The organism is Arthrobacter sp. 10N418 (genome assembly GCF_056394725.1).
Genome location: NZ_JBFTIK010000002.1, coordinates 1 through 56,246, shown reverse-complemented (window position 1 = coordinate 56,246; position 56,246 = coordinate 1). Strand labels below are relative to the sequence as shown.

Sequence of the window (56,246 nt, the reverse complement as noted above, 5' to 3'; positions counted from 1 at the left end):
AGGGCCACGGCGATCACGCGCAGTCCGGGCAGCCAGGCCGGGTCACGGCCCAGGAGCACCGCGGACCAGACCGAGCTCGCCAGGACCGTGACGGCCAGGACAACCCGTGCCGGCCAGTACGCCCGGCCCCGCCACAGCTCCACGGAGCCGATGCCAACGAGGGCTCCGATTGCGGGCGCGAGGGCCACGGCATAGTACGCGTGCACCGTGCCGCTCATGAAGCTGAGGATCCCGGCGGTGACCACGAGCCAGCCGCCCCACAGCAGGAGCGCCGCGCGGGTCTTCGAGGTCCGCGCTTCCCGGCGGGTGAACCACAACCCGGCGCCGAGCAGGACCAGGGCCGCCGGCAGCAGCCAGGAGACCTCCCCGCCGAAGCTGGCGCCAAACATCCGGGTGATCCCGGCCGTTCCGCCGAAGCCGACGTTGCCGCCGGGCATCCCGCCTCCGCCGCCCGGCATGCCGCCGCCGGAGCCGGTGATCCGGCCCAGGCCGTTGTATCCGAACGTGAGCTCCAGGAAGCTGTTGTTCTTCGACCCGGCCATGTACGGCCGGGCCGACGCCGGGGTCAGCTGGAACAGGGCAACGTAGCTCCCGGCCACCACGGCGATCCCGGCGGCCGCGCCCAGCAGGTGGAACAGCCGCCGGCCCAAGGTGGCGGGGGCCGCCCACAGGTAGGCAAGAGCGAGGCCGGGCACGATCAGGAAGCCCTGCAGCATCTTGCTCAGGAAGGCCAGCCCGATCACGGCACCGGCAGCGGCGAGCCACGCCCAGCCGGCCTTTTCGATGGCCCGCGTGGTCAGGTACGCGGCCAGTACCAGGCACAGGGTCAGCATGGCGTCCGGGTTGTTGAAGCGGAACATGAGCGCCGCCACCGGCGTCAGCGCCAGGGCGCCTCCGGCCAGCAGGCCGGCGGCCGGCCCGGATACCCGCCTGACGGTCAGGTACAGCAGTCCGACGGCGGCCACGCCCATGAGTGCCTGCGGAATGAGCATGCTCAGTGCCGAGAAGCCGAAGATCCGTCCGGCCAGGGCAGGGATCCACAGGGCGGCCGGCGGCTTGTCGACGGTGATCGCGTTGCCTGCGTCGAGGGAGCCGAACAGCAGTGCCGCCCAGTCCTTGGTGCCGGCCTGGATGGCCGCGGCGTAGAAGGAATTGGCGTAACCGGTGGCCTGCAGGTTCCAGAGGTAGAGCACGGCCGTGAGGACCAGCAGTACGGCGGCCGAGGGCCGCACCCAGCGCGGCTGGTTCCCGAACAGCAAGTGGCTTTGGCGGTTCCGTGGTGCTGCCGGCGGCGCGTCCGGGGTGGGGGCAGGGGGCGCGGCGCTGGGGCTGATGGTGGCGGTCATTTACTTGGCCGTTTCTGTGCGGGGGAGGGAAGTGTCAGTGGTCCCGGCGTCGGGAGGGCCGCAGCATGGGCCCGGTTACGGAAGACCACCAGCCGGAACAGCAGGAACTTCACGGCGGTGGCGGCCAGGTTCGCCGCCGTGAGCGTGATGATCTCAAGCCAGCGGTCGGGCTGCCCGGAGGAGGCGCCGTGCACGACGGCGAGAGTCCCGGAGGTCAGCGCCAGGCCGATGCCGAACACCAGCAGGCCCTCGAAATGATGGCGTGCAACCTGGCTGGGGCCCTGGATGCCGAACGTGAAGCGCCGGTTGGCGGCGGTGTTGGCCACGGCGGTGGTGAGCAGCGCGAGGAAGTTGGCGAGCTGCGGGTCCATGAGGCCGCGGCAGAAGAGGAAGATTGCCAGGTAGGCGAGGGTTGATGCGACCCCGATGCTGCCGAAGCGGACGAGCTGGCCGAACAGGCTTCCGCCGGGGCTTTGCTCGTGGGCGCGGGAGGCTGCGGGGAGAGGGCCGCGGGCGAGGGCGGCGCGCAGTTCCGGGACGGGGATGCGGCCCGAGACGAGGTCCCGGCTTAGCCGGGCCATGCCGCGCAGGTCGGCCAGGGCGGTCTGGACGATGTCGACGCTGGACTGGGGATCGTCGGTCCAGTCCACAGGGACTTCGTGGACGCGCAGCCCGCACTTTTCGGCCAGCACCAGCAGTTCGGTGTCGAAGAACCACGCCTTGTCCAGGGTGTGCGGGAGGAGTTGCCTGGCCACGTCCGACCGGATGGCTTTGAACCCGCACTGTGCGTCGCTGAAGTGGGCGCCCAGGAAGGAGTGGAGCAGGAAGTTGTAGCTGCGGGAGATGAATTCCCGCTTGGGCCCGCGGACGACGCGGGAGTTGCGGGTCAGGCGGGTCCCGATGGCCAGGTCGGAGTGGCCGGAAATCAGCGGTGCCAGCAGGGGACCCAGGGCCGCCAGATCGGTGGACAGGTCAACGTCCATGTAGGCCAGGACCGGTGACGGCGAGGCGAGCCACACGTTGCGCAGTGCATTTCCGCGGCCCTTTTCGGCCATGTGGACCACACGGACCTCACGGAGTTCGCGGGCGACGCGTTCTGCCGTCTTCAGCGTTCCGTCGGTGCTCGCGTTGTCCGCCACCGTGATCCGGAACGTGTGCGGGAAGGAACCAAGCAGATAGGCGTGCAGCCGGCGCAGGCACTCTTCCAGGTCCCGTTCTTCGTTGAAGACCGGGATGGTTACATCCAGGACCGGGTCAGCGGTCCGGGTGTCGACGGGGGAGCGCCGGCGGCCTGCTTCAGCAGCGCGTCCGGGGGTGGCACTCGTGACGGGTGCTCCGGCCAGGGAAAGCCTGGCCGGAGCGGCCTGTCCGGCCGGCGTCGCCGTCGGGTGCGGCAGAGGTCCTGGGGCCTGGTCTGTGAACGTCATGGTTCAACAGTGACGGCGTCTCATATGAGGGGTTTAGGCCAAAGCTGTGCGGTGCCTGTGGAAGTCCGCCAAGGAAAAAGCCGGCAGGCACCAAGAAGCAGGCAAAAAAGCAGCAGACCCCGGATCGACGATCCAGGGTCTGCTGTGAGGGGCGGGCGTTGCCTCTTCCGGCCTTAGTACCAGCTGTTGGCGTAGTGGAAGTTCAGGGCACCGCACGGAGAGCCGTAACGCTGCTTGACGTAGTTCAGGCCCCAGTTGATCTGGGTCCGGTAGTTGGTCATGTAGTCTGCGCCGGCGCTCGCCATCTTCTCGGCCGGCAGCGACTGGACCACGCCGTAGGCGCCGCTGCTGGCGTTGGTGGCGGTCGTCTTCCAGTCAGACTCCCGGGTCCAAAGCTTCATCAGGCACTGCATCTCGCTCGGGGCCCAGCCGTAGGTGCCGAGCTGGGCCGCAGCGTAGGCCTGCGCGCCGGCCGGGTCGTCGACGGCTACCGGGGGAGCCGGGGCCGGCGCAGGGGCCGCCGGGGCCGCGGGTGCCGGTGTCTCGGCCGGTTTCACTTCTGCCGCCTGGGGCGCGACGTTTCCGGCGGTCGGCGCAGCCTGGGCCCCGACCCGGACCCTGTCGAAGTTCAGGTGCGTCAGCGGGTCGGCGCTGGTGGATGCCTCGGCGCTCGCCGCGCCGGCGGTCGGTCCTGGGATGTCGGCGGCCTGTCCGGCGGCGCCGACGCCGATCAGCACCGCGCAGGCCGCAGTGACAACGGCAGCCCGGCGGCCGGTGGACCCGATGTTTGAAGCGAACCGGAACAGGGGTGAAGCGGGCTGGGCCGGCTCGGCGCGGTGGCGCGACCTGGTGGAAAGGGGTTTTCGCGAAACGCCCTCAGGGCGCGTTTGTACCTTGAATTCAGTCATGATCGCCTCTCAACGCCGGCGGAGTTAGCTGTCGGGTTCGGATAAGGTCATCCGGCCGCACGGAAGATCACGTGTCGGCTTCACCCCAAGGGCGCAAGTGTGCAGAATGCCCGGGAACTCTGGGTCCCCCGCCTCTGCCTGGTCCAGCGGAATCCGGGAAGCGGCAGAGTTTAGCGTCCGTCCGGATATGCGGCACCAATGGCAGCCGCACCCCAAAAACGCTACAGCATTCGCGAGCTTAAGTCACATTTCGATAACAGGAACCGCTTCGGCGGTGCGTCGGCTTGCTACGCGAGCCCCGGCGTGGGGGCTGCGGGAAGGCGCACGGCGAACTCTGTCCGGCCCGGCCGGGACGTGACTTCGACCGTTCCTCCGTGGGCCTCCACGATCGACTGCACAATGGACAGCCCCAGCCCGGAAGTCCCTTCGGAGGTTGGTGCCGCCGTCGCGGGAGGAGCTCCGGTGCCGGACGCAGCTTGGGTCTCCGCGGTCCCGGCCGCCGGGTTTTTCCGCGCGGCATCTGCGCGTGCGAAGCGGGCGAAGACCCGGCCGATGAATTCGGGGGCGATCCCGCTGCCGTTGTCCGTCACGGTGACTACGGCACTGCCGTCTGCCGAACGCATCACGCCGGTGACCACGGTGGTCCCCGGGCCGGTGTGCTTGCGAGCATTGGACAGGAGGTTGGCGAGGACCTGGTGGAGCTGGGTCGCATCACCGCGCACCACCACGGGCTCGTCCGGGAGTTCCAGGTGCCAGACACGGTCCGGGGCCATGACCTTCTCGTCGCTGACCGTCTCGATGGCCAACTGGGTGAGGTCGACGTCGCTGAGCTTGAGCGGCTGGCCCTCGTCCAGGCGCGCCAGCAGCAAAAGGTCCTCCACCAGGGTGGTCATGCGTTCGGACTGGCTCTGCACGCGGGCGAGCGACTTCTCGCCGTCGGGGGTGAAGTGCTCGGTCATCCTCATGAGCTCGGTGTACCCGCGGATGGCGGTGAGCGGAGTGCGTAGTTCGTGTGAGGCGTCGGCCACGAACTGGCGCACCTTCATCTCGCTTTCCTGCCGTGCCTCGAGCGCGTTGGAGACGTTGTCGAGCATCTGGTTCAGCGCGTAGCCCACGGCGCCCACTTCCGTGCCCGGATGGGCGGCCGACGCCGGGACCCGCACCGCCAGTGCCACTTCGCCGGCGTCGAGCGGGAGGCGGGAGACCTTGGTGGCCACCTCGGACAGCTGTTCGAGCGGCTTCATGTTGCGCCGGATCAGGGCTGTTCCGGCGAGGCCGATCAGCACCAGGCCGCCCGCGGACACCACCACCATGGTCCAGACCAGCGACGCCAGCGTGTTCTGTTTTTCGGCCAGCGGGAGACCGGTGACGATCACGTCGCCATACGGTGCCTGCACGGCGGTGAGCCGGTAGGCGCCGGCGGACAGGGTGCGGTCCACGGGGATGCCGTTCGGCGTGAGCGCCAGGAGAACGTGGTCGTCGTCGGGGGAGAGGCTCTTCCGGCTGGCATCCTGGGCGAGGAAGCCGGCGCTGCTGACGGCGCCGCCCAGGATCCGGGCGTTCAGCGTGCCGACGCCCTGCCCCCGTGCCTCGAGGGGATCCGGGCGTCCGCCGGAACCGCCGGGCGAGGGCCGGCCGAACTCGCTGGAGCGGTGGGACGCCTCATCGAGCTGCGTGTCGAGTTGCCGGGTGAGGAACAAATCCATGGAGGCGTAGCTGAACAGGCCGACGGCGCCGCAGATGGAGACGAGCAGGGCCATGGCGACGAGGACCAGGCGGGTGCGCAGGTGCCAGGTGGACGGGTCGCGCCAGTCGCGCCCGGGGGCACGGATCTCACCGGAGAGTGTGGGCACAGATCAGTCCGCCGGCTTCAGCACATAGCCGGCGCCGCGCACGGTGTGGATCATCGGAGGGTGGTTGGCGTCGACCTTCTTGCGGAGGTAGGAAATATACAGTTCAACGATGTTGGCCTGTCCGCCGAAGTCGTAGTCCCAGACGCGGTCCAGGATCTGGGCTTTGCTGATCACGCGCTTGGGGTTCTCCATGAGGTAGCGCAGGAGCTCGAACTGCGTGGCGGTCAGATGCAGCTCCTGGCCCGCCCGGGTGACTTCCCGGGTGTCGACGTTGAGCACCAGGTCTCCCACCACGAGTTCCGCGGTGTCCATGGCGGCCACCCCGGACCGCTGGACCAGCCGGTGCAGGCGCAGCAGCACTTCCTCCATGCTGAACGGCTTGGTGACGTAATCGTCGCCGCCCGCGGCCAGGCCCGTGATCCGGTCCTGGACGGCGTCCTTTGCCGTCAGGAACAACGCCGGCACCTCGGGTGCGAAGGCGCGGATCCGGGTCAGGAGTTCCACGCCGTCGAACCCCGGGAGCATGACATCGAGTACCAGCACGTCAGGGCGGAACTCCTTGGCAAGCTTGACGGCTTCGGGGCCATCCGCGGCGACGGCGACGGACCAGCCGGCCATCCGCAGGCCCATGCTCATGAGTTCGGACAGGCTGGGTTCGTCGTCCACCACGAGCGCGCGGATGGGGGAGCCGTCCGGATGCGTGAGCTGGGGAAGGTTGTTGGTCATGGAGTGCGAAGTGGCCATGGGACAACTCTCCGTTCTGCCGATTTGGTGCGGCTTTGGGAACCCTGTGCGGCGCCTGTGAATCCCAGCCTAGCGAGCTGGATGGGTCTGCGGGCGCTTTTGGCCCTCTCCCGGCCCGCCGCCAGGTCACAGCCCCGGCTGTCGAGCCGCACAGCACAGGCACAGGATCGCCCAGCACGCTGGACGCACAACGACCCGGGATGGAACAGCGGTCCCGCACCCAGAAGAGGAGAACACCATGAGCGGTCAGCAGCCCGGTCCTGTCCCCGAAACCACCCCCGGCGGCACGCCGGCCCCCGTGGCGACGCCGGTCAACACCCAGCACGCGGACGTACCCTTTGCGCCTGCACCTTCCGCGAACGCACAGCACGACGCCGGGCGGCCGGCACCCGCCGCAGCGCCGGGCTGGGGTGCGCCGCCCCAAAGCGCCGCAGCGCCGGGCTGGGGTGCGCCGCCCCAAAGCGCCGCAGCGCCGGGCTGGGGTGCGCCGGGCGCCACTCCCGCTAAGGCCTCCACGGGCAAGCCCTGGACCCTCAAGCGGGGACTCGCCGTCGCCGGTGCCGCCGTGGTGCTGGCGGCCGGGGCCGGCGTCGGGGTGTACACCCTTTCGTCAAGTTCCGCGGCAGCCGATGGAACGACGCGCGGAGCGGCAGGGGGATTCGCCGGCCCCGGCGGCCAGGGTTCCGTGCAGGGCGGCCCGCGGTCTGCCCAGGGCGGCTTCGCCGGAGGCGGCGCGCAGGCCCAGGGCGGCTCCGGCAATGCCGCTCCCGGCGGGGCAGCCGGGATGGCGGGCGGCCTGTCCGCGGCGGTGCACGCCGAATACGTCGTCCTGCAGGGAAGCGGGTACGTCACCAAGGCCGAACAGCTGGGCATTGTGTCGGACCTCAGCACGACGTCTGTCACCGTCAAAAGCAGCGACGGATTCACGCGCAGCTATGCCCTGGGCGGCGATGTGGTGGTGGGCAACCTGCAACAACGGCGACAGCAGGCCGGAGGCAGCGCAGGCAGCCAGCTAAGCGTTGCCGACATTGTCGCCGGTGGCACGGTGCGGATCGTTGCGGCAAAAAACGGCTCGGACTACACGGCGGAGTCGGTCCTGGTCGTCGCGGCGACGGCCACCGGGCAGTCGAACTGAGTCCGGTCCGGATCCGCCGGGCGAACCACCACGCAGGCGGATCCGGCTGAGCCGAAACCACCTTTGCTGCCGGGCCCTCCGGGGTCCGGCAGCGTGCCCACTCCGTGGACGGCGGGAGGTCATGGATCGGCATGGGCAGTTTCTGCCGATTTCTAATACAGTGAATTATTCAGAAGAGTTGCTCAGGTTTGCCGAAGAAGATTCGGAGAATAACGCACACCGACCGGCCGGTCGGAAAAACACTTGTTATTTTATTGACACGGCAGAATTGTGATCTAGACTACATTCCTGCATTTTGTCTCACTATGTGGAACCTGGAGTCCATTGTTACTTGCAAGTTTTCATTGTTACGTTGCACACTTCAATTGTGAACAAGAACTCAACAGCACCTGCAGCCGCAGCTTCCTGGGTCAGCCCACCCGCTGATACCGCGATGCGTTGTTGTCGAATGCACGCCTAACTTTTACACCCCCAAGAGTTTCTAGGCATTCGCCCCCAGCCCAGAGTCGGGCGCCCCTCCCCAGTTTCATTGCGGGGAAACTAGCATTCGAGCCGCGATGACGGCCATTCACATTGAGGTAAGCAATCCATGTCAGTTGCATCCGGATACGTCCACATCTCCGTCCGTAACGCCAGCAAGGCCGGCCAGACCTCCGGGATCCGTCAGGGCTTCGGCGGCCGCCCCGCCTTTGCACCGGGCGCACCCGCCAACAGCTTCCCGGCCCCGGGCTACGCGGCGCAGGGCTACAACCCGGACTCCTACGGCCAGCTCCGGGCCGTTCCGCCGGCGCCCGCCACCGCCCCCACCCCCGTGATTGCCGCGGGCAACGGCAGCCCGGTCCGTCCGGTCGCCAGCGACAACGTCGCCCGCGGCTTCGTCCTGTACATGGGTATCGACGAGGAAACCGCGGCGGCTGCCGGCACCTCCATCGCCAAGCTTGCCCAGGAGATCCGCGCCTACGCGCAGTCCCTCGTTGCGGGTGCGGAAAGCTACGCTGCCGTCGCCGTAGCGCCGGCCAGCACCCCGGGTTCCGCCCTCGACGTCGTGCGCTCCACCTTCGGCGACCCCACTGCCGGTGCCCGGCAGCGCGCGGAGACCGCCCGTCTCCAGCAGCCGCAGGACCCGCGTCCGTCCGGCGTGCTCATCGACCTGGCCCGCCGCGAAGTGGCGCTCGACGGCGAATCGCTGAACCTGACTTTCAAGGAATTCGAGCTCCTGAACTACCTTGTCGAGAACGGCACCCGCACCGTCGGCCGCGACGAACTCCTCGAGGGCCTGTGGCGCAACGCCGAAGAGGTACCGAACGAGCGCACCATCGACGTCCACATCCGCCGCCTGCGCTCGAAGCTCGGGCGCCTTGCCAACACCGTCCGTACCGTCCGCGGCCAGGGCTACCGCTTCTACGAGCACCCCGAGGTTGTTGTCTGGGCCGCTCCGGAATACTCCATCTAGCGTCCGGCTCACGCAAAGCGTCCGTCCCTGTTGCAGGGGCGGCCGCTTTTGCCTTGTCCGGAAGCTCAAGCGGATTTCGGGCGCGCGGCCACATTCCCGCCGCGACGGACGCGGTGGGTGGACTGCCTGGGCAGCATGTGTCTCCGCGGCTGCGGTTGCCCGGCACATCGCGCTGGAAGTGACGTTTGTCCTGGAGGACTGACCGACCGGCGGCCGCGCGCTCACGGTGACAGCCCCCGCACTAGGATTGGCTCATGAGCGCCCATCACATCAAACGACTGGTGATCATGAGGCACGCCAAGGCCGACTGGCCCGGCGGCGTCGCCGACCACGACAGGCCGCTGGAAGAGCGCGGACACAGGGACGCCCCTGTCGCCGGCAAATGGCTGCTCAAGCACGGCGTCGTTCCGGACTTCATCCTCTGCTCCAGCGCGCTCCGCACGCGGCAGACCTGCGTCTGGGTGTGCAGCGAACTCGGTGACAAGGCTCCGACGCCGAAGCTTGAGGACGGCCTCTACGGCGCCTCGGCGCTGCGGATGCTGTCGGTCATCAACCACGTCCCGGACACCGTGACCACGCTCATGGTGATCTCCCACATGCCCGGGGTGCAGGACCTCGTCATGCACCTGGCCTCCCGGGATTCCGACCACGACGCCTACATGGACGCGGCCAGCCGCTATCCCACCAGCGGCCTGACCGTGCTTGAAACAACCAAGTCCTGGGCCGAGCTGGACGGGCAGGATGCCCGGCTCACGCACTTCAAGGTTCCCCGGTCCAAATAGCGGCCCGGCCGTGCGGAGCTGCGGAGCCGGAAGCCATGGCGACGCGCCCCGTTCTGCGGTTTACTGATCCTGTTCGCTCATATGGTTTTTTGAGCGAGGGAATTCGACCCGGAGAAAAGGTGGACCATCGTGGATTCAGGGCAGCTCATAGGAATTATCGTCGGCATCGTCGTGGTCTTGGCGATCGTCGTGGTCGCCGTCTTCCTCAGCCGCAAACGCAAGGTGGCCGCCGACCGGAACCGGGCTGCCGAGATGCGCGAGGCGGCCAAGGCCGACGAGTTCTCCGCCAGGGAGCGCGAGGCCAAAGCGGCCCGTGCGGAGGCTGATGCCAAGGAAGCCGAACTCGAGGCCGAACGTCTGCGCAAAGACGCCCGCGGCCGTCAGGAGGAGGCGGAGCGCGTCCGCGCCGGAGCCCAGGAACAGTTGCGCAAGGCTGATGAGGTGGATCCGGATGTCGTCACCTCGGACCGCGGCGACGCTGCGGGGCGAGGCGAAACCGCGAACGAAGAAGTGTCCAGGGAGGAAACGTCCACGGAAGGGGCGCCCGGGGAACTGCGCCGGGACCGCGCCGCGCGGGACCAGGCCGCCGGCGAGGACCGCACCCACGGACCGGGCAGCCAAAGCGACGATCGCACCAGGGACGCGTCCGCCGGGGATGATCCCACCACGGGTAACCGGCCCCGGAACCTCTAAGGGCCGGACCCGCACCGTGCCGGCGGCGTGATGCTGTGCTGTGCGGGGCTCAGCGGCGGGGCGTCGACCTGGCTGCCGGCCGGGTGGGTGACTTTGCCGGGGATTTCGCCGGAGACGCGGGCGCCGGCTTGGCGCCGGATCCGCCCCTCGAGACTGTTGCAGGACGCTGGCCCGCGGCGGAGGACGGGGCCTTTGTGGCCGGCCGGGGCGCGGACCGCGGAGTTGCCGGCCGCCCGGCGGATGCCCTGGTCGGCGCGGTCCGGGGCGCCGCACTCTTCGCCCGGCCCCTTGAGGCCGCCGGAGGGCGCCGCGCTGCGGCACCGGGCGGGCGGGTGCCGCGGAACCTGCCGGGCACGACGGTTCCTGCGAACAGGAGCAGCAGGGTCCCCGCGCCGGCGGCCGCTGCCAGATAGAAGTACAAATCCGGGTGCTCGGTATCGACCCGGGTGGACAAGGCGTCGGGATCCGGATTGAAGGCGAGCCCCCACTGCCGCAGGAAGGCGATGCCAAAGGCGATAAACAGGATGCTTCCGACGCCGCTCGCGGCCAGGGTCTTGTGCCGCCGTCGGATCACCACCTCCGCAACGCAGGCCACGTAGGCCACGGCGGCGGCGCCCATGAGCCACAACCCCACCGTCTCGTTGAGGGTGATCGCCGTGAGTACCAGCAGTGCCAGGGCAGCGAGCATCGCTCCGATGGCAGTCTTGCCGCTGTTACCCATGTGGCGCATGTGAACAATCATCCCTGAGCGGGGCTATTTCACGACGTAGCCGCGCATGGAAGCCATGATCGCGGCGACGCTCTGCTGCCGGGTCCGCTCCGGATTGTACGTCTGGCGGTCCAGGCCCACCACGAAGCAGGCCCCGAAGATGGCGGTTTCCAGGCTGCCCCGGGAGACCTCGGGGTCCACGGGGTAGGCGGCCGCCACGGCGTCGATCGCGGCACCGATGACCGCGAGCAGCAGGGCACGGAGTTCGGCAAAGGTGTCCTGCCACTCGCTCGGTGTCCGCCAGTTCTCACTGACCCACAGCCGGGCAAAGGACGGATACTCGGCCATGAAGTCCATGGCCTGGCCGACCATCTCATCCATGGCGGCCAGGGGATCGGCGGATGGGTCCCGGACGCTCAGGAGACGGGCCAGGAGAATGTCCACGCCGTGGCGCAGGAGCTGGGCAATCAGATCCGATTTGCTGCCGAAGTTGTAATACACCGTGCCCTTGGACACGCCCGCGGCCGCCGCTATCTCATCGACCGTCACCCCGGCGGCACCCCGCTCGCCGATCAGCTCCATGGACGCCTCGAACAGTTTTTGTTTCGTGGCGTTGGTGCGGCCGGGCCGGAGCTTCTTTTCCGCGTCGCCGGAGCCGGCCGGGCTGCTGGTGCTCATACGGCGATCTCCGGTTTCAGCGACTTGAGGGTCCAGAACTTGTTCTTGCGTACGGCGACGGTTGACATTGCCAGTCCCAGCAAAGTGTAGCCAACCAGCCCCAGCATGGTGGGCAGGATGGTGGAGAGCTCGGCGCCGTAGATCAGGTGCCGCATGCCGCTGACCACATAGCCCATCGGAAGGAGCTGGTGCACCACGTGCAGGGGCTCCGGCGTGGTCTGCCACGGGAAGGTGCCGCCGGAGGACACCAGCTGCAGCACGAGCAGGATGAGCACCACCAGCTTGCCGGGGGAGCCGAGCAACGCCACGACGCCCTGGATGATCGCGCTGAAGGCCATGGCGGCGGCGAGCATCAGGAACCACATCAGGACGGGGTGGGCGGGGTTGAGCCCCAGCCCGACGTCCACGACGAGCGTGAGCAGGCTTGCCTGGACGGCCGCGACGGCCAGGAACGGAAGCCAGCCTCCGGCGGCGATCTTCCACGCCGGCGCATTTGAGGCCAGGGCGCGCTGCGTGACCGGACGCATCGCCTGTACCAGCATGAACACGCCGATCCAGAGGGCGAGGGTGAGGAAGAACGGTGCCAGTCCCGCGCCGTAGGATCCGGCCTTGGCCTGGGACACGTTGCTGACGGCGACCGGGTCTGCCATGACCTTGGAGAGGCTGTCCTTCTGTGCGTCGTCCGGGTTAGGGACCTTTCCGGCGCCCTTGGCCAGTTCGGTGGCAAGGGTTCCGGCGCCGTCGGACGCTGTGGCCGCTCCGGTCTCCAGCCGGGCCGCGCCGTCGTCGAGTTTTTGCGCGCCCTCGGAGAGCTTGCCGGCGCCGTCGAACGCGTTTTGCTGCCCGGCGGCGAGTGCCGCGGTTCCGCCGGAAAGCTGCCCGGCACCGGTGGAAGCCTGGCTGACGGCGTCACTGAGGGCGGGTGCCGCGCCTGCCAGTCTCGAGGCGCCGGCGCTCACGGCCGCGGAACCGTCCGCCAGTTGCTGGACGCGGGCGGCCGCCGCCTGGAACTTCGCGGCGGAGGCTGAAGCGGGCGGCGCGGCGGTGGCGTCGAACCCGGCCACCACCTGGTCCGCCTGCGCCTGGCTGATGACGCCGCTGGTGACGAGTTGGCTGGTGGACGCCGCCACCCGGCCTCGCTGGGCCTGTGCCGGGGCCTGTTCCGCAGCGCCGAGCTGCCCGGCGATGCCTTGCACCTGGGCGTTCAGGGCAGCGTTTCCGGCGGCCACCTGGGCGGCGCCGTCGGCCAACCGCCGCGTGTCGGCAGGCAACGTGGCTGTCTTGTCCTTGAGCTGCGCCAGGCCGCCGCTGAGCTGGGTCGCTCCGGCGTTGAGTGTGTTGGCGCCGTCCCGGAGGCGGAGCTGTCCGCTGTACAGCTCCGCGGCGCCGCTCTTGAGCTCGCCGGTGCCCTGGTGCAGGGCCACCGTTCCGTCGTGCAGCGTGGCGACGCCGTCGGCCAGTTGCCCGGCGGCGTCGGAGGCCTTGAGCATCTGGGCGTGGATGGTGCCGAACCCGGTGAGGAGCTGGTTGGCGGTTCCCTCGCCCACCTCCTTGGCGACCGTGGAGTGCACGGACGTGGTGAGCTTGTCCACGATGGTGCTCAGGAGGTAGTTGTTGGCGTCATTGGTGGTGACGTTGAGCATGGCCCGGTGCGCGGCGTCGAAACTGCCGGGGGACACCAGGTTCGCGGAGAAGTCCTGGGGGATCTTCAGGGCAAAGGCATACTTGCCGCTGCTCACGCCCTGGTCCGCTTCCTGGGCGCTGGAGACGGTCTGCCAGTTGAAGTTGTGGGCGTCCACGAGGCTCTCGGCGACCTTCCGGCCGGCCTCCAGCCGGGTGCCGTCGGCCGACGGGGCGCCCGCGTCCTCGACCACCAGGGCGGCGTCGATCTGGTTCAGCTTCCCGTACGGATCCCAGTTGGCGTAGAGGTAGACGGCGCCGTAGAGCAGCGGAACCATGGCCAGGGCCAGGATGGTCAGCTTGGGCAGGAGCCCGCCCGTCATGCGCTTGAGTTCGGAGCGGGCCAGCCGCAGGACAGTCACTGTGCATCCCCTGATTCGGAATCGGGCGTTTCGGGCAGGACGTCCCCGCCGGGTGACGGCACGGCGTTGCCGATGACGGCGGCGGGGCCGCTCCAGCCCTCCGGGACGCGGGTGACGGTGGCGACGACGGCGAGCGGCCGCCCGGCGTCGTACGCCAGTTCAGTAAGGCGCGGCAACCAGTCGGCCGGATCTGCGCTGTGCCGGTCGGGAGAATCGACCACGAGGAGCTCGGTATGCGGATCGGCGAGGGCGAGGGCCGTCAGCAGCTCCAGCCGCCTGCCCGCCGGAAGCTGTTCGGTCCAAAGGCCGGCGATGTCCGCAAAGCCGCTGGCCTCGAGCCAGGGTGCGCTGCGCTGGGGACCACGGTAACGGCGCGGGATGAGGGCCAGGTCTTCGGTGACGAGGTCGCGGACGCTCAGGTGCTGTTCGGGTTCGTTCACCCCGGGGGCGTCTACCACGGCGCTCGCCTGCCGGAGGGACTTGATTCCTGCCGCGCCATCCCATTCGAGGCCGCCCGCGGAAGGCTTCATCCGCCCGCTCAGGGTCAGGGCGAGGGCGGTGCGCTGGTCCTGCCGGGGTCCTTCAACCAGGAGGAGCGTGCCTCGGTCGGCCTGCACGGTGGTGGGCGGGAGCAGATCGTCCCGCCGGCCGTTCACGGAGAGTTCTTGTGCGCGGAGCAAAGCGTGCCTTTCGCAGGAATGATGTCTGCTTCAAGGCTAACTAAACTGACCGGTCAGTTCAAATACAATTCGTCCGATGTGATGAACCAAACGGCGCGCACCCAGGACGCCGGGCCGCGTCAGAGCCCGTACTCCTCGAGCAGGCGGAGCCAGACCTCGCTGATCGTGGGGTACGAGGGCACGGCGTGCCACAGCCGGTCCAGGGGTACTTCGCCCACGATCGCGATCGTCGCTGCGTGCAGGAGTTCGGCCACATCGGGACCCGCAAAGGTGGCGCCCAGCAGGACCTTGCGGTCCTCGTCGATCACCAGCTGGGCCCAGCCCTCGTAGTGCTCCGAGTGCAGTGACGAGCCGGCGACCTGGATGGGAAGCTCCACGGAGGAAACGCTGAGCCCGTCCTTCTGCGCCTGGTCTACCGTCCGGCCGACATTGGCCAGTTCCGGATCGGTGAACACCACGTTGGGAACCGCGTGGTCATAGGCGGTCCCCGCGAAGCGGCTCCACGGAGCGGGCTCGCCGCGCAGCTCCCCCTTGGCGCGGGCGGCAATGGCGTCGCCGGTGGCCCGGGCGCCGTACTTGCCCTGGTGGGTCAGCAGGACCTTTCCGGCGGCGTCGCCCGCCGCATAGAGCCATGGTCCGGCGCTGCCGTCCGGTTCCGTCGAATTGTCGGTTGCCTGCTGGACTAGGCCAGTGGAATCGGTGGCGAGACGGAGGGGCCGCCCCTCGGCGGCGGCAAGTCCGACGCTTTCCAGGCCGATACCTTCCAGGGCGGGGTGCCGGCCGGTGGCAACAAGCAGTTTCTCGGCAGTTACGGTGGCGCCGCCGTCGAGCACCAGCGTGAACGAGCCGTCGTCATTCTCGCTGACGCTTCGGGTGCCGGTGTGGAGGTGGAGTTCAACGCCGTCGGCGCGCAGGCCGGCTGCGACCAGTTTGGCGGCCGGTTCGGGGAAGGCGCCCAGGAGCCCGCCGCGGGCCACCAGGGTCACGGCAGCCCCGAGGCGCGCGAAGGCCTGGGCGAGTTCGACGCCGGCCACGCCGCCGCCGAGCACGGCCAGCCGGTCCGGGATTTCGCGGGCGGAGGTTGCCTCCCGGGTGGTCCAGTACTCAAGATCGGCCAGCCCGTCGACGGGCGGCAGGTTGGGGTGGGAGCCTGTGGCTACCACGACGGCGTGCCGGGCCGAGAGCAGGTAGCTGTTGCCGTCCAGGCCCGCCACTTCGACTTTCCGCGGGGCGGTGAGCCAGCCGTGGCCGCGGATCAGTTCGATCCCGGTGTCCTTGACCCACTTAGCCTGGCCGTCATCCTGCCAGTTCGCGGTGAAGTAGTCCCGGCGCTTCAGGACGGCGGCGGCATCCAGGGTCCGGGTGACGGCCTGTTCGGCTCCCGGGACCGTCTGCGCGCCGTGAAGGGCGGTGCCGGGCCGCAGCAGCGCCTTCGACGGCATGCAGGCCCAGTAGGAGCATTCACCGCCCACCAGTTCGGCCTCCACCAGCACGGCGGTCAGGCCGCCGCGGACCACGCGGTCCGCCACGTTCTCTCCCACGGCGCCCGCGCCGATCACGATGACATCGAATTCCCGCTCCTGCTGTGCCGTCATGGCAACAGCCTACGCCGGGGCCGTGGGCGGTTCCGGGATGCGCGTCTTTCCACCGGGACTCTGGGCAGTCCGGTGGGCCTTCGCTACTGTAGGGAGCACAAATGGGGGAGGGGAAGCTCTGTGACAGCAGCCAATATTGCGCCTCAGGCGCGGTTTAGCGCGCAGGCCCGGCTTCGCGCTTTGCAGGAGGAGATCATGGAGCTGATCCTGGAGCGCGGGCTTGTTGCCGGGGATCCGCTGCCCACCGAGAACGAGCTCTCCGCAGCGCTCGGCGTCGGGCGCAACACCCTGCGGGAATCGCTGAAGGTACTTCAGGCCCTGGGTGTCATAGAGATCCGCCACGGGTTCGGCATGTTCGTCGCGCAGTCCAATTTCGTTGCCCTGACCGACGGGCTCACGTTCCGTGCACGGTTGTCGCTGCGGCACCACGGGCAGGAAGCCTTACAGATCCTGGACGTCCGGCAAGCCTTGGAATCGGGGCTGGTCGGCGCCGCCATGGAACAGATAACCCCCCAACAGCTGGCGGCCGTCGAGGAGTCCGTGCGCAGGATGGAGGCGCTGGCCGGTGCCGGGGAGCAGTTCGTTGAAGCTGACGCGGAATTTCACCGCCGGCTGTTTGAACCGCTGGACAATGACCTGCTGAAAAGTCTGATGGTCGTCTTTTGGAAGGTCCACCGCAGGATCCACGTCGAACTTGGCGGCACGGACGCTGTCGACCTCACGGCGGCCGCCGCGCTGCACCGGGACATCTACGAGGCCGTTGCCACGGCTGACAAAGTGCTGGCCGCCGAGCGGCTCAGCAGCGACTTTGACGGGGTGCGCCGCCGCATCATGCAGTTTGGTTCCGGGGCCTGAGCCCCCGGACGTAAGCCGCCGGATCGCGGAGCCGTTTATACCCAAGGCGCAGCACGCGTAGATGCGGGTCCTTGAGCGGGCGTGCCTGAACACGGGTGCTTGAACAGGCGTACTTGAACAGGCGTGCTCAGAACAAAAAAGATCCGCACCGGCGGACCGGTGCGGATCTTTTGTTCTGTGCGCCCAGAGGGATTCGAACCCCCGGCCTTCTGTTCCGTAGACAGACGCTCTATCCAGCTGAGCTATGGGCGCATTCTCGGCTCTTGGAGAACTTCTCGCTCCCCGAACCTCGAATTACTTTACGCGAGGGGTGACCCAGTTACAAATCGAAACGCGTGTAATCTGGACGACTAGACCGGTCTATGTGACCTTAGTCACTTAATGTGGTCCTGCTGGCCGGATGTTTCCTTGGATTCCCGCGGATTTTGGCTCCCGGCGCCCCGGTCATCCCACATCCTGGCCCGAAATGAGGCCCGTTCCGAGCCCTAGCATTTAGGACACACGACTGAACCCGAGGAAGGGAACCGTAATGGGAGATCTGGCGCGACTGCCGTTGCTTGAAAAAGCACCCACCACACATGCCGGTCTGCTGGCATGGGTTGAAGAGGTAGCTGAACTGACCCAGCCAGACCGTATCCACTGGGTTGACGGTTCCGAGCAGGAAAACACCCGGCTCACGGACGAGCTCGTTGCCGCCGGTACCTTGACCCGCCTCAACGAGAAGCTGTTCCCCAAGTCCTTCGCGGCTTTCTCCGACCCGGCCGATGTGGCCCGCGTTGAAGAGCAGACCTTCATCTGCTCCGAGAACGAACGCGATGCCGGCTTCACCAACAACTGGATGGCGCCGGCGCAGATGAAGGAAAAGCTGCGCAGCCTGTTCGCGGGGTCCATGCGCGGCCGCACCATGTACGTCATCCCGTTCGTCATGGGCCACCTCGACGCTGAGGACCCCAAGTTCGGCGTGGAGATCACCGACAGCGCCTACGTTGTCGCTTCGATGCGCATCATGGCCAAGATCGGCGCCGAGGTCCTGGACCGCATCACCGCCACGAACGCGTTCTTCGTCCCGGCCCTGCACTCCCTCGGCGCCCCGCTGGCGCCCGGCCAGGCCGACGTCGCCTGGCCGTGCAACCCGGACAAATGGATCGTGCACTTCCCCGAAGAGCGCTCCATCTGGTCCTTCGGCTCCGGCTACGGCGGCAACGCCCTCCTGGGCAAGAAGTGCTACGCCCTGCGCATCGCCTCGGTGATGGCCCGCGATGAGGGTTGGCTTGCCGAGCACATGCTCATCCTCAAGCTCACCTCCCCGGAGAAGAAGAAGTACTACGTTTCCGCGGCGTTCCCCTCGGCCTGCGGCAAGACCAACCTCGCCCTGCTGGATCCGACCATCGAAGGCTGGGAAGTCGAAACCCTCGGAGACGACATCACCTGGATGCGGATCGGCAAGGAGGGCGAGCTGCGCGCCACCAACCCGGAGGCCGGCCTGTTCGGCGTCGCTCCCGGCACCGGCTGGGGCACCAACCCCAACGCCATGCGCGCCATCGCCAAGGGCCACAGCATCTTCACCAACGTTGCCCTCACGGACGACGGCGGTGTGTGGTGGGAAGGCATGACCGATGAGGTCCCGGCGCACCTGACCGACTGGCAGGGCAACTCCTGGACGCCGGACTCGGACAAGCCCGCCGCACACCCGAACTCCCGCTTCTGCACGCCGATTGACCAGATCGACATGCTGGCCGAGGAGTACTACAGCCCCGACGGCGTGGAGCTCTCCGCGATCCTCTTCGGCGGCCGCCGCAAGACCACGGTGCCCCTCGTGACCGAGGCCCGCAGCTGGACCAACGGCATCTTCATGGGCTCGACACTCTCCTCGGAGACCACGGCCGCGGCCGCCGGACAGGTCGGCGTGCTGCGCCGCGACCCGATGGCCATGCTGCCCTTCATCGGCTACGACGCCGGCGACTACCTGAAGCACTGGATCAGCGTCTCGTCCAAGGCCAACCCGGCCCGTCTGCCCAAGATCTTCCTGGTCAACTGGTTCCGACGCACGGCCGACGGCGGCTTCGCCTGGCCCGGCTTCGGCGACAACGCCCGCGTCCTCAAATGGGCCATCGAGCGCATCGAAGGCAAGGCGGACGCCGTCGAGACCCCGATCGGCTTCGTGCCGGCCGGCCACTCCCTGGACCTCACCGGCCTGGACCTGACGCACGCCCACGTGGAGGATGCTGTCCGCGTCGACCGCGAGGAGTGGGACACCGAGCTGGCCTCCATCGAGGAGTGGTACGCGAAGTTCGGCGACTCCCTGCCCGAGGCCCTGCGCTCAGAGCTCGAAAGCCTGAAGGAACGCATGGCGGCCCACTAGCGTCCCGCTGAAAAGACGACGGCGGCCCCGCACCTTGCGAAAGGTGCGGGGCCGCCGTCGAACTCTCATCGATTGCTCCGCACCGGCCCTTTTGACCCCTGAAAAGGGCGGGTGCGGAGCAATCGACGAGTACGTTAGCTTGCGAGCCAGATGTCCGGGCCGAAGACCTCGTAGTGGATCTTGGTGGCCGGGATGCCGGCGTTGATGGCCTCGTTGCGGATGTTCTTCATGAACGGCAACGGTCCGCACAGGTACAGGGAGGCGTTCGCCGGGAGGTCCACCTCGCGGAGGGACATGAAGCCCTGCTTGGCACCGGCGACCGGCTGCTCGAGCCAGAGTTGGAGGTCGGCCCCTTCGAGGCGTTCGACGTCGTCCGTCATCTGGGAGCGCAGCGCCCAGCTGTCCAGGGTGCTTTCCGCGTGCAGGACCAGGACCTGGCGGTCCGAGCCCGACTCGGCGAGGGAGCGCAGGATGGACGCGGTGGGCGTGCAGCCGATGCCCGCCGAGGCCAGGACGACCGGGCCGTCGCCTTCCTTGAGCGTGATTTCGCCGTAGGGGTTGGAGATCTCGAGGACGTCGCCGACCTCCACGGTGTTGTGCAGCACGGGGGAGACCTCGCCGCCGTCGTCGAGCTTGGTGGTGAAGCTGCGGCTCGTCCCGGCGTCGCCGGAGAGTGAGTACTGGCGGACCTGGCGGAGCCCGTCCGGGAGGACCAACTTCACGCTGACGTACTGGCCCGGGAGCGCGGGCGTGACGGGGGTATCGTCGGCCGGTTCCAGGGTGAAGGTCATGGAGCCCGTGCCGGCGGGAGCCTTGGCGGCGACCTTCCAGGGAGTCCACATCTCGCCGTTGGCCTGGGCTGCGTAGAGGCCCTTTTCAAGCTTGATGAGCGCGTCGGCCATCAGCCAGTACACCTCGGTCCAGGCCTCGGCGATTTCCGGGGTGATGACCTCGGCCAGGTCTTCGGCGATGGCTGCGAAGAGGTGCTCGTAGACCACCTGGTACTGCGGTTCGGTGATGCCGAGGGAGGCGTGGCGGTGGGCGATGCGGGACAACACGGTCTCCGGCAGAGTGCCCGGGTTGCTCACGAGGTGGCTTGCGAAAGCGGCGATGCTCCCGGCCAGGGCCTGCTGCTGGTTGCCGTTGCGCTGGTTCGAGCGGCTGAACAGCCCGTCCAGCAGTTCGGGGTGCGCGGCGAAGAGGCGGGCGTAGAACTTGGGCGTGATCTCCCCGATGCGGGAACCGACCAGCGGCAGGGTGGCCTCGATGACGGGGAAGGACTTGTCCGAGAGCATGCTGACTCCTGAGATAGTGGCCCGGCGTCTTTAACCGGGCCGCGATGAATACTTGCATTTTGAATACGAGTATTTATATCTCTGTTCTACAGGGCGTAGAAAAGTTATCCAAATCGGCGGATTTCCCGGGCGCGGCGGCCGGGGCAATCGGGGTGCCGTAGGGTGCCGGGGTGCCGTAGGGTGCCGTAGGGTGCCGGGGTGCCGGGGTGCCGGGGTGCCGGGGTGCCGGGGTGCCGGGGTGCCGGGGTGCCGCGGGGTGCCGTGGGGCAGGGGGCAGAAGTGTGGGACAGCAGCGCGGGGCGCGGGGTGAGCCTTAGAGCCCGGGGCGCAGCCCGATTGACTGCAGGACCGGGGCCATCTGCCGGGACGTGGGCAGGGACGCTACGACGATGTCATCGAGCTCGCGGTAGAAGGCTTCGCGGGCCCGGGCCAGGGCGCCGCGGAGGCGGCATTCGGTGATGAGGGGACATGTCCCGCCGGTGCCGGTGCAGTCGGCCGGGTCCAGGCGGGTGTCCAGTTGCCGCAGGAGCTGTCCCACGGTGGCGCCGCGGCCGGCGCGGCTGAGGCGCGAGCCGCCGTTGCGGCCGCGCTCGACGTCGATCATCCCCAGTTCGCGCAGCTTCGCCATCGCTTTGCTGACGTGGTTGTAGGGCGTGCCGACGGCGTCGGCGATGCTCTGGGTGGTCAGCAGACCGCCGTCGGGAGCGGCCGCGAGCACCATCATGGCCCGCAGGCTGACGTCCGCGAACGCGTTGATCTTCATGACATCAGCTTACGGCCGGTCTAGTCCACCCAGACGACGGCTTCGTTGGTATCGGCGGAAAGCTGGCCGAACTCCAACTCGTGCGTCGCGGGATTCGGTGCGTAGGGAAGGACCGCGGCGAAGAGGGAACCGTCCCGGTGTTCGGCGGCGACGTGGATGGCGTCCGAGTCCTCCTCCAACAGCGTGATGTCGCAGACGACGGCCGCGGCACGGAAGTCCTCCCGGTTCTGCCGGAGCAGCTCGTTGAGGTCGCGGATCATCGAGTCGGCATCGAAATCGGCGTCCTCGCCATCCGCCGCATCGGCCGGGGTCACGGCGACCAGCCGGACCTCGCCGTCGTTCTCGACGACCAGCGCGAACGGCAGGAAACCGCCGTTGCGTTCCAGCTGCTCCTGCGCGGCCCCGACGCCGGTCCCGAGCAGGTTCTCCAGGTCGGTGGCACTGGCTTCGGGCACCGAATCGCGCCAGGAGGCGTGACGGTCGGTGGCTGGTTTGGAGGTTTCCGCCATGGCTTAGCCCCGGACCAGCGCCAGGACGCGGTCACGAACGCGCTCCATGGTGGCGGTGTCCGTGGCTTCGACGTTCAGGCGCAGGAACGGCTCGGTGTTGGAGGGGCGCAGGTTGAACCAGTAGCTGCCGTCCGTGGCGATGAAGGTGCTGCCGTCCAGGTAGTCGACCTCGACGTCCTCGGCGTGGAAGTCGTCCCGGACCCGCTCCACGGCCGCGGTCTTGTCCTCGATCTCGGAGTTGATCTCGCCGGAGGACATGTAGGGCTCGTATTCGCGGCCGAGTTCGGACAGCGGACCGTCCTGCTCGCCGAGCGCCGCGAGCACGTGCATGGCCGCCAGCATCCCCGTGTCCGCGTTCCAGAAGTCGCGGAAGTAGAAGTGGGCCGAGTGCTCGCCGCCGAAGATGGCACCTTCCGAGGCCATGACGGCCTTGATGAACGAGTGGCCCACGCGCGTGCGGACGGCGCGGCCGCCGTGGCGCTCCACGAGTTCGGGCACAGCGCGGGAGGTCAGCAGGTTGTGGATGACGGTCGGGTTTTCCTCGCCCAGGCCCTGGGCGCGGGCAATCTCGCGGCGCGCCACCATGCCGGTGACGGCCGACGGCGAGACGGGGTCGCCGTTCTCGTCGATGACGAAGCAGCGGTCGGCGTCGCCGTCGAAGGCCAAACCGATGTCGGCGCCGTGCTCGACGACGGCCGCCTGCAGATCGCGCAGGTTCGCCGGTTCCAGCGGGTTGGCCGGGTGGTTCGGGAAGGACCCGTCCAGCTCGAAGTACAGCGGGACGATTTCGAGGGGGAGCTTGGGCAGCAGGGCATCGCCCAGGACGGCCGGGGTCGTCATGCCGGCCATGCCATTGCCGGCGTCCACGACGACCTTGAGCGGCCGCGATCCCCGGAGGTCCACCAGGCTGCGCAGGTACTCGGAATAGCCCCTGAGCACATCGTGGACACTGATCAGGCCACGGGTTCCGCGGGCGGGGATGGTGCCCGTGTTCAGGTATTCCTCGGCGAGGGCCTGGATTTCCTTGAGCCCGGTTTCGGAGGAGATCGGCACAGCGCCTGCCTTGGCCATCTTGATGCCGTTATATTCGGCCGGGTTGTGGCTCGCCGTGAACGTGGCGCCGGCCGCGTTGAGGGCGCCGCAGGCGTAGTAGAGCTCGTCGGTGGAGATCAGGTCCAGCAGCTGGACGTTGGCACCGCGCGTGGCGGCCCCGTTGGCGAAGGCCTTGGTGAACTCGGGGGAGGAGGGGCGCATGTCGCCGCCCACCAGCACGGTCTGGCCCGCGAGGTCCAGTACGTCGACGAAGGCAGCACCGACGGCTTCGACGATTTCCGCGGTGATGGATTCGCCCACAATTCCGCGCACGTCGTAGGCCTTGAACGAAGCCGAGAGGTCAAAAGTCTTTGTCTTGTCCGTAGTCACGCGTCTTATCTTACGGTGCAGTGTCTCGGTTCAAAGGGAATGCCCCTATGAGCCTGGCGGCCGTCCCGGGGGAGCGGGTTGTCCACATGGCGGGGCGGGGCTGCGTGAGTGTCGGAGCAGGCTGGGATACTGAATCAATGGCCAATAACCAGAACGCTTCAGTCCTTTCCGCTTCCGTCCCCTCGCCCGCACCTGCTTCCGCGGCCGGTTCTGCGGGAAAACCCGGGACGCGGGAACAGGCCCAGGAAGTACTGCGGGAGCTCGTTGGCCGCCCGGAGGCCGAGTTCCATGACGGCCAGTTTGAGGCCATTGAGGCACTGGTCGACGGCGGCCGTCGGGCCCTGGTGGTGCAGCGCACCGGCTGGGGGAAGTCGGCCGTGTACTTCGTTGCCTCCCTGCTGCTGCGGCGCCGCGGCGCCGGACCCACACTGATCGTCTCCCCGCTGCTGGCGCTCATGCGGGACCAGGTGGCTGCCGCTGCACGGGCCGGGGTCCGGGCCGTGGCCATCAACTCCGCCAACCAGCTGGAGTGGGACTCCGTCCGTGAGCAGCTCGCCGCTGACGAGGTGGACGTCCTGCTGGTGTCCCCGGAGCGGCTCACCAACCCGTCCTTCCGCGAGAACCAGCTGCCCGAGCTCATCCGCCGCACCGGTCTGCTGGTGATTGATGAGGCCCACTGCATCTCGGACTGGGGCCACGATTTCCGCCCTGACTACCGGCGCATCGCGGACCTGATCACCCAGCTGCCGGACACCGTGCCGGTCCTCGCCACAACGGCCACCGCCAACTCCCGCGTGGTCCATGACATCGAGGAGCAGCTCGGCGCGGGGGTGCTGACCATCCGCGGCGCACTGGGCCGGGAGTCCCTGCGCCTGGGGGTATTGAACCTGCCGGATTCCCGCCAGCGCCTGGGCTGGCTGTTGACCCACCTTGCGGACCTGCCCGGCAGCGGCATCATCTACACCCTGACAGTCTCCGCAGCCGAGGACACCGCCCGGCTCCTGGCCGAGGCCGGCCACGAGGTGCTCGCCTACACCGGCCGCACCGACCCGGCCGACCGGGAACGCGCCGAGCAGCTACTGAAGGACAACCAGGTCAAGGCCCTCGTGGCCACTTCGGCGCTCGGGATGGGCTTCGACAAGCCGGACCTCGGGTTCGTGGTGCACCTGGGGGCGCCGTCGTCTCCCGTTGCCTACTACCAGCAGGTGGGCCGTGCCGGGCGCGGGGCCGCGAATGCCGACGTCCTGCTGCTGCCCGGCTCCGAGGACCGGGACATCTGGCAGTACTTTGCGACCGCGTCCATGCCTTCGGAGGAGAAGGCCGCCGCTGTGCTGACTGCCCTCGCGGAGGCCGGGACCGCGGTGTCCACGGTGGCGCTCGAGGCCCGCGTTGACCTGCGCCGGACCCCGCTGGAGCTGCTGCTGAAGGTGCTCGCGGTGGACGGGGCGGTGGAGCGCGTCGGCGGCGGCTGGCGCTCCACCGGGCAGCCGTGGACGTACGACGCCGAGCGGTACAGCCGGATCGCGGAGGCCCGTGTGGACGAGCAGGATTCCATGGTGATCTACCAGGACACAGCCGGCTGCCGGATGGAGTACATCACCTCGGTCCTGGACGATGAAACGGCCCACGCCTGCGGACGGTGCGACAACTGCGCCGGGCGCTGGTTCCCCGCCGACATCGCCGAGGCCGCCAGGGAAGCTGCCGGCCAGACGCTGAGCCGCGCCGGCGTCGTCCTGGAACCGCGGCTGCAGTGGCCCAGCGGCATGGACCGCCTGGGTGTGAGCGTGAAGGGCAAGATCAAACCCGAGGAAAGCCTCGCCAACGGAAGGGTGCTCGCGCGCCTGACGGACCTGGGCTGGGGCGGTGCCCTCCGGGAGGCCTTCGCTGCCGGCGCGCCGGACCGGGCCGTGGACCAGGGAATGCTGCAGGCCTGCGTCCAAGTGCTGCGCGAATGGGGGACCGGCGACGCCCGCACCCCGGGATGGAGCGGAGCAGGTCGCCCCGCCGCCATCATCAGCATCCCCTCGCGGGGCAAACCGGAGCTGGTGGATTCCCTGGCCCGGGGCATATCGGACATCGGCCGCATCCCTTACCTCGGCCAGCTGCAGCTCCACCACGGCGGACCCACGGGCGGCCGCGGCGGCAACAGCGCGTACCGGCTCGCCGGGGTCTGGGACCGCCTGGTCGTGGGACCAGAGCTGGAATCGGCACTGGCCGGAATCCAGGGCCAAAGCGTGATGCTCATTGACGATCTCGTGGACAGCCGCTGGACCGTCACCATCGCCGGACGGGCGCTCAGGCTCGCGGGCGCCGGGGCGGTGCTGCCGCTGGTTCTTGGCCAGGCCGGCTGACGCCGCTCCGGCATGGCGGGGCAGGGTCAGGCTGTCCACGGTGCTCAGGAGCATGAGGGCGGCAATGGCCAGGAACGCGCCGCGGTACGGTGCGGCCGGATCCGCCTCCCCCGCCGCGCCGGGAAGCGTGCCCGCTGCGCTGAAGATCCGCAGGAACAGGGCGCCGATGGCGATCCCGGTCCCGGCGGCGAGCTGGACCAGGGTGGCCGAGATGGCGTTGGCGGACGGCAGCTGGGCCGGAACGACGTCGGCGTACTGCACGGAGGCGTAGGCCGAGAATCCGATGGACCGGAAGGCTCCGCTGGCCACCAGCAGCGCGACGATCAGCGGCTCCGGAGTTCCGGCGTCGAGCAGGGCGCACAGCGCAAAGGTCGCTGCCGAGGCGAGCGAGGCAAACACAAGGACGGGCTTGAATCCGACGCGGCGGATGATGGGCGTCGTGGCCGGTTTGATGCCGATGTTGCCCACGAACACAGCGGCCACCATGATGCCTGCATGCAGGGGGTCCCAGCCGAAGCCATTCTGGAACATCAGCGGCAGCAGGAACGGCACGGAGCTGATGGTCAGGCGGTAGATGAAGCCGCCCGTGGCTGTCGAGCGGAAGGTCCTCGTGGCGAAGACGGACAGGTTGAAGAGCGGGGCCCGGGCCCGCCGCATCCACGCCACCGCTCCGGCCAGGAACACCACTCCCGCGGCGACGACCACGGCTGCCGGCGTCCCGGAAGGATGGCCGCCCGCGAGTTCCAGTCCCACGACCAGGGCGCCGACGCCGAGGGTGGTCAGCGCCAGGCCCGCCCAGTCCAGGCGGCGGGTGCCGTCAGCCGCGCCGGCCGGGACCAGGCGCAGGGCGGCCGCAAACGCCGTCAGGCCCAACGGGATGTTGACCAGGAAAATCCAGTGCCAGGACAGGTATGTGGTCAGGGCGCCGCCTACGAGGGGTGCTAGGACCGGTGCCAGCAGCCCGGGCCACACCAGATAAGCCGTGGCCTGCAGCAGGTCCTTCTTCGGGGTCCCCCGGAGCACCACCAAGGTGCCCACAGGAACCATCATGGCTCCGCCGGCGCCCTGCAGCACCCGGCTCAGGGTCAGGAGGGGGAGGTCCTGGCTGAGCGCGCACAGCAGGGACGCCGCGGTGAACGTGGCGATGGCCAGACAGATGACCCGGCGGGCGCCGAGGCGCTCCGCCAGCCAGCCGCTGACGGGAATCCCCATCGCCACGGTCATCAGATAGGCCGTCATGGTGATGTTGACGTCGGCGGCCGCCACCGAGAAATCCTTGGCGATGCTGGGAATGGCAGTAGTGAGGACGGTCCCGTCCAGGAACTCCATGAAGAATGTCGCCGCCACCAGAAGGGCCAGCCGCGGGCTCCAGGCCCCAGGGCCGGGGGCTGCGCTGTCCGGGGGCGCGGTCATGTGCGCGTATCCATGTGCCGTTTCAATTCCGGGGGAGCGGAGGACCGGATTCGAGCACGGCACTGGCCGCGTTATGTCCGCCGATGGCACTGACTGCGCCGCCGCGGCGGGCTCCGGAGCCGCATAGCAGCACCTGGGGATCCGCCGTCGCCACACCCCAGCGCCGGGCCGGGGTGTCCAGCGGCGTGCCGTCTTCAACGAACGGCCAGTCCAGGCCGCCATGGAAGATGTTTCCGCGAGGCATGCCGAGGGCCCGTTCGATGTCCAGCGTGGTCTTGGTTTCGATGCAGGGCCGCCCGTCCGCGTCGGTCAGCAGCAGGTCCTCGACGGGCTCGGCCAGGACCGAATTCAAGGACTTCAGGACGGCCGCCTGCAGTTCTGCGCGCCGGTCGTCGTTGTTCTCGGGCGTGATCAGCCGGTCCGGGACGTGCAGGCCGAAAACGGTGAGCGTGTGCGCGCCGGCCGCCTGCAGTTCGGGGGACAGGATGCTGGGGTCGGTGAGGGAATGGCAGTAGATCTCGCAGGGCAACGGATCAGGAACGGTCCCGGATGCGGCGGCGAGGTAGGCGGCGTCGAGCTGGGACCATGTCTCGTTGATGTGGAAGGTTCCGCCGAAGGCCGCGGCCGGGCTGACGCTGCCATCCAGGAGCCGGGGGAGCCGCTTGAGCAGCAGGTTTACTTTGACCTGGGCGCCTTCGCGCAGGTGGTTGGGGTTCGCCGTGGTGCCCGGTGTGGGGACGCCGACGGCGGTGCCGGTACCGGCGCCCTGCAGCCGGTCCAGCACCACGGGCGCCACGTTGGCGAGGATCCACTGCGCTGCCACTGTGTGGTCCTGGCCGCCGTGGCGGTACTCCACGACGCCTCCGGCGCGAACAGCTGTCACGTCCGCGGACGTCAGAATGGTGGCGCCGGCCTCACGGGCGGCGCGCTCCAGCTCGCCGGACACGGCGCCCATGCCGCCCACCGGGACGTCCCAGTCGCCGGTCCCGCCGCCGATCAGGTGGTACAGGAAACAGATGTTCTGCTGGAGGTCCTCGTCGTCCGCCCGGGCGAACGTGCCGATCAGGGCATCGGTCAGGACCACGCCGCGGACCAGGTCATTGTGCAGCTCCTTGGCGATGGTGGTCCCGATAGGCCGTTCGATCACCGCGTCCCACGCGTCAGCCGCTCCGGCCCGGGCTGCAAGGGACCTCGCCTCGGCCCGGGTGGGCAGCGGCGAGGTCATCGTGGGCCACAGGGCCTCAGTGAGGGTCCTGCAGCGGTCGTAGAACCCCGTGAACGCGGGGAACTCGCCGTCGGGAGCGCCGACAGCGGCAAAGGACGCTGCCGTGGCCGCGGCATCCCCGTTGTCGACCAGCAGCGCGCGGCTGCCGTCCAGCGGGTCCGGGGTGTAGGAAGAATAGCGTCGCCGTGCCAGCCGGATCCGCAGGCCGAGGTCGTCGATGATCTGCTGCGGCAGGAGGCTGACCAGGTAGGAATAGCGCGAAAGGCGGGCGTCGACGCCGTCGAACGCCTGTGCCGACACCGCGGCACCGCCGGCGTGCTCGAGCCTTTCCAGCAGCAGGACTTCACGGCCGGCCCTGGCCAGATATGCTGCCGCGGCCAGGCCATTGTGGCCGCCGCCTACGATGATCGCGTCAAACGCGGTTTTGGTCGACATGGGGCTATCCTGCCATCCGGACCCGTGGGGAGGCGCGAGGCGTCCGGCAACCGGACGGCGTGGTGACAGGACGGGGTGCGCGCAAGGCCGGTGTGGCCGCGGGGCCCGGGAACGCAAAAGGCCCCGGTCCAAGGACCGGGGCCAAACGCGGAGACGGGGGGATTTGAACCCCCGGTGGAGTTGTGCCCCACACTTCATTAGCAGTGAAGCCCATTCGGCCGCTCTGGCACGTCTCCATTTGCTATGGAACTAGCCAACCAAGGATACGCAGAAGGGGCCATGCAGTGCAAAACGGCCAACGCGGGGTCACTCCGCGCCCATGACGGAGCGTCGGATGGGCCGTAGGTGACCCCGCGTTGGCCTCAGGTGCAGGATGCAGGTCTAGGCTTCCGCACCCGCCAGCGAACGCCACAGGAAGTGCTGGCTTCGGCTCTGCAGGGCGGCCGCCTGGCGGTTGTCCGAGGCCCCGGCGTGGCCGCCTTCGAGGGCTTCGTGGAACCACACGTTGGGGATGCCCATGGCCTGCATGCGCGCGGCCATCTTCCGGGCCTGCACGGGACCCACCCGGTCGTCCGAAGTGGCCGTCCAGATGAACGTCTCGGGGTAGTCCACACCGTCCTTGAGCAGGTGGTACGGCGAGAACTTCTTGATGAACTCCCACTGCTCGGGGACGTCCGGATCGCCGTATTCGGCAATCCAAGAGTACCCGGCGGACAGCTTGCTGTAACGGCGCATGTCCAGGAGCGGCACCCCGCAGGAGACCGCGCCGAACAATTCCGGGTACTGCGTGAGCATGTTGCCCACCAGCAGACCGCCGTTGGATCCGCCCACGCAGCCGAGCCGCTGGCGCGAGGTGACGCCACGGGAGATCAGGTCCTTCGCGACGGCGGCGAAGTCCTCGTACGCCCGTTGCCGGTTCTCCTGCAGGGCGGCGCGGTGCCAGGACGGCCCGTACTCTCCGCCGCCGCGGATGTTGGCCACCACGTAGACCCCGCCCCGGGTGTGCGGGGCTTCCCCGCCGGCGCCGGCGGACTCGGCGGTGCGCCGTTCCAGCCAGGCCCGGCCGATCGCACCGCTGTACGCCGGGGTCCTGGAAATCTCGAAGCCGCCGTACCCGGAGAGCTGCGTGGGATTCTGCCCGTCCAGCACCAGGTCTTTCGACGCCACCTGGAAGTAGGGGACCCGGGTCCCGTCCTCGGACACGGCGAAGTGCTGCTGGACCTCGTAATCCGCTTCCGTGAAGAACGACGGCGAGGACCGGACCACCTCGTGCGCGCTGACCACGCTGGCGCCGTCGCCGGCCCGCCGGAGAGTCCCTCTGGTGAGGGTGCTCGGCGTCGTGAAGCCGGTGGCCACGAGCCAGAAGTCGTTCCCCGCGCCCGGGGCAACTTCCTCGGCCACCGGCCCGCCGCCCCCGGTGCCGTCCTCGTCCGAGTCCTCGGCGTCATCTTCGTCATCGACGGCGAAGGCGTTGACGTCGTGCAGGGGCGGGCAGGCCTCAAGCACGCTGGAGGCCCAGGCGGCGTCCGTGCCGGGCCGCTGCGGATCCAGGACCCGGATCTCCGAGGAGACGTCCCGGAGCAGGTTCAGCAGCAGGAAGTCCCGCGTCCAGCTCCAGGACTGCAGCGACGTGTGCGCGTCCGGAGCGAACAGCACAGCAAGCTCCCGGCCGCCGGCCAGGAAGTCCTCGAAGTCGGCCACGAGCAGGGACCCGGCCGGGTACGTGGCCCCGTTGAGCGTCCAGTCCTTCTGCGGCCGGAACAGCAGCCACTCGCGGTGTGAGCTCAGGTTCACGTCGGTCGGAACGCCGAGCCGGAGCCACCGGCCGTCGCGCAGCACTGAGGTGCTCCGTTCAAAGAAGCTGATCCAGTCCACGGCAAAGGTCCGTTCGAAACCGGGCGTGGAGTCGTGGGCCACGAGGGCCATCATGTGGTCTTCGGGGATCTCGAAAATCCGCTCGGCCTGTGCCAGGGACTCACCGCGGGCGAGCTTCACCCCGGTCCTGGCGTACGAGGACGTGGTGCGGGGCAGGTCCGCCGCCGTCGTGGCGACCAACAAGGTGTCCGGGTCCAGCCAGGAGGCGTTGCCCTTGGCCGTCGGGAGGTCAAAGCCGCCGGCGGCAGGGTCCACGAAGCTGCGGGACTCGAAGTCGAACTCGCGGTACCGGTTCGCATCGCCGCCGTCGGGGGAGAGAGCCAGCAGGGCCCGCCGGTGCGGCTCCCCGGCGGGCGGGCGGAGGAAATTGGCGCCGTGGAAAACCCAGTCCTGGCCGTCCGACGCGGCCAGCGCATCCACGTCCAGGAGGATGTCCCACTCGGGTGACCCGTTCCGGTAGCTGTCCCAGGCGGTCCGGCGCCACAAGCCCCTGGGATTCTCCCGGTCTTTCCAGAAGTTGTAGTACCAGTCGCCATGTTTGCCGACCATCGGGATCCGGTCGGTGGAGTCGAGGACCTCCAGGATGCTGGCCTCAAGGGCGGCGTAGTCCGCGTCCTCGAGCAGCTCCTCGGTGCGGGCATTCTGCTCCCGGACCCAGGCCAGTTGCTCCTCTCCGTAGATTTCCTCAAGCCAGATGTTCTCGTCGACGGGCTCGGGGGCGGTTCCGTCCGCAGGTCCGGGGCGGCCGGACGCGGGCGGCTGAGCAGCTTCTGTGGTGGTCATTTTTCCATCCAAGCAACATCAGAGCAGCGCTAGCAAGTCACACGGCCGGTAAGGGGCGAATGCCTGATGCCGATACGCTGGATGCCGTGGGCACATCGCATAGCATCCGGACGGCAGTGATAGGCGCCGGACCGCGGGGCACGAGTGTGCTGGAACGGCTGCTGGCCAACTGGGCGCCGGCGGGTCCGGCGGCAACCCTCCATATCGACGTCGTCGACCCCTATCCGGCCGGCCCGGGACATGTGTGGCAGCCCGGCCAGTCCCGTCTGTACCTGATGAACACACAGTCCTTCTACCCCACGATCGTGCCCCAGGACCCGGGGCTCGCCCCGCCGCTGGCCGGGCACACCTTTGACCGCTGGCGCGAACTCCAGCGGCAGGGCCCACAGGCCCCGCTCACCGCCGAGGCCCCGCTCACCGCGGAGGCCCCGCTCACCGCCGAAGAGCGGGCCGAACTGGACGTGCTGGGCCCCTCGGACTTCCCGAGCCGCGCCCTGTACGGCCGCTACCTCCGCTCCACGCTCGAACAGCTGCTCACCAGGCTGCCGGCCGGCGTCACGGTGGACTTCCACCAGGCGACAGCGACGTCCGTCCGGCACGCCGCGGCCGCAGGGGACGGCAGCACCGGGGCCGCCGGGCATGGCGACGCTCGGGGCGGAAGGGGGCGGTTCGACGTCGGGCTCGACGACGGTACGGTGCTCACCGCAGACTCGGTGGTGCTGGCCCTGGGCCATCTCCACGCGCGGCTGAACGCCGAACAGCGGGACCTTTCGGCCGCCGCGGAGGAACTCGGTCTCCTGTACGTTCCCCCGGCTGCGCCCGCCGATGTCGACTGGTCCCGGGTACCGGCCGTCAAACCGGTCCTGGTGCGCGGCATGGGCTTGAATTTCTTTGATGTGATGGGCCAGCTGACCGAAGGGCGCGGCGGCAGCTTCCTTGCGGGGCAGGACGGCGGCGAACTGAGGTACCTGCCGTCCGGCCGCGAACCGTTGATCATTGCCGCCTCACGCCGCGGCACCCCGTACCGGGCCAAGGCCACCCTGGCGGGGTACTACCCTGCCGCGGTGTCGCTGCGGTACTGCACCGAAAGCGCGATCGCGAAGTTCGCCGAGGCCGGAATCCGGCCGTCGTTCGATCACGACCTCTGGCCGCTCCTACACCGCGACGCCGTCTGGGCCTATTACTCGACGCTCGCGCGCTCGCAGCCCGGTGCCATCCTGACCGACCAGGTCGAATTCCTGCGGGCCCTGGAGGAGGCGCTGCACCCGCACGCGCACTCCACCGGCAAGTGGGAGGACGCGGCGGAATCGGTAATCGATGTGCATGTCCGGCCGGCGCACCGGCTGGACCTGCTCGGCCTCGCGGCGCCTCTGGCCGGACGGTCGTTCAATTCCCGGACTGAGCTGGACGCCGCCGTCGTCGACTATCTCCTCGATGATGCCCGGCGCTCGGCGCTCGGCGAGGACGATCCCGTAAAGATGACGATCGGCGCCCTGCATCACGGCCGGGCCGTGCTCAAGACCGCAGTGGCCGACGGCGGCATCACGGACGAATCGTGGGTGGCCGGGCTGCGCGGCTGGTTCGAGTCGTTCGTGGAAGGTCTTGCAAGCGGGCCGCCGGCGCTGCGGTCCGAACAGCTTGCGGCACTGGTCCGCGCGGGCATTGTCCGGTTCGTGGGTCCGGACCCCAAATTCGGTGTGGACCGCAGGACCCGGACATTCACCGCGGCATCACCGTGGGTGGGCGGGGGCCCGGACGGTGGGTCCGGGGGAAGCGGGGTGGCGGGCGATGCCGTGGCGGCCGCGGCCATGATCGAGGCCCTGGCGCCGGCGAACAAGGTAGCCGTGAATTCCTCGCCGCTCCTGGAACAGTTGCTTGCCGAAGGGCTCGTGCGTCCGCGCCTCATGATGACAGTGGAAGGTGCCCCGGTGCAGACCTCCGGCCTGGATGTGGCTCCGCACCCGTACAGGCCGCTGGGCGCCAACGGTTCGGTAACGGCCGGCGTCTACGTTCTGGGACTCCAGCTCTCCGCAACCCAGTGGGGCACGGCCATCGCAGCCGAGGCCCGGCAGAAGACCGGCCCCGTCTACCGGAGCGGGCAGCGCACCCTGTGCGACGCCGACGAGATCGCCCGCGACATCCTCGGCCGCTAGGCCACTTCCGCGGCACGCCTTCCGCTCCGCGGCTTTCGCAAGGAATGGACATGCTCCGCGCCTTCCGCCAGGCATGGACATGCTCAACGCCCGGGCTGCGCAATGGGCATACGGGTCTTATGTCCATTGCTGCAACCCGGGGTAGAGCATGTCCAGCGGCCGGAGCCCCGTGGCTTTCGCCAGGAATGGGCATGCTCCATGCCCGGGCTGCGCAATGGGCATACGGGTCTGATGTCCATTGCTGCGACCCGGGGTAGAGCATGTCCAGCGGTGCGCGGCTGCAGCTACTGCGGCTGGACGCCTCCGCTGACGTCGTCGCCGCCGTCGCCGCCGTCGCCGCCGCCCTGTCCCGTGTCCTGCACGATCTTGAACATTGCACCCGTGGGGTCTGCGAGCGTGGCGAGCCGCCCGAACGGCGTGTCGTCCGGTCCGTCCACGACCTGCGCGCCCAGGGACACGGCCTTGGCTATGGTGGCGTCGGTGTCCTGGACGCCGAAGTAGACCTGCCAGTTGGAGGGAACCTCTGCCGGAAGGTAGGCCGAGGCGTCCATGATGCCGGCCTTGGCGGCGGGCCCGGCGCCCAGAGTGGTGTACCGGAATTCGGGGGTGTCGCTCATGACGTCGGTGTCCCAGCCGAACACGTCCTGGTAGAACGCCACGGCCTTGGCGTAGTCCTTGGTGTGGAGCTCATGCCAGGCCGGGGCACCGGCTTCGGCGGCCAGCTCATAGCCCTTCATTTCGGCCGGTTCCCAGATGCCGATGGCTGCCCCCGTGGCATCTCCGATCATGGCCATGCGGCCCTGCTCCGGCACGTCCATGGGTTCCATGTAAACCTGTCCGCCGTGCTCGGCCGCGGCTTTGACGACCGCGCCTGCGTCATCCGTCCGCAGGTAGGTGGACCACATGTCTGGAAAGCCCGCCTGTGCCTCCTGCTTCTGCATCATCCCGGCTACCGACTTTCCGTCCTTTGCGGCCGTAATGTAGCCGCCGTATTTCTCCTGGTCGCCGGTCTGGAACGTCCAGCCGAAGACCCCGCCGTAGAACTCTTTGGCCTTCTCAGTGTCCGAGGTCATCAGGTCGATCCAGCATGGTGCACCGTTGGAGTGCTGGGGTGTTGGCATTGCGGGCTCCTGCTCTGTTCGGCGGCAATGCCGTCTAAGGCGACCGCGCTGTGGGTGGTGGAGACAACAGAGAGACTATGCCGGGGGGCGGAGGGTTTCAATGGTCCCGGGGCTGGCGCTGCACTTCGCTCCTGAGCCGCGAGTCCTGAGTCTCGGTGGGACAACGACGGCGAGTACCGCCGTCGTTCCCTGGGCAGATCAAGGCGGATGTGCCTGCCGTATTCGCCCTGATCTGCCCACGGTGCGGGGCCCGCAGCCCACGGTGCCTTGTGCCTTGGTGCCCGGCAGCACGGACTTTCTCCGTGGCGTGCCAAGGCCAAGGACGTCCACATTCCAAGCCGGGGCATCCGGGTTCCCACCCGGCAGGAGCAGTCGATGCTGGCGCGGGCGGGGCCATACACGCGGCTGGGGACCGCCGATACCGCCAGCTTTTACTCGGCCGCGGCAATCCACCACTTCAAGTTGCCCGCTGGCGCCGAAGGCTCCCGGTTGCCGCCCTCGGCCAGTCTCCTTCACCTGACCAGGAGCGGGTCGGCGGCTCCCCGCCGGAAGGGCGTCGTCGGCCACCGCAGCCACTTGCCGCCCGAGATATCGTGATGCTGCAGGGGGTTCCCGTGACGTCCATGCCGCGGACCCTGCTGGATCTTGCCGGAACGGGAAGCCTGAGCTGCGATGACCTCGTGGTTATTGCCGACGACCTCGTCTGTGAGCATCCTCGGTATCAACACCGTCGCACCGCCGCGCTTCCGTTGAGTGAACTCCTGCTCTACGCCGAGCAGAAACGCCATGCCGCCGGTCTTCCACTTCTCCGGAGCGCCCTCGCGCTGGTCTGCGTCGGCGTCGACTCACCGCCGGAGACCCGACTCCGTCTGCTGCTCGGGCGATCAGGACTGCCGCGCTTTGAGCCGAACTACGTCCTCTTGGACGCACTGGGCCGTCCGCTGTGGATTGATCTTGCCTGTCCGGAATACCGGCTGGCCGTGGAGTACGACGGCGGCCACCACCTGACGCCGGCCCAGCAACAGTCCGATGCGCTGCGGAACGAGCGGTCCCAGCCTGCCGCATCCGCCCCGATCTGCCCACAATCCGGCGGGTCGCGGGTAGCGGGCACCGCACCCCACGAAGGGCACCCACAACGCCGGGACGCAAAAATGCCCCCGGCTCCTGCGTCAATCGCAGTAGCTGGGGGCATTGTTCGCGGAAGGTAAGAGATTCGAACTCTTGGTACGGGGTTACCGCACACTGGTTTTCAAGACCAGCTCCATCGGCCGCTCGGACAACCTTCCCTAACGAGTAGTCTTTCATAGGCAGTCGGATGCCACAAAAACGCCGCAGTGCTCGCGGGCGTGTGCGGTTGCCCCCCATATCGTTGCTCCCCATAGTCTGGGAGAAGTTGTTGTCGGAACCTGGGTAGTACCGCGCACCCGCGCACCAGGCCAGTTAGGAATCGGGAGTTCTCCATGAAGGCTGTCTACATCTCAAGGCCCGGCGGACCCGAGGTCCTGGAGGTCCGCGAGGTCCCGGCACCGGTGCCCGGCCCCGGCGAGGTGCTGATCGACGTCGTGGCTGCCGGCCTGAACCGCGCGGACGTCCAGCAGCGGAAAGGCCACTACCCCCCGCCCCCGGGCGCCTCGGAGATCCCCGGCCTGGAAGTTTCCGGCAGGATCGCCGGTTTCGGCACCGGCGTGACCAAGCCGTTTTCCGTGGGGGACAAGGTGGTTGCCCTGCTCTCGGGCGGCGGCTACGCCCAGCAGGTGGCAGTTCCCGCCGGCCAGGTCCTGAGGATTCCCGACGGCGTGGACCTGGTCACCGCCGCATCGCTGCCGGAGGTCGCGGCCACGGTCTATTCCAACCTGATCATGACCGCGCAGCTCCAGTCGGGCGAAACCGTCTTGATCCACGGAGCCACGGGCGGCATCGGCACAATGGCCATCCAGCTGGCGAAGGCCCTCGGCGCCCACGTGGCCACGACGGCGGGCACTGCCGAGAAGGTCGGTACCGCGAAGGCATTCCTCGGAGCGGATATTGCCATCAACTATGCCGAGGAAGACTTCCCTGCCAGTCTGCGCGAACAGAACAGCGGCAAGGGGGCGGATGTGATCCTTGATGTCGTCGGCGCCAAGTACCTTCAGCAGAACATCGACGCCCTGGCAGACTATGGCCGGCTCGTGGTGATCGGGCTGCAGGGCGGGTCGAAGGCCGAGCTCGACCTCGGACAGCTGCTCAGGAAGCGGGCTGCCATCATTGCCACTGCGCTGCGCCCGCGCCCCGTCGAGGAAAAGACCGTCATCATGACCGCGGTCCGGGATGCCGTGTGGCCGCTGCTGGCCGACGGGCGGATCCGGCCGCTGGTGGCGAAGACCTTTCCCCTCGACCAGGTCGGCGCCGCCCACCGGTACTTCGATTCGGGCGACCACGTCGGCAAGGTCCTCCTGGTGATGTAAGGAGGGTGGGTCCGGTGCCCGGTGCCCGGTGCCCGGTGCCGCCGTGTCGCGGATGATCCATGCCGGGCGGGGCATGCGCCGTTTTGCTGCGGGGGCGCAGATACCGATAATGTAATTCCATACGCGGTATACACGCGTCTTGGGGCGCGTGTATGCTGTGTCGTTCCGCGATCTCCGGGAGCACAATGTCTATCCGCCACAGCCTCCTCGCACTGCTGCAGGACCGGCCGCGCTACGGCTACCAGCTCAGGATCGAATTCGAGGACCGCACCGGTTCGTCCTGGCCGCTCAACATCGGACAGGTTTACACCACCCTCGACCGTCTCGAACGTGACGGCCTCGTCCGCAAAGAAGGCGGCGACGGCGACGGCCACGTAATCTACAGCATCACCCAGGCCGGCCAGACCGAAGCCAGCACCTGGTTCGCTTCTCCCGTGCCCCGCACCAACCCGCCACGGAACGAACTGGCGATCAAACTTGCCCTCGCCCTAACCATCCCCGGGACCGATGTCGGGGCCATCATCCAGGCCCAGCGTGCCGTCTCCATCCGGGCCTTGCAGGAATACACCAAGGCCCGGCGTGACACCGCGGCCCTGCAGCGGCCTGCCGACACCGCCCGGCTCCTGGTCCTGGATTCACTCATCTTCCAGACTGAAGCCGAAGTCCGCTGGCTCGATCTCTGCGAAGCCCGCCTCCTGCAGCTGACCCTCCCGCCGCGCTAACGCCGCTGCGCGACCGCTCGCCGCTCCAACACCGCCGCCCGGCGCACCGTCGTCCCCGGGTCGGTGCCACGTTGGTAGGGTGCTTGGGGCAGTTCTGTATCGGCAGGTTGCCCAGCAGGGTTTCTCAAGGAGGAGACATGGGCACAATGCCAGATGGCACGCCAAACACGACACAACTCGACGACGGCCTCACCCCGGACCCGGCGCTTCCGGCCACCTCCGTGGACCAACCCGTCCAGGAAGCAGCAGAGCGCATGTGGACGCCCGGCAAGATTGCGCTGTGGGCCGCCATCGCGCTGCTGGGCGGCGTCGCCTGGTTCATGCTCGCCGTCATCCGCGGCGAGACCGTCAACGCCATCTGGTTTGTGTTCGCGTCGGTCTGCACGTACTTGATCGGCTACCGCTTCTACTCCAAGGTCATCGAGCGGTACCTGCTCAAGCCGAATGACCGCCGTGCCACTCCGGCCGAGTACAAGGCTGACGGCAAGGACTACGTCCGCACGGACCGCAACGTCCTGTTCGGCCACCACTTCGCCGCGATCGCCGGCGCCGGACCGCTCGTGGGCCCCGTCATCGCAGCCCAGATGGGCTACCTCCCCGGCACCATCTGGATCATCATCGGCGTCGTCCTCGCAGGCGCGGTCCAGGATTACCTGGTCCTGTTCTTCTCCATGCGCCGCGGCGGCCGTTCCCTGGGCCAGATGGCCCGCGAAGAACTCGGCGTTATCGGCGGCACCGCAGCCCTCGTGGCCACCCTCCTCATCATGGTGATCATCGTTGCCATCCTGGCCCTCGTCGTCGTGAACGCCCTGGGCGAAAGCCCGTGGGGTGTGTTCTCGGTCGGCATGACCATCCCGATCGCCCTGTTCATGGGCGTGTACCTGCGCTACATCCGGCCCGGCAAGGTCATGGAAGTGTCAGTGATCGGGTTCGTGCTGCTCATGGCCGCAATCATCGGCGGTGGCGCCGTGGCCGGTACCGAATGGGGCGCCGCGTTCTTCCACCTCGACAAGGTCACCATTGCCTGGGGCCTCATCATCTACGGCTTCATCGCCGCCATCCTCCCCGTCTGGCTCCTGCTGGCCCCGCGCGATTACCTCTCCACGTTCATGAAGATCGGTGTGATCGTGATGCTGGCACTGGCCATCATCGTCGTCCGACCCGAAATCACGGTTCCGGCCTTCAGCGAGTTCGCCGGCCGGGACAACGGGCCCGTCTTCTCGGGCGCCCTGTTCCCGTTCCTGTTTGTCACGATCGCCTGCGGCGCGCTGTCCGGCTTCCACGCCCTGATCGCCTCGGGCACCACGCCGAAACTGATCGAGAAGGAACGCCAGACGCGACTGATCGGCTACGGCGGCATGCTGATGGAGTCCTTCGTAGCGATCATGGCCCTCGTGGCGGCAATCTCCATTGACCGCGGCATCTACTTCGCCATGAACGCCCCCGTGGCGCTGACCGGCGGAACAGTGGAAACAGCGGCGCAGTGGGTCAACAGCCTGGGCCTGTCCGGAGTGAACATCACGCCGGGCGAACTCGCGCAGACGGCCAAGGACGTGGGGGAGCAAAGCATCATCTCCCGCTCCGGCGGCGCGCCCACCCTGGCCGTCGGCCTTGCCCACATCATGCAGCAGTTCATCGGCGGCACCGCGATGATGGCTTTCTGGTACCACTTCGCCATCATGTTCGAGGCACTCTTCATCCTGACCGCCGTCGACGCCGGCACCCGGGTTGCGCGGTTCATGCTGCAGGATTCCATCGGCAACTTCGTCCCCAAGTTCAAGGAACACTCGTGGCGTGCCGGTGCCTGGATCTGCACGGCGGTCATGGTGGTTGCCTGGGGCGCGGTGCTCCTGATGGGTGTCACCGACCCGCTTGGCGGCATCAACACGCTGTTCCCCCTGTTCGGCATCGCCAACCAACTGCTGGCGGCTATCGCCCTTGCGGTCTGCCTGGCCATCGCGGCAAAGCGCAGCGCCCTGAAGTACGTCTGGATCGTCGCGGTGCCGCTGGCATTCGCTGCCGTGGTGACCATCACCGCCAGCTTCCAGAAGATCTTCTCCCCGGTTCCCGCGGTGGGGTACTTCGCGAACAACGCAGCCTTCGCCAAGGCCCTCGCGGACGGCAAGACCTCGTTCGGCACGGCCAAGACCCAGGCCGCCATGGAAGCCGTGGTGCGCAACACCATGGTCCAGGGCTGGCTGTCGGTGATCTTCGTGGTGCTAAGCATCATCGTCATCATCACCGCGGTGGTGGCAACTGTCAGGGCAGTCCGCAATACCGCCGCCGGAATCGCCAACGCGGAACACGAGGACCGGCCGCAGCCGTCCCGGGTCTTTGCGCCGGCCGGAATCATTCCCACCGCCGCCGAGCGTGAGCTCATGGCGGAATGGAACAAGCTGCCGGCAGCGCAGCGGCTTGAAAAGTCCGGGCACCATTGATGAATCCACTGATGCGGGGACAAAAATGAACCCCGTCGTGGCAGGGCTCCGCAGTTTTGTCGGCTACCTTAGCGGTGTCCTCGGTGCCGATGCGTACAAGAAGTACCTGGAGCACCATGAGGCATCCGGGCATGCGGGTCTTCCCTTGACGGAGCGCGAGTTCTGGCGGGACCGGAACGACCGCCAGGACAGCAACCCGCAGGGGCGGTGCTGCTGAGCCGCTCTGGCGACAGCAAGGACAGGCGGAGGGCGTCGCGGGGCACGAAAGTGTCCTGCGGCGCCCTCCGCTGTCGATGGGCCGTTGCGATGCCGCGGCAGCTGAGGCAGGCCCGGTGCCCGGTCCCCGCTCATGAGAGTATGAAGCCATGAGCGATCAGAACGACACTCAGTCCGCTGAAGATGTGCCCGTTGAAGGGACCACGCTGGATGACGGCCCGCCCCTGGCAGGCGAGGCGCAGACGACGCGGGCCGACGGTCCGGGCCAGGCAGCCGGGGGAGTGCCGTCCAGGCCCAAAGGCAGCCAGCTCCAGGACCTCGTGGACCAGCCGGCCAAGGTCATGCGGATCGGCACCATGATCAAGCAGCTGCTTGATGAAGTGAAGTCGGCGCCGCTGGATGATGCGGCCCGTGTCCGGCTGGCCGAAATCCATGAACGCTCCATCAAGGAGCTGGAAGACGGACTCGCTCCCGAGCTCGTCGCCGAGCTCGAACGGCTCAACCTTCCATTCTCCGAAGACGCCACCCCGTCGGACGCTGAACTGCGGATCGCCCAGGCGCAGCTGGTCGGCTGGCTCGAGGGCCTCTTCCATGGCATCCAGACCGCCATCGCGGCGCAGCATGCGGCGAGGGAACACGCCTATGGGCAGATGCAGCTCCGCCAGCTGCCGCCCGGAACGGTGATCGCGCCCGGCGTCATCATTGGGGAGAACGGGGAACCGGTCCGTGCGGCCGCGCCGAAACCCGGAACGCACCCGTTACAGCCGCCCGAGCCGGCTGATCCGGACCACGGGCCCGGCCAGTACCTTTAGGCATCCTTGGGATTCTTCAGCACCGCCCGGCAGGGACGCAAAGATGACGCAGAGCTCGGCAAAGGCCTCTGGCGGCGGGCCAACGACCGCTTTAACCGGGGACTGGACCGCTATCACCAGGTCCTGGAAGGCGTGGAGGACGATGTCCTGTATGGCGAGCTCGTGGACGTCGCCAACGAACTTTCCGCCCTGTCCGCGAGGGTCCGGGAGATCTGCGTGGAGGCCCAGCGGCGCTCACCCAGCGACGGCCTGGACATCCCCGGAGCGCTGTCCGGTGTCCACCGCTCCCTGTCCACGGCGGGCAATTCCGTCGCGACGACGGCGGAAGCGGCGGCGATGCTCCGACTCGCCGTCGGGCCGGTTCCGGCGGGTGCGGCATCGGTGCGGCGGCGCGCAGAATCCGTGCTGCAACACGTCAACGACGCCGAACGCCGGCTGGCGGAGGCTGCTCCGGGGGACCGGACGCACGGGTGAGCTATGCACCCGTGCTGCGTATTCCCGGTTAAGCGCCTAGCTTAGCTTCGCCCGGGCGCTGGCCGGGCGGCCGCGAAGTTGGCAGGATAAAAGAATGACTTTTTCTCCTGAACTGACTTTCAATGACGGCAACACCATTCCCCAGCTCGGCTACGGGGTGTGGCAGGTTGAAGACGACGTGGCTGAAAAGGTGGTCGTCCAGGCGTTCGAGGCCGGCTTCCGCCACATCGACACCGCGAAGATCTACGGTAACGAAGCAGGCGTCGGCCGGGCCATTGGGCGCTCCGGTTTGAAGCCGGAGGACATCTTCATCACCACCAAGCTGTGGAACGCGGACCAGGGCTATGAGTCCACGCTGAAGGCGTTCGAGGACTCCATGGAGCGGCTCGGCCTCCAGACCCTGGACATGTACTTGATCCACTGGATGCAGCCGAAGCAGGACAAGTACGTCGACACCTGGAAGGCGCTTATCGAGCTGCAGAAGCAGGGGCGCGTGAAGACCATCGGCGTCTCGAACTTCACGAAGGAAGGCCTGCAGCGCCTGATCGATGAGACCGGCGTGGTGCCGGCCATCAACCAGGTCGAGCTGCACCCGTTCTTCAGCCAGGCGGCCCTGCGTGAATTCAATGCCTCCAAGGGCATCCTCACGCAGGCATGGTCGCCGCTGGGCCAGGGCGGGGAGCTCCTGGAGAGCCCGGTCATCGCCCAGATCGCTGCCAAGCACAGCGCCACCCCGGCCCAGGTTGTCATCGCGTGGCACCTGGCGATCGGGAACGTCGTCATCCCGAAGTCGGTGACCGAATCCCGGATCCGTGAGAACTACGCGGCCCTTGACGTCGCCCTCGACGAGACCGACATCCAAGCCATCAACGGCCTGGACCGCTCGGCGGAAGGCGCCGGACGCATCGGCCCGGACCCGGCAGTCTCCGACTTCGCCTAAACGGCACCGGGCGCACGAGCCGGATGTTCCCAGCAGGGCTTCACCCGCAAGGGTGGGGCCCTGCTGCCGTGTTCCGGGCGTTGCCCGGTCCTTACGGGATCACAGACCCTGCGTGGTTCAGGCGGCCGCCCGGCCTGCTTTCACCGGCACGGCGTCGATGACAGCCCAGCCGTCCGCGTCCGCGATGCGCCTGCTGGCAAACCGGTCGGCCGCGGCGGCATCATCGAAGAGTTCGGTACGGATCCGGCCGCAGTCGGGGTCCAGATAGGTGACTTCATAATATTGGGAGCCGTGGTTGCGGACACCTTGATATTGGGTGGCGTCGAAATCCTTGTTCTTCTCCATGATTCCAGTGTGCAACTGCCCTCTGACAGTAAGTCTTCATGACCGCGGCGTGTTGCCGAGCCGCAGCAGGCGTTCGCTGGCCAGCACTTCCTTCCGCCGTTCCTTCCCCGCTGCCCGGGCCGCCTGTTGCGCCTGGGCGGCGGCAAAGTCCACGTGCTTCCGCACAGACTTGAGCTCGTCCTCGGTGCGGGCCAGCTGCTCCCTGAGCGCGCCGGCCTCCTCGGCCAGCCTCGTGGCCTGCGCCGTTGCATCGGCCAGCTGCCGGTCGCAGCGGAGCGCTTCTTCGGCCGCGGCGCGGGCCGTTTCTTCGGCCGCTTGCAGGCCGGCCCTCGCCCGCTCCACAGCCGACGGCGCGGCCGGCCGCGGTTCATCCCGCACGGCCCGCAACCGCGGCTGCGCCGGCAATGAGCCGGGTGCCGGCACGGATTCCGTACCGGTTCCACCGCCAGGCACCGCCACGGCACCCGCCAGATCGACGACGTCGACCCCGTCCGCGGACAGCGTCCGGAGCAGGCAGCCGCTCCGCACGGCAGCCGCCGCCCCCTCATCCGCCGTGGCCGCCCGCAGGGTCTCCTCCACCTCCGTGGCGACTGCGCTGCTGATCTTGCGGCCCTGCTGCTCCGCCACTGCACAGACCGTCTTCACTGCCCTGGAAAGCAGCTGCCGCCGCTCCTGCCCCAGCGTGCGCAGTGCCGCCGCATCCAAGGAAGACTGCGCGGCGCGCATCGAGCCGCCCAGTTCGGCGAGCTCGGCGAGGGTTTCGGGCCGGTGCGCTGCCAGCATGTTCACTGCCCACGCGGCAAGGGAGGGCTTGGGAAGGGACCGCACTTCCGCGGCCAGGGACCGCTGTTCCGGGGCGGCGCCGGCCGCTGTCAGTTCCGTCGCCGCAGCGGCCCGGGCGGCCACAAAAGCGCTGTACGGCAAGGCATACAGCTGCGCCGCAATGCCCGGCAGTTCCTGCGCTCCCATGCAAGAATCATAAGAGCCCTGACCCATCCATGAGGCCGGTCGAGGGTACATCCACCCGAGGAGTGTTCACTTGATCGAAATAGGCGGCCTCCCGGCCCATATCCTGCTTGTCCACGCCGTGGTGGTGCTGGCCCCGATCGCCGGTCTCGGCGCGATCATCTACGCCGTGGCGCCACGCTGGCGATCATACTTGGCATGGCCGCTGGGTGTGCTGTCCCTTGGGATGGTCCCGGTCTCACTCCTGACGGCGCAGGCCGGCGAACAGTTGCAGAAGACCAGCCCGGCGTCGGCCTTGGTCCACGAGCACGCACAGCAGGGGGACGTGCTCAAGGTCGTGTCCGTGATCTTCTTCGCCGTCGTAGCGGCGATGCTGATCGTCACCCATCAACCCTTCGGCCGGCGCCTGGGATTCCTCGGCGGACTGCGGGAGAACAAGGGTGTCCGGGTCGTGCTCCTGGCCGCAGGGGTTGCCGCCGGTGGATTCTTCATCTATCAGAGCATCGTCACCGGCCACTCGGGTGCGGCCTCGGTCTGGGCCGGCCGCTAGTAAACACGATCGGCACGCGGCACGCGGCACGCCGCACACCGGGCAGGCGCCTGTCAGCCCGCCGGCGGCCGCCGGCGGGTGACGCCGGCTAGGACCGCACGCCCGTTCGCGCCTTCCTGAGGGTCAGGACGAGGAGAGCCAGGGCCGCAGCCTGCAGCACGGCCACCACAGTAATGAGCACCGGCCGGACGCTGTACAACGCCCCGTAGAGAGCGCCGCCGGCCAGCGCTCCGGCCCCCTCAAACGCCGCGAACCCTCCATAGGCTGTGCCCTGCCGTACTCCGGGCACCAGGTCCGCGATCAGGGCCTTGACCGTTGAATCCTGGATTCCGATGGCGGTGCCCCAAACCAGGACGCCGGCGAGGACAAGAGCCGTGTCCCGGGCCAGGGCGAGCACCGGCACTGCGGCGGTCAACACCGGCAGCGCCAGCAGCACGACGGCTCCCGAACGGTCGTACATGACGCCGCTTGCGAGGGCCCCCAGCGCGGCCGCGCCCATGGCGCCGGCATAGAGCAGCGGGATCACAGAGACCGGAACGGCCACGGCGGAGGTCAGATGATACGAGATGACACCGAAGGCCACCAGGCCCGCACTCCAGAAGAACGCCGCGACCGCAAACAGGGTGAAGACGCTGGAGAAGACCGACGACGGCCTGCCGCTCAGGGCGTAGCCCGGCGCTTCCGCGGCGGGGGAGTCCAAGACGTCTGCCGCAGCCGCTGGCGGTCCAGCGCCCACGCCCGGACCCTGGACCCGGCGCCGCAGCCAGAGAAGCAACAACAATGCCGCCCCTGCCGGAATGGCCAGCACGGCAAGCGCCGCAGGCAGGACGCCGGTGGCAGCAAGCACAGCTGAAACCAGCAACGGCCCGAGCAGCGCCCCGGCCAGGTCCAGGGACTTGTGGACGGCGAAGCCGCGCCCCCGGCCAACGGGCGTGGCGACGGCGGCCAGGAGGACAGTCTTCGCCGGGCTCCGGACGGCTTTGCCGACCCGGTCACCGATGATGAGCGAGGCGGCGAGGACCAGTCCGGCGGCCCCTGCCGCGGGTGCCACTGCGAGCAGGGGGACGCAGACGGTGGTGAGCACGTATCCGGCCACGGTGAAAGTCCAGTACTTTCCCGTGCGGTCCGCCCACGGCCCGAACACCACCCGCAGCCCCTGCGCCGCGGCCTCCGCGCCCCCCGTGACCAGGCCCACCACCAGGGCTGAGGCGCCGAGCTGGACCAGGAGGGGACCCGCCAACGGCCGCGCGCCGTCGGACACCATATCCGTCGCGAGGCTGACGAGGCCGAACCCGACCACCGGGCCCCAGGTCAGGCGCCGCCGGCTGCCGGGCAGGCCGGGCCCATCCGCACCCGGGACAGAGCCGTCCCGCGCACCCGACGGCAGCCTCGCAGCGGGCCTTTTCATGCCACAAGGCTGGTGGAGCAGCCAATGAATGGCAAGGGGCTTTTGGGCAGGCCATCCGGGTTCGGACGGGTCAAGCCCCGAGGGCCGCCGGGCAGGTCCCTTCGGACTCCAACGGCGACCCCGGCGGGTGCGCATGGCCCCGGGGGGGACCGCGTGGACACGGCGGCAAGAATTCACCCGTCAGACGGGCGCCCGGCCCCACGCGGACCCTAGGATGAGGCTCGTCATCACTTGCGAACAATCAGGAGATCTCTATGACTTATCCTCAACAGACCGCGCCCGTCGGGGCAGTCCCGCTCTGGGCGCCGTATTACGGGGCCCCGATCGGAGAGGCCGCGAGGCGTTTCTGGAAGAAGTACGCCACGTTCTCGGGCCGGGCCAGCAGGAGTGAATACTGGTGGTGGATGCTCATCTCGGTCGGCGTATCCATCATCCTGCAGATCATCATTGCTGCCGGCAACACCGGGTCCACCACCTCGGCTACCGGCGTAGTGACTGCCACCCCGGGCCCGATAGCCTTCATCGGCTTCATCCTGGCCTTGGTGTGGGGCCTGGCGGCGATCGTTCCGTCACTCGCCCTGACGGCGCGCCGCCTCCACGACGTCAACATGAGCGCGTGGATGATCCTCATCGCGCTCGTACCGTTCCTGGGTGGCCTGGCGTTGTTGGTCATGACCATCTTGCCGTCGAACCCCCAAGGCCAGCGGTTCGACCGGCCCGAAGGCGGCCCCGCCTACGGCGGCAAGGCCTAGGCTGGCAGGAGCGGGCCGGCACCAGGCAGCGCAATAAAAGAACCCCCGGAAATCGTTGATTTCCGGGGGTTCTGCTCGAGCTTCCTGCCAGAATCGAACTGGCGACCTTCTCATTACGAGTGAGCGGTTCCTGCGTACTCCTGCGGGACCCCGCGGCTTCCTCAAACCGCTAAATTCAGCCAGTCCCGGTGGGTGCGGAACTCCCGGACATTCACGCAGGTCACTTTTGAAAGTGTGCCCCAAAGTGTGCCCTCGCCGAAGTGACACCCGTGGGCCGAGTTGCCGCACAGAGATATTCGTGATGACAACGAATTCTGAATCAACGACCTGGCTGACCCGAAAAGAAGCTGCGCTGCACATGCGCCTGAGCCCCGCTACTCTTGCCAACTGGGCGAGCCTTGACTATGGACCCACGTTCACGCGCATCGGGCGTGGGCGGGTGCTGTACCGAATGGCTGACGTCGAAGGCTGGATGGCACTCCAAGCGGGGCAGGTCGTCTGATGGCGCGTTCAAAAACTCCAACATGGCAACCTCTCAAGATTTCCACCACGATGGATGAGGCAACAGGCGTCTGGACGGCCCGAAGCCGGTACTACGACGCCCAGGCACGTAGACACGACATCAAGCGATCCGGAAGAACTGCGGGTGGAGCGAAACTTGCCCTGCAGACAGCCATCAGGCTGGCGGAGCAAGAGGCACATCGGGCTAAGGAGGAACAAGAGGCTGAAGCGGTCGTCGCGCTTACAGTCGGCGAACTCGCTGAATCCTGGCTGGAGGCCCGGAGACCGGCACCCCTTAGATACGACGCTGCTACCCAGGCCGGAACAACTCCCACCCTGGGCCTTAGGGTGCAGACGTGGGAGAAGTACTCGGCCATCGTCCGCGACCATATTCTGCCGTCGCTCGGCAGTCTGAGCGTGGAAGAGTTGTCGACACCGGACTGCGAGAAGGCCGTCCATGGCTTGTATGACAAAAGCGCAGGCACGGGGTACCGGACTGCTGCGGCCGCCAGGCAAGTCCTTCAGCAGGTATTTGACTATGCCACTCGGCAGGGGCACCGCCCGGACAACCCCGTACGCTCCGTTACGAAGGTGCCGAAGCTCCGCAAGGACCCGACTCGGATGTCGCCGGAGACCGTCAGGGGGGTGCACGAGGCGGTCCGCTCACATCACGTCGAGCCCGGGAAGGGTGGTCCGAAGCCGACCAGCAGGCTGTCGGACATCGTTCTTCTTCTTGCTGCGACAGGTATGAGAATTGGTGAACTTTTGGCATTGCGTTGGCAAGACGTCAACGTCAGGAGCGTGCCGATGACGGTGACAGTGAGCGGCACGCTGGTCGAGCAAAAATCGTTCTTCCGGCAGGGCTATCCGAAATCTTCGAAGAGTCATCGGTCGATTCCGTTGACCGAGGACTGGATTACCAGCATGATCTTGCGCCGGCTCGAGAATTCCCAATCCACACCAACGGGCGCGGTCTTTGCCACAAGGAACGGAACGTTCATGCGGCCGTCCAATTTTCGAACAAGCCTCAAGAAAGCCCTTGGGAGCGCCGACAACTTTGGGGGCATCACGCCTCACTCGTTTCGACGGACAGTCGCAAGTGCGGTTTCCGAAGAGTTCGGTGATGAGGCGGCCGCTCAACTGCTGGGACACGCCTCCCCTCAAACCACGCGTGACAGTTATATTCAGCGTCCGGATGTGGTTCCGGACTTCTCGGCTGGGTTGAGGAACTTGGGTCCCTTTGAGTGACCCAGCACTCGTTCTTTCCCACAACCACGGAAATGTGACGGTTCCGAGGGCGTGACAAAACATTGCGCTTCAGGCCCAAGGGGCGCTCCGGCGATGGGGGCTCACCAGACGAATGGACCGGTAGGATCGGGTTCAATTTCGCCCTAGAAGTGCGCTTAGGAATTTCAGTTTAGGAAATCGGCGTAGCCGGCCAACGGGCCAGGGTCGAGGTGCGTGCGGGCCCGCGTGACTGCCACGTAGGCGAGTCGCTTCTCCTCGGCCAGCTGGTCCTTGTCGCCTCCAAGGGCAACACGGGTGAGGATCTCTGCGAAGTCTGAGCAGATACGGACGGTATCCCACTCGAGCCCTTTTGCTTTGTGGGCGGTGGAGATGACTGTCCCGGCGCCGATCCCGCCGGACGCGTCGGTCACTGCCCGCTCGAGCGCGGTGGTGCCGTGCTGTTCGATGAGCTTGGCCCACGTCCGGAGTTCATGCGCGCTCGAGTCGTACTGGACGTGCTCCTGGACGTCGGTCCACGAGGTGAAGTGTCTGAGCATTGAATGGCTGGCGCGCCGGCCCGCCATCAGTTCCGCCGCGCCACGCAGGAGCCCGAGGATGGACTCGTGGTCGGATCTCAGCCTCGGATATTGCCCGGATTCCTGAAGGGTCATCAGCTCCCACACGGCTGCTGAATTTGTGCGGGTCAGCACCGCGTCCGGATGCTCACAGGGACCGACGAGCGTCGATCGGGACGGGTTGGGGCGGACGGGGTGCGGAGCGTTGAGGGAGCGAAGCCATTCATTGGCAATGGCCGCGGCTGCTTCGCCGAAACGCCAGGACGTGGTGAGCGGCAGCGTGTGGGCAGCGGGGATGGAAGCCAGGGCGTCCTTGCCGCCGGCGAATCCGTAGATGGACTGGTTGGGGTCTCCGACGAAGACCTTCTTCAGGTGGGTCTGCGCCTTGATGGCGTGCGAGACGGCGGGGCTGAGGTCCTGGGCCTCGTCGACGAACATGACGTCGCCAATGTGTCCGATGGCCGGTCCGTTCAGCAGCCAGGCCTTCAGGTAGTGGTCGTGCGTGATCGGCATGTCGGTGACGTTGTGGTCGCGGATGTTGGCCCAGTATTCTTCAGCCATCAGGAGGACGAGGGGCGTCAGGGCGGTCCGCAGGCTCCCGGATGCCTGGCCCGTACTGACGTGGCGGGCTAGTAGTTTGCGGCTGGGGCTGTGGCAGTAGTTGGCGACGGTGTTGACGGCCATCTTGGTAAGGTCGTAAGGGGTGACTTGGTTGGCAACCTTGGGGCCGGCGAACGCTTCGGCGAATCCGGGCTCGGTGGCACCCAGCCGGCGGGCCGTTACCGCGATAGGTTCGATGCCGAGACGAAGCCGGCTCAGCCATTGACCGTGGCCCTGCGAGGTCAGCTCCCGATGGGCGAAGGCGTGGATTGTGGTGGCCGTGACGTTGGAGGAGAAGCGGTCTTTGGCTTCAACGGCGGTTGCCTTGTTGAAGGTCAGGTACGTGATCTTGGCCTTAGTGGAGTTGGCCAGCAACTGCAAGGTTGTGGTCTTTCCGGTGCCGGCGCCTGCAAGGATCTTCAGGTCGCCGGTTCCGAAGAAAGCGTCGAGGATGTCCGCTTGTTCCTGGCTCGGTTTCCATGCCGGGCGAAAGCCGGCGCGGACGGTGGCGAGCCGGGCCGGCGCCGATGGAAGCAAGGCGGCAACCGCCGGGGCGGACAATAACCGTGCGGCCGCAGCGCGCCGCGGTGCCGGGCTCGAAGTGGGGACCTCGCCGGACCTGGCGATCTTGAGCAGTTCCCAGGCCAGGAGCGCGCCGACCCGGGCATCGGGCAGGGCTCGGTGCGATCCAGCCTGCCGGATCTTGAAGTGCTGGGCGAGTGAAGCCAGCTTGTGGTTGGTCGCGGTGACGACCAGGCGCCGGGCGGCAGAGTAGGTGCAGAACCCCTGCAGCTCGCCCGGATCGATGAGCGCGCGCCCGAACTCGAAGCCCAGGAACCGGTTCTCGAACGGAAGATTGTGCGCGACGACGACACGGTCCCCGATGAAGTTCAGGAGCTGGTGCAGGACGGCTGCGATCGGCGGGGCCGACTCGACCTCGTGCTGTCGGATCCCGTGCACGAACTCGGCTCCGTGCACGTAGCCGCTGCCGGGGTAGGCCAGGCTCGTGAACTCGCGGGTCAGCTTGCCGCTGGAGTTGATCCGGACCGCCGCGACTTCAATGATTCTGCTGGACGGCGTGCTGATGCCGGTCGTTTCCAGGTCGACGCAGACGAACTCGCGCTTCCCGTGGAGCAGGGCCTCGACGTCCTCGATGCGCACACTCTTACAAAACATCCGGCCCCCGGTCTTCTCTGCCCTCCTCAGGGTAGTGTCCGGGAGCCCTGCCGGCGGGATTTAGGCGTCAGTGTTGCGCCGCGCGGATCACCAGTCGATGCGCAGCCGGGACGGGAGCTTCGCGTCCCCGCAGTTGCCGATCGCAGCTCCCAGGGGACGGCCCGTGATCAGATGGGGTTTGGCCGGCGCCGGGTGCGGGACATCGGCGCCGTGCCGATCCATCGGGGAGCCGATCAGGCGCGTGTGGTCACCGGTCCGCAGCCAGTGCGGTGTGGCGGCGAGCAGCTTGGAGTTCTCAAGGATCGCCGTCGCATCGAACGTGTCCCCCGGCGTGAATTCGTAGTCGCCGAGCAGATCACGCGGCACCCACTTCTCCGCGCCGGAGGCGTCGTTGATGGCGAAGTCGGTCTTCAGGCTGAGGAACGACTCGCAGACAGGGGGATTTGGGGCTTCTTACAGACTTTGACTCGCTGTAGAAATCCCCGAATCGCCCCACGCGGCGGGAGGAACCCCGCAACCAGACGCCTTCGCCGTTGGCGACGACCTTCATCATGGTGCCCGTGGCGAACCGCTCGGGGCAGCTGGCCGGTTCATCACCGGTCGTGATGAAGCTCTCGGGGTTCAGTACGCTGTCTGCGCTCATGAGCATCATGTGTACGGGGGGCGGTCCCCGTTATCGGCTGCTCTTCAGCTTCACATCAGCCGGACGAGGGTGGTCGCATGTTCCATGAACTCAACCTCCTCGTAGAGACCGGCCCAGAGCCCCGGATCTTCGCCAATGTTGTCGGCCGTCAGGAAGGCCTCCTGCTCCGCCTGCGTGGAGGGGCCGAGCAGAAACCCAGAGCCGAGGAAAGTGCCGCTGCGGCTGAGTGACTCGCCGGTCACGATGACCCGGATGTCCATAGCCTGGGACGAACCTCTGATGAGATCCCGGACCAGTTGGTCCGGGCCAGTGCACGACCTGATGTCCCCTCTGCCGTTCCATTCCCAATTCCGGCACACCAAGTCGAAGTCATCGACGACCAGCACCCGGCGCGGGGGCCTCCGGTCGGCAGGAAGCGCGGCGACCAGGGCATCTGTGTCTGTCCGCCGGATGCTGTGTGCGAGGCCGCGCCGCTCCTTGTCGGACACTGATGCATCCAGATGTGCCCTGCCTTCGGCTTCTGTCGCCCTCATGTCCTTGACCAATGTTCGGATGAGCTCCACGGAGGAGTCGATCCCGTCCCCGTGCCCGGCCGCCGCGGGGACCTGCAGGCGTCCTGAACCGGAACAGACGTAGACTTCCGCGTGGTCCAGTGCCTGGCTGGCCAGTGATGTCAGGAGGGTCGTCTTGCCGGACGCCGCGGGGCCCTGGACGTCAAGGGAGCGCCGGCGGCGGGGCCGGCTGGGCCAAGCGACCTCATGTCCGTCGTGGTCAAGGCCGAGTACCAAACGCAGTGGCCGCTCAGGGTTCGCGTGGGTTGCGAGGGCGGTGGTGTAGAGGGTTCCTTCATGGGATGCGCGGGCGCGGGCTGCCATTTTCGCTGCACGGTTCTTGACCATCGGTCTGCCTTTCGACACGGTGCCGCCCTGTGCCCGCCACCTGTGGAATGCAGGAATGGAGAGTGCCCGGGATTCGGAGAACCTTTTCCTCGTCGCAGCCGCGGCGCACAGGGCCAGGTGACTGCTCGGATCCGCCACCGGAAACGGCGGTGACGCCACGATACCAGACGGGGCCGAAGCAGCCGGGAAGGGGCTACAGCGCGTCTACGACGGGCATGCCCGAGAAGACGAAGAACCCGGCCCCCATCCGTCCCGAGCACGGCGAGCAGCTGACCGAAATCCTCCGCGACCGCAGAGTCGACATCCGCCTCTTGCCTCCCGACGAGGCTGCCGCGCACCGCGACAGCGGGTTTGGCGGTTCCTGTCAGCCCTGCTGTCTTGATGTGTCCACCACCTGAAAATCCTTGTCGACGCCGGTCTGCTGCACCGCGAGAAACGCGGAACCTGGGCCTACTTCTCGCTGGTCCCCGGCGCCCTGGGGCGCACCGCAGGACTGCCTGATCGGCGGGGCCACGTGTACCCGCTGCTCGGATCCGTCGTCGTCTAGGAGTTGCGGGGGTCGACTCACTTCGGTGGTGCGGCCCTTTCGCCTTTCGCGTGGGAAACAGGCTTGCGGGGGATGCTCAAATTTCCGATTGCAAGCGTCCGAATTACTCGAGACGGCCGATTCGGGTCGGGGAGTTCGATGGTTTTGGGAAGACCCCAGAAATTCAAAATGGCCCCCATTTGGGAGCCATGTGATAACCCTCGTCTCTGGAGGCCGGTATCGTTCCTCAGGTTATCACATGAGGACAAATCCACGGTCTCTCACGCGTCTCTCAGAAATGCCCTGCTCCACCTGGAAAACCCTGCAAACGAGGGTCAAACTACCGGTGGTCGGGTGGAAAAACGGCCCCGGATCCCAATGCTGGTGCGGAATTAGGTCTTCGCTGGACCCTCACTCGACCAAAACCACCTCGGGAGGTACGTGCTTACTAAGAGGGAAAGTACTCTCTTACTAAGAGGGGGAGGGGTCTCCAGGGAAGAGAACTAGGGGCCCCTTATATATATCTCTATTTAAGGTCGTTTAAGTAGAGTAGTAGTAGGGGGCCCCTATATTCCCCGCCATTCCGGGGATTTTCCCACTCGACCAGCTGGTAGGTTTTCGGCCGATCGGTGGGGTCCGGCGGTAGGGCGGCGAATTCACCCCACGGAGCTCCTACCAGGGGCCTGCAGCTCCTTTTAGCGGCGGCCGCACACATACGTGGCATGACGACATCTCAAAACCGCCACCCCAAGGGCATCACCACCGGAGGGCAGTTCGCCCCCGACACCCACGCGGAGTCCACCCTCCTGCTCAACCCGGCCGCACGCGCCGTGACCCTCTCCCCCGGCGACAGCGATACCTTCACGGAACTTGCCGACGGCGAGGTCATCGAAGCTCTGGACGTGAGCCGGTCCGATGACGGTTCCGGCTACTGGGTCTCCCCGTCCAAGACGGTGAACATCAAAGACCTCATCACCGACTCGGACCCGCGCCTGCACGGGGAGTCCCTGGACGCGTGGCTGGATTCGAACAGCCCCGTCATCGACGACTTCCTCGCCGAGCGCTACGAAGCCAACATCTCCATCGAGGAGGGGTGGGACGAGGTCGGCGTCGAGTGCACCGCCCAACTCCCTGACGGAACCTTCACCGAAGACCAGGTCGTCGACGCAGCGTGGAACGGGACCAAGGCCGTCCAAGTCCACAACGAATCCGACCACGGCTCCTTCGGCCCCGAGAACCTGGGCCGGCTCATCATCGAGCGCGTCGAAGGGCGCCAACGTCCTGGAGGACCCGTCGCAGCACGCGGCGCCGGCCTGCACCTGGGCCCGGACGAGGGACCCGCATGACCTATGACCGGCACGGCAAACGCTTCCTCACCGATGTGGCCGCCGTCGCGATCGCCAAGGAGCTCAACGGCATCCGGATCCCGACGCGTCTTTGCCTACACGGCCATCGGCCGTGTAGGCAAAGCTCAGAGGAGATTCAAGTCGTGGCCTGCGAAAGGTGAGAGATCGTTGGACTTCCTCAATCACTCGTCTCTCAGTTATTGTTGTTTTACTGCCCTGATGGGCCTCTGGCACGACGGTGTCGCTAATTACCGCGAGGGTTCCTGCCGTGAACCCGTCCCCGGATCTTGCAGCCCTGATGGGCCTCTGGCACGACGGTGTCGCTAATTACCGCGAGGGGAGACGAAACCTCCGCGGACCCTGCAGCCCTGATGGGCCTCTGGCACGACGGTGTCGCTAATTACCGCGAGGGGAGACGAAACCTCCGCGGACCCTGCAGCCCTGGTGGGCCTGTGGCACGTGAGTGTCGCTTATCTACCGCGAGGGGAGACGAAACCTCCGCGGACGTTGCAGCCCTGGTGGGCCTCCTGCGGTCCTTGCCAAGAAATTCCTGGCGGAGGGCGGGCTCGCACTGTGTAGGACTAGTCCCTGGACTCCGCCTGCACAGTGCGGGCGGTTCGTTCCCAAAGTACTGAGATGATCAGCCGCTGACAGTTCGTGCAGCTCGGGACGCCGGCCTCTCCGTCACCAAACAGCCTTCCAGAGGCAGGGCTGGCTGTAGGACATAGTGGCGGCGGTGACGGTTTTGGCTGTCTCCGCACACATCTCATGACATGAACGACTTTGGAATTGACGCAGCGGCTTACCGATCCGGGCTTGATCCGGAAGAGGTCGCGTACGCACGATGGCTGGCGGGTCTATTCGACGGACTGGTGAGTCCAGACTCGAGGGTGGCCAACGAGCGCCAACTGCTGTTGCAGGTCCGGGCGAGGCCCCTCTTGTTCGCAGCCTTCGTGTCGGGCGTGGTCTCAGACTTGCTGAGGAGTCTGCCGGCTGAGGACCCATGGAGGCAAACAGCCCTGGTTCAGGGAACGGTACTGTCCGTGCGAGGGGATTTGTTCGGAACCGGGGTCGACGCCACAGACCTGATCGTCCCGAGTCACCCCGACCTCAGCTCCGACTCAAGACTGGCAGCGTTGGATTCCCCGCTTTCAAAGTCGGCGGCCTTGATGATTCACCTCTGCTCCCAGAGCTGGAGTACAGCGCGCGAGACCTTGACCGAGTCCATTCGCGGCGGCCTGACGGTCGAGGAGCTGTATTCGGACGGTTGCGCGGCGATCCGGTGGGCCATGCATCGACGCCGGACCTACACAGGGGCTGAAGACCCGTACAGCTCTGTTGTGACGAGTGCTTGGGTTCGGCGCGCCCGCAGTGTCGACAGAGGCCAGCCTTGGGACGAGGCCAGGCGTGCCCGCTTGGCTATGCAGGAGAAGGTGCCCGATGGACTCTACGAATGGTTCATTGCCCGATGACCGTATGCCTGCCTCGCTCGAGCCCTTCGAGGGTGGTGCCACATCACCGGACGCGACCAAAGGGCAAGATTGACCGTGTGCTGGCAACCTGGTGGGACGGTAGGGGCCGCTCAGAAAGCACAATGGATTCTTTGGCTCCGCGTCTGAACGCAGAGTATGACTTGTTGCCAAGGGTTCGCGACCGAGGAACCAGAAGAGCCCGGCAATTGTCACAGGACGTGGCTACGGTCGCATGATGATGCAGGAACTACTCAACGATGACGCGGGCCGCCATCTTGTCACCACGGCCACGGGCAGTGAATACCTGGTGGACCTGACGAACAGGACTGTGCGGCGCCGGATGGCCGCAACAACTCCGCTCGAGGGTTTCCTGGATGCCGGCTTTTCTCGGTTGCGCCGTGATGGTCAAGATCTTGAGCTGCTCATGCTCGAGTCATGTGCAGTTGGTTCGCCGGCCCGGGTAGTGCCCATTAGCGTGGTGTAACGGCCCGGCCCCGGGCGTGTTGTTCCCGAACGTGAGGCGGCCATCGCGTGATTCTTGGAAAGACCGACCAAAGTCTTCTCTCAAGGAGTATCCACGCGATGACCGCACCCCATATTATCGACC

Annotated in this window: 47 protein-coding genes, 3 tRNA genes, 1 pseudogene and 1 riboswitch (1 of these 52 running past the window's edge); of the genes and pseudogenes, 24 read left to right on the top strand and 27 right to left on the bottom strand. The window is 67.5% G+C overall.

The window, feature by feature from the left end:
* The 5 genes from AC1DCZ_RS01680 to AC1DCZ_RS01660 all read right to left on the bottom strand — a co-directional run.
* Nucleotides 1-1,346, bottom strand: partial view of a glycosyltransferase family 39 protein gene (locus tag AC1DCZ_RS01680; protein WP_476973126.1) — the 5' portion only. 607 nt of this gene lie to the left of the window's left edge; the window shows 1,346 of its 1,953 coding nt (coding positions 1-1,346); its start codon is at nt 1,344-1,346; its stop codon lies off the left edge, out of view.
* Complete coding sequence (locus tag AC1DCZ_RS01675; RefSeq protein ID WP_476973125.1) at nt 1,343-2,773, bottom strand: bifunctional glycosyltransferase family 2/GtrA family protein; 1,431 nt, start codon at nt 2,771-2,773, stop codon at nt 1,343-1,345. The genes AC1DCZ_RS01680 and AC1DCZ_RS01675 overlap by 4 nt, the downstream gene beginning before the upstream one ends.
* 173 nt (nt 2,774-2,946) lie before the next feature.
* A complete protein-coding gene (locus AC1DCZ_RS01670; RefSeq protein WP_476973124.1) occupies nt 2,947-3,681 on the bottom strand; it encodes an aggregation-promoting factor C-terminal-like domain-containing protein in 735 nt (244 codons plus the stop codon).
* Nucleotides 3,680-3,840, bottom strand: a riboswitch (cyclic di-AMP (ydaO/yuaA leader). (Overlaps the previous gene by 2 nt.)
* A gap of 128 nt (nt 3,841-3,968) precedes the next feature.
* On the bottom strand, nt 3,969-5,534 hold the full coding sequence (locus AC1DCZ_RS01665) for a HAMP domain-containing sensor histidine kinase (RefSeq protein ID WP_476973123.1): 1,566 nt from the start codon (nt 5,532-5,534) through the stop codon (nt 3,969-3,971).
* Between the two features lie 3 nt (nt 5,535-5,537).
* Nucleotides 5,538-6,278, bottom strand: coding sequence for a response regulator transcription factor (locus tag AC1DCZ_RS01660; RefSeq protein ID WP_476973122.1), 741 nt, complete (start codon nt 6,276-6,278; stop codon nt 5,538-5,540).
* A gap of 238 nt (nt 6,279-6,516) precedes the next feature.
* Between AC1DCZ_RS01660 and AC1DCZ_RS01655 the strand changes: the two genes are divergently transcribed.
* The 4 genes from AC1DCZ_RS01655 to AC1DCZ_RS01640 all read left to right on the top strand — a co-directional run bounded on the left by AC1DCZ_RS01655 (nt 6,517) and on the right by AC1DCZ_RS01640 (nt 10,341).
* Entirely contained in the window at nt 6,517-7,413 is an 897-nt protein-coding gene (locus tag AC1DCZ_RS01655; RefSeq protein ID WP_476973121.1) for a hypothetical protein, read from the top strand.
* 589 nt (nt 7,414-8,002) lie between these two features.
* Nucleotides 8,003-8,866 (top strand): winged helix-turn-helix domain-containing protein, encoded by an 864-nt coding sequence (locus tag AC1DCZ_RS01650; protein WP_476973120.1) that lies wholly within the window; start codon nt 8,003-8,005, stop codon nt 8,864-8,866.
* Between the two features lie 254 nt (nt 8,867-9,120).
* On the top strand, nt 9,121-9,648 hold the full coding sequence (locus tag AC1DCZ_RS01645) for a SixA phosphatase family protein (protein ID WP_476973119.1): 528 nt from the start codon (nt 9,121-9,123) through the stop codon (nt 9,646-9,648).
* A 129-nt stretch (nt 9,649-9,777) separates the two neighbouring features.
* Nucleotides 9,778-10,341 carry a hypothetical protein gene (locus AC1DCZ_RS01640; protein WP_476973118.1) on the top strand — a complete coding sequence of 188 codons (564 nt, stop codon included), beginning with the start codon at nt 9,778-9,780 and terminating at the stop codon, nt 10,339-10,341.
* Nucleotides 10,342-10,390: 49 nt separating this feature from the next.
* On the opposite strand, the gene AC1DCZ_RS01635 is transcribed toward AC1DCZ_RS01640, so the two are convergent.
* The 5 genes from AC1DCZ_RS01635 to AC1DCZ_RS01615 all read right to left on the bottom strand — a co-directional run bounded on the left by AC1DCZ_RS01635 (nt 10,391) and on the right by AC1DCZ_RS01615 (nt 16,045).
* Nucleotides 10,391-11,071: a hypothetical protein gene (locus AC1DCZ_RS01635; protein ID WP_476973117.1), complete on the bottom strand. Its 681-nt coding sequence runs from the start codon at nt 11,069-11,071 to the stop codon at nt 10,391-10,393.
* A gap of 24 nt (nt 11,072-11,095) precedes the next feature.
* On the bottom strand, nt 11,096-11,728 hold the full coding sequence (locus AC1DCZ_RS01630) for a TetR/AcrR family transcriptional regulator (RefSeq protein ID WP_476973116.1): 633 nt from the start codon (nt 11,726-11,728) through the stop codon (nt 11,096-11,098).
* Complete coding sequence (locus tag AC1DCZ_RS01625) at nt 11,725-13,770, bottom strand: YhgE/Pip family protein (protein ID WP_476973115.1); 2,046 nt, start codon at nt 13,768-13,770, stop codon at nt 11,725-11,727. The genes AC1DCZ_RS01630 and AC1DCZ_RS01625 overlap by 4 nt, the downstream gene beginning before the upstream one ends.
* Nucleotides 13,767-14,450, bottom strand: coding sequence for an ABC transporter ATP-binding protein (locus AC1DCZ_RS01620; protein WP_476973114.1), 684 nt, complete (start codon nt 14,448-14,450; stop codon nt 13,767-13,769). Before AC1DCZ_RS01620 ends, AC1DCZ_RS01625 begins: the two co-directional genes overlap by 4 nt.
* 119 nt (nt 14,451-14,569) lie before the next feature.
* Nucleotides 14,570-16,045, bottom strand: a complete 1,476-nt coding sequence (locus AC1DCZ_RS01615) for a dihydrolipoyl dehydrogenase family protein (RefSeq protein ID WP_476973113.1) — start codon at nt 16,043-16,045, stop codon at nt 14,570-14,572.
* Between the two features lie 120 nt (nt 16,046-16,165).
* On the opposite strand from AC1DCZ_RS01615, the gene AC1DCZ_RS01610 reads away from it, so the two are divergent.
* Nucleotides 16,166-16,900 (top strand): FadR/GntR family transcriptional regulator, encoded by a 735-nt coding sequence (locus AC1DCZ_RS01610; protein WP_476973112.1) that lies wholly within the window; start codon nt 16,166-16,168, stop codon nt 16,898-16,900.
* A 178-nt stretch (nt 16,901-17,078) separates the two neighbouring features.
* Here the strand turns inward: AC1DCZ_RS01610 and AC1DCZ_RS01605 are convergent.
* Nucleotides 17,079-17,152: transfer RNA gene (locus tag AC1DCZ_RS01605), tRNA-Arg, on the bottom strand.
* Nucleotides 17,153-17,429: 277 nt separating this feature from the next.
* Between AC1DCZ_RS01605 and AC1DCZ_RS01600 the strand changes: the two genes are divergently transcribed.
* Nucleotides 17,430-19,262 carry a phosphoenolpyruvate carboxykinase (GTP) gene (locus AC1DCZ_RS01600; protein ID WP_476973111.1) on the top strand — a complete coding sequence of 611 codons (1,833 nt, stop codon included), beginning with the start codon at nt 17,430-17,432 and terminating at the stop codon, nt 19,260-19,262.
* A 134-nt stretch (nt 19,263-19,396) separates the two neighbouring features.
* On the opposite strand, the gene AC1DCZ_RS01595 is transcribed toward AC1DCZ_RS01600, so the two are convergent.
* The 4 genes from AC1DCZ_RS01595 to AC1DCZ_RS01580 form a co-directional block, all read right to left on the bottom strand.
* A complete protein-coding gene (locus AC1DCZ_RS01595) occupies nt 19,397-20,557 on the bottom strand; it encodes a globin domain-containing protein (protein ID WP_476973110.1) in 1,161 nt (386 codons plus the stop codon).
* A gap of 313 nt (nt 20,558-20,870) precedes the next feature.
* Nucleotides 20,871-21,320 (bottom strand): RrF2 family transcriptional regulator, encoded by a 450-nt coding sequence (locus AC1DCZ_RS01590; RefSeq protein ID WP_476973109.1) that lies wholly within the window; start codon nt 21,318-21,320, stop codon nt 20,871-20,873.
* A 20-nt stretch (nt 21,321-21,340) separates the two neighbouring features.
* Nucleotides 21,341-21,829, bottom strand: coding sequence for a hypothetical protein (locus tag AC1DCZ_RS01585; protein ID WP_476973108.1), 489 nt, complete (start codon nt 21,827-21,829; stop codon nt 21,341-21,343).
* A gap of 3 nt (nt 21,830-21,832) precedes the next feature.
* Nucleotides 21,833-23,251, bottom strand: coding sequence for a phosphomannomutase/phosphoglucomutase (locus AC1DCZ_RS01580; protein WP_476973107.1), 1,419 nt, complete (start codon nt 23,249-23,251; stop codon nt 21,833-21,835).
* A gap of 137 nt (nt 23,252-23,388) precedes the next feature.
* Here AC1DCZ_RS01580 and AC1DCZ_RS01575 point away from each other — a divergent pair, with 137 nt between their 5' ends.
* Nucleotides 23,389-25,602 (top strand): RecQ family ATP-dependent DNA helicase, encoded by a 2,214-nt coding sequence (locus tag AC1DCZ_RS01575; protein ID WP_476973106.1) that lies wholly within the window; start codon nt 23,389-23,391, stop codon nt 25,600-25,602.
* Here the strand turns inward: AC1DCZ_RS01575 and AC1DCZ_RS01570 are convergent.
* The 4 genes and pseudogenes from AC1DCZ_RS01570 to AC1DCZ_RS01555 all read right to left on the bottom strand — a co-directional run bounded on the left by AC1DCZ_RS01570 (nt 25,547) and on the right by AC1DCZ_RS01555 (nt 31,333).
* Nucleotides 25,547-27,015: pseudogene (locus AC1DCZ_RS01570) on the bottom strand (MFS transporter). The gene AC1DCZ_RS01575 and the pseudogene AC1DCZ_RS01570 overlap by 56 nt on opposite strands.
* Before the next feature lie 22 nt (nt 27,016-27,037).
* The gene (locus tag AC1DCZ_RS01565) at nt 27,038-28,675 is read right to left on the bottom strand and encodes a phytoene desaturase family protein (RefSeq protein WP_476973105.1); all 1,638 of its coding nucleotides are present in this window, start codon (nt 28,673-28,675) and stop codon (nt 27,038-27,040) included.
* A gap of 148 nt (nt 28,676-28,823) precedes the next feature.
* A tRNA-Ser gene (locus tag AC1DCZ_RS01560) sits at nt 28,824-28,911 on the bottom strand.
* 145 nt (nt 28,912-29,056) lie between these two features.
* Nucleotides 29,057-31,333, bottom strand: a complete 2,277-nt coding sequence (locus AC1DCZ_RS01555; RefSeq protein ID WP_476973104.1) for a prolyl oligopeptidase family serine peptidase — start codon at nt 31,331-31,333, stop codon at nt 29,057-29,059.
* 86 nt (nt 31,334-31,419) lie between these two features.
* On the opposite strand from AC1DCZ_RS01555, the gene AC1DCZ_RS01550 reads away from it, so the two are divergent.
* Nucleotides 31,420-33,486 carry an FAD/NAD(P)-binding protein gene (locus AC1DCZ_RS01550; RefSeq protein WP_476973307.1) on the top strand — a complete coding sequence of 689 codons (2,067 nt, stop codon included), beginning with the start codon at nt 31,420-31,422 and terminating at the stop codon, nt 33,484-33,486.
* 284 nt (nt 33,487-33,770) lie between these two features.
* On the opposite strand, the gene AC1DCZ_RS01545 is transcribed toward AC1DCZ_RS01550, so the two are convergent.
* Entirely contained in the window at nt 33,771-34,607 is an 837-nt protein-coding gene (locus AC1DCZ_RS01545; protein ID WP_476973103.1) for a VOC family protein, read from the bottom strand.
* 623 nt (nt 34,608-35,230) lie between these two features.
* Here AC1DCZ_RS01545 and AC1DCZ_RS01540 point away from each other — a divergent pair.
* Nucleotides 35,231-35,815 (top strand): hypothetical protein, encoded by a 585-nt coding sequence (locus AC1DCZ_RS01540; protein ID WP_476973306.1) that lies wholly within the window; start codon nt 35,231-35,233, stop codon nt 35,813-35,815.
* On the opposite strand, the gene AC1DCZ_RS01535 is transcribed toward AC1DCZ_RS01540, so the two are convergent.
* A tRNA-Ser gene (locus AC1DCZ_RS01535) sits at nt 35,806-35,893 on the bottom strand. The two genes, AC1DCZ_RS01540 and AC1DCZ_RS01535, sit on opposite strands and share 10 nt — an antisense overlap.
* 174 nt (nt 35,894-36,067) lie before the next feature.
* Here AC1DCZ_RS01535 and AC1DCZ_RS01530 point away from each other — a divergent pair.
* From AC1DCZ_RS01530 to AC1DCZ_RS01500, 7 genes are all read left to right on the top strand, one after another.
* The gene (locus AC1DCZ_RS01530; protein WP_476973102.1) at nt 36,068-37,051 is read left to right on the top strand and encodes an NAD(P)H-quinone oxidoreductase; all 984 of its coding nucleotides are present in this window, start codon (nt 36,068-36,070) and stop codon (nt 37,049-37,051) included.
* Between the two features lie 185 nt (nt 37,052-37,236).
* Nucleotides 37,237-37,773, top strand: coding sequence for a PadR family transcriptional regulator (locus AC1DCZ_RS01525; RefSeq protein ID WP_476973101.1), 537 nt, complete (start codon nt 37,237-37,239; stop codon nt 37,771-37,773).
* Between the two features lie 137 nt (nt 37,774-37,910).
* On the top strand, nt 37,911-40,211 hold the full coding sequence (locus AC1DCZ_RS01520) for a carbon starvation CstA family protein (protein ID WP_476973100.1): 2,301 nt from the start codon (nt 37,911-37,913) through the stop codon (nt 40,209-40,211).
* A gap of 25 nt (nt 40,212-40,236) precedes the next feature.
* Nucleotides 40,237-40,428 carry a YbdD/YjiX family protein gene (locus AC1DCZ_RS01515; RefSeq protein WP_476973099.1) on the top strand — a complete coding sequence of 64 codons (192 nt, stop codon included), beginning with the start codon at nt 40,237-40,239 and terminating at the stop codon, nt 40,426-40,428.
* A 148-nt stretch (nt 40,429-40,576) separates the two neighbouring features.
* Nucleotides 40,577-41,239, top strand: coding sequence for a bacterial proteasome activator family protein (locus AC1DCZ_RS01510; RefSeq protein WP_476973098.1), 663 nt, complete (start codon nt 40,577-40,579; stop codon nt 41,237-41,239).
* 6 nt (nt 41,240-41,245) lie between these two features.
* Nucleotides 41,246-41,713, top strand: a complete 468-nt coding sequence (locus AC1DCZ_RS01505; protein ID WP_476973097.1) for a hypothetical protein — start codon at nt 41,246-41,248, stop codon at nt 41,711-41,713.
* A 94-nt stretch (nt 41,714-41,807) separates the two neighbouring features.
* Nucleotides 41,808-42,653 carry an aldo/keto reductase gene (locus AC1DCZ_RS01500; protein ID WP_476973096.1) on the top strand — a complete coding sequence of 282 codons (846 nt, stop codon included), beginning with the start codon at nt 41,808-41,810 and terminating at the stop codon, nt 42,651-42,653.
* A 117-nt stretch (nt 42,654-42,770) separates the two neighbouring features.
* On the opposite strand, the gene AC1DCZ_RS01495 is transcribed toward AC1DCZ_RS01500, so the two are convergent.
* Both AC1DCZ_RS01495 and AC1DCZ_RS01490 read right to left on the bottom strand, forming a co-directional pair.
* A complete protein-coding gene (locus AC1DCZ_RS01495; RefSeq protein WP_476973095.1) occupies nt 42,771-42,998 on the bottom strand; it encodes a hypothetical protein in 228 nt (75 codons plus the stop codon).
* A gap of 36 nt (nt 42,999-43,034) precedes the next feature.
* Nucleotides 43,035-43,967, bottom strand: a complete 933-nt coding sequence (locus AC1DCZ_RS01490) for a hypothetical protein (RefSeq protein ID WP_476973094.1) — start codon at nt 43,965-43,967, stop codon at nt 43,035-43,037.
* A 70-nt stretch (nt 43,968-44,037) separates the two neighbouring features.
* Between AC1DCZ_RS01490 and AC1DCZ_RS01485 the strand changes: the two genes are divergently transcribed.
* Complete coding sequence (locus tag AC1DCZ_RS01485; RefSeq protein ID WP_476894252.1) at nt 44,038-44,514, top strand: hypothetical protein; 477 nt, start codon at nt 44,038-44,040, stop codon at nt 44,512-44,514.
* 88 nt (nt 44,515-44,602) lie between these two features.
* On the opposite strand, the gene AC1DCZ_RS01480 is transcribed toward AC1DCZ_RS01485, so the two are convergent.
* A complete protein-coding gene (locus AC1DCZ_RS01480) occupies nt 44,603-45,922 on the bottom strand; it encodes an MFS transporter (protein ID WP_476973093.1) in 1,320 nt (439 codons plus the stop codon).
* Between the two features lie 254 nt (nt 45,923-46,176).
* Here AC1DCZ_RS01480 and AC1DCZ_RS01475 point away from each other — a divergent pair, with 254 nt between their 5' ends.
* The 3 genes from AC1DCZ_RS01475 (at nt 46,177) to AC1DCZ_RS01465 (ending at nt 48,423) form a co-directional block, all read left to right on the top strand.
* A complete protein-coding gene (locus tag AC1DCZ_RS01475; protein ID WP_476973092.1) occupies nt 46,177-46,674 on the top strand; it encodes a DUF805 domain-containing protein in 498 nt (165 codons plus the stop codon).
* A gap of 301 nt (nt 46,675-46,975) precedes the next feature.
* Complete coding sequence (locus AC1DCZ_RS01470; RefSeq protein ID WP_476973091.1) at nt 46,976-47,176, top strand: helix-turn-helix transcriptional regulator; 201 nt, start codon at nt 46,976-46,978, stop codon at nt 47,174-47,176.
* The gene (locus AC1DCZ_RS01465; protein WP_476973090.1) at nt 47,176-48,423 is read left to right on the top strand and encodes a tyrosine-type recombinase/integrase; all 1,248 of its coding nucleotides are present in this window, start codon (nt 47,176-47,178) and stop codon (nt 48,421-48,423) included. Before AC1DCZ_RS01470 ends, AC1DCZ_RS01465 begins: the two co-directional genes overlap by 1 nt.
* Before the next feature lie 164 nt (nt 48,424-48,587).
* Here AC1DCZ_RS01465 and AC1DCZ_RS01460 read toward each other — a convergent pair whose 3' ends face one another.
* From AC1DCZ_RS01460 to AC1DCZ_RS01450, 3 genes are all read right to left on the bottom strand, one after another.
* On the bottom strand, nt 48,588-50,753 hold the full coding sequence (locus AC1DCZ_RS01460) for an exonuclease domain-containing protein (RefSeq protein WP_476973089.1): 2,166 nt from the start codon (nt 50,751-50,753) through the stop codon (nt 48,588-48,590).
* Between the two features lie 87 nt (nt 50,754-50,840).
* Nucleotides 50,841-51,119: a hypothetical protein gene (locus AC1DCZ_RS01455; protein WP_476973088.1), complete on the bottom strand. Its 279-nt coding sequence runs from the start codon at nt 51,117-51,119 to the stop codon at nt 50,841-50,843.
* A gap of 327 nt (nt 51,120-51,446) precedes the next feature.
* The gene (locus AC1DCZ_RS01450) at nt 51,447-52,295 is read right to left on the bottom strand and encodes an AAA family ATPase (RefSeq protein ID WP_476973087.1); all 849 of its coding nucleotides are present in this window, start codon (nt 52,293-52,295) and stop codon (nt 51,447-51,449) included.
* A 215-nt stretch (nt 52,296-52,510) separates the two neighbouring features.
* Between AC1DCZ_RS01450 and AC1DCZ_RS01445 the strand changes: the two genes are divergently transcribed.
* The 4 genes from AC1DCZ_RS01445 (at nt 52,511) to AC1DCZ_RS01430 (ending at nt 56,123) form a co-directional block, all read left to right on the top strand.
* On the top strand, nt 52,511-52,693 hold the full coding sequence (locus AC1DCZ_RS01445) for a hypothetical protein (RefSeq protein WP_476973086.1): 183 nt from the start codon (nt 52,511-52,513) through the stop codon (nt 52,691-52,693).
* An 850-nt stretch (nt 52,694-53,543) separates the two neighbouring features.
* Nucleotides 53,544-54,167, top strand: a complete 624-nt coding sequence (locus AC1DCZ_RS01440) for a hypothetical protein (protein ID WP_476973085.1) — start codon at nt 53,544-53,546, stop codon at nt 54,165-54,167.
* Nucleotides 54,168-54,940: 773 nt separating this feature from the next.
* A complete protein-coding gene (locus AC1DCZ_RS01435) occupies nt 54,941-55,639 on the top strand; it encodes a hypothetical protein (RefSeq protein WP_476973084.1) in 699 nt (232 codons plus the stop codon).
* A 235-nt stretch (nt 55,640-55,874) separates the two neighbouring features.
* Nucleotides 55,875-56,123 carry a hypothetical protein gene (locus AC1DCZ_RS01430; protein ID WP_476973083.1) on the top strand — a complete coding sequence of 83 codons (249 nt, stop codon included), beginning with the start codon at nt 55,875-55,877 and terminating at the stop codon, nt 56,121-56,123.
* Nucleotides 56,124-56,246 lie beyond the last annotated feature (123 nt).

Excerpts from the sequence above, each read along its gene's own strand:
- AC1DCZ_RS01675 (WP_476973125.1), bottom strand. The coding sequence starts at position 2,773 with ATGACGTTCACAGACCAGGCCCCAGGACCTCTGCCGCACCCGACGGCG.
- AC1DCZ_RS01670 (WP_476973124.1), bottom strand. The coding sequence starts at position 3,681 with ATGACTGAATTCAAGGTACAAACGCGCCCTGAGGGCGTTTCGCGAAAA.
- AC1DCZ_RS01660 (WP_476973122.1), bottom strand. The coding sequence starts at position 6,278 with ATGGCCACTTCGCACTCCATGACCAACAACCTTCCCCAGCTCACGCAT.
- AC1DCZ_RS01655 (WP_476973121.1), top strand. The coding sequence starts at position 6,517 with ATGAGCGGTCAGCAGCCCGGTCCTGTCCCCGAAACCACCCCCGGCGGC.
- AC1DCZ_RS01650 (WP_476973120.1), top strand. The coding sequence starts at position 8,003 with ATGTCAGTTGCATCCGGATACGTCCACATCTCCGTCCGTAACGCCAGC.
- AC1DCZ_RS01645 (WP_476973119.1), top strand. The coding sequence starts at position 9,121 with ATGAGCGCCCATCACATCAAACGACTGGTGATCATGAGGCACGCCAAG.
- AC1DCZ_RS01635 (WP_476973117.1), bottom strand. The coding sequence starts at position 11,071 with ATGCGCCACATGGGTAACAGCGGCAAGACTGCCATCGGAGCGATGCTC.
- AC1DCZ_RS01630 (WP_476973116.1), bottom strand. The coding sequence starts at position 11,728 with ATGAGCACCAGCAGCCCGGCCGGCTCCGGCGACGCGGAAAAGAAGCTC.
- AC1DCZ_RS01615 (WP_476973113.1), bottom strand. The coding sequence starts at position 16,045 with ATGACGGCACAGCAGGAGCGGGAATTCGATGTCATCGTGATCGGCGCG.
- AC1DCZ_RS01600 (WP_476973111.1), top strand. The coding sequence starts at position 17,430 with ATGGGAGATCTGGCGCGACTGCCGTTGCTTGAAAAAGCACCCACCACA.
- AC1DCZ_RS01595 (WP_476973110.1), bottom strand. The coding sequence starts at position 20,557 with ATGCTCTCGGACAAGTCCTTCCCCGTCATCGAGGCCACCCTGCCGCTG.
- AC1DCZ_RS01590 (WP_476973109.1), bottom strand. The coding sequence starts at position 21,320 with ATGAAGATCAACGCGTTCGCGGACGTCAGCCTGCGGGCCATGATGGTG.
- AC1DCZ_RS01585 (WP_476973108.1), bottom strand. The coding sequence starts at position 21,829 with ATGGCGGAAACCTCCAAACCAGCCACCGACCGTCACGCCTCCTGGCGC.
- AC1DCZ_RS01575 (WP_476973106.1), top strand. The coding sequence starts at position 23,389 with ATGGCCAATAACCAGAACGCTTCAGTCCTTTCCGCTTCCGTCCCCTCG.
- AC1DCZ_RS01565 (WP_476973105.1), bottom strand. The coding sequence starts at position 28,675 with ATGTCGACCAAAACCGCGTTTGACGCGATCATCGTAGGCGGCGGCCAC.
- AC1DCZ_RS01555 (WP_476973104.1), bottom strand. The coding sequence starts at position 31,333 with ATGACCACCACAGAAGCTGCTCAGCCGCCCGCGTCCGGCCGCCCCGGA.
- AC1DCZ_RS01545 (WP_476973103.1), bottom strand. The coding sequence starts at position 34,607 with ATGCCAACACCCCAGCACTCCAACGGTGCACCATGCTGGATCGACCTG.
- AC1DCZ_RS01540 (WP_476973306.1), top strand. The coding sequence starts at position 35,231 with ATGCCGCGGACCCTGCTGGATCTTGCCGGAACGGGAAGCCTGAGCTGC.
- AC1DCZ_RS01530 (WP_476973102.1), top strand. The coding sequence starts at position 36,068 with ATGAAGGCTGTCTACATCTCAAGGCCCGGCGGACCCGAGGTCCTGGAG.
- AC1DCZ_RS01525 (WP_476973101.1), top strand. The coding sequence starts at position 37,237 with ATGTCTATCCGCCACAGCCTCCTCGCACTGCTGCAGGACCGGCCGCGC.
- AC1DCZ_RS01520 (WP_476973100.1), top strand. The coding sequence starts at position 37,911 with ATGGGCACAATGCCAGATGGCACGCCAAACACGACACAACTCGACGAC.
- AC1DCZ_RS01515 (WP_476973099.1), top strand. The coding sequence starts at position 40,237 with ATGAACCCCGTCGTGGCAGGGCTCCGCAGTTTTGTCGGCTACCTTAGC.
- AC1DCZ_RS01510 (WP_476973098.1), top strand. The coding sequence starts at position 40,577 with ATGAGCGATCAGAACGACACTCAGTCCGCTGAAGATGTGCCCGTTGAA.
- AC1DCZ_RS01500 (WP_476973096.1), top strand. The coding sequence starts at position 41,808 with ATGACTTTTTCTCCTGAACTGACTTTCAATGACGGCAACACCATTCCC.
- AC1DCZ_RS01495 (WP_476973095.1), bottom strand. The coding sequence starts at position 42,998 with ATGGAGAAGAACAAGGATTTCGACGCCACCCAATATCAAGGTGTCCGC.
- AC1DCZ_RS01490 (WP_476973094.1), bottom strand. The coding sequence starts at position 43,967 with ATGGGAGCGCAGGAACTGCCGGGCATTGCGGCGCAGCTGTATGCCTTG.
- AC1DCZ_RS01480 (WP_476973093.1), bottom strand. The coding sequence starts at position 45,922 with ATGAAAAGGCCCGCTGCGAGGCTGCCGTCGGGTGCGCGGGACGGCTCT.
- AC1DCZ_RS01475 (WP_476973092.1), top strand. The coding sequence starts at position 46,177 with ATGACTTATCCTCAACAGACCGCGCCCGTCGGGGCAGTCCCGCTCTGG.
- AC1DCZ_RS01470 (WP_476973091.1), top strand. The coding sequence starts at position 46,976 with ATGACAACGAATTCTGAATCAACGACCTGGCTGACCCGAAAAGAAGCT.
- AC1DCZ_RS01465 (WP_476973090.1), top strand. The coding sequence starts at position 47,176 with ATGGCGCGTTCAAAAACTCCAACATGGCAACCTCTCAAGATTTCCACC.
- AC1DCZ_RS01460 (WP_476973089.1), bottom strand. The coding sequence starts at position 50,753 with ATGTTTTGTAAGAGTGTGCGCATCGAGGACGTCGAGGCCCTGCTCCAC.
- AC1DCZ_RS01450 (WP_476973087.1), bottom strand. The coding sequence starts at position 52,295 with ATGGTCAAGAACCGTGCAGCGAAAATGGCAGCCCGCGCCCGCGCATCC.
- AC1DCZ_RS01445 (WP_476973086.1), top strand. The coding sequence starts at position 52,511 with ATGCCCGAGAAGACGAAGAACCCGGCCCCCATCCGTCCCGAGCACGGC.
- AC1DCZ_RS01440 (WP_476973085.1), top strand. The coding sequence starts at position 53,544 with ATGACGACATCTCAAAACCGCCACCCCAAGGGCATCACCACCGGAGGG.
- AC1DCZ_RS01435 (WP_476973084.1), top strand. The coding sequence starts at position 54,941 with ATGAACGACTTTGGAATTGACGCAGCGGCTTACCGATCCGGGCTTGAT.
- AC1DCZ_RS01430 (WP_476973083.1), top strand. The coding sequence starts at position 55,875 with ATGATGCAGGAACTACTCAACGATGACGCGGGCCGCCATCTTGTCACC.